The 51,159-nt window shown below is 42.8% G+C and carries 38 protein-coding genes, 1 rRNA gene and 1 pseudogene (1 of these 40 cut by a window edge); 23 read left to right on the top strand and 17 right to left on the bottom strand.

Annotation, left to right across the window (positions count from 1 at the left end; all coding sequences use genetic code 11):
* Positions 1 to 111: ribosomal RNA gene (gene rrf / locus KO531_RS16170) — 5S ribosomal RNA — on the top strand; the annotation flags it as partial.
* A gap of 560 nt (positions 112 to 671) precedes the next feature.
* Here rrf and KO531_RS16165 read toward each other — a convergent pair.
* Entirely contained in the window at positions 672 to 1,418 is a 747-nt protein-coding gene (locus tag KO531_RS16165) for a DUF2057 domain-containing protein (RefSeq protein WP_212601899.1), read from the bottom strand.
* A gap of 211 nt (positions 1,419 to 1,629) precedes the next feature.
* A complete protein-coding gene (locus tag KO531_RS16160; protein WP_219251681.1) occupies positions 1,630 to 3,675 on the bottom strand; it encodes a bifunctional 2',3'-cyclic-nucleotide 2'-phosphodiesterase/3'-nucleotidase in 2,046 nt (681 codons plus the stop codon).
* A 707-nt stretch (positions 3,676 to 4,382) separates the two neighbouring features.
* On the opposite strand from KO531_RS16160, the gene KO531_RS16155 reads away from it, so the two are divergent.
* The gene (locus KO531_RS16155) at positions 4,383 to 6,527 is read left to right on the top strand and encodes a M3 family metallopeptidase (protein ID WP_219251680.1); all 2,145 of its coding nucleotides are present in this window, start codon (positions 4,383 to 4,385) and stop codon (positions 6,525 to 6,527) included.
* Positions 6,528 to 6,673: 146 nt separating this feature from the next.
* Here KO531_RS16155 and KO531_RS16150 read toward each other — a convergent pair whose 3' ends face one another.
* The 3 genes from KO531_RS16150 to KO531_RS16140 all read right to left on the bottom strand — a co-directional run bounded on the left by KO531_RS16150 (position 6,674) and on the right by KO531_RS16140 (position 9,052).
* Positions 6,674 to 6,994: a hypothetical protein gene (locus KO531_RS16150; protein WP_219251679.1), complete on the bottom strand. Its 321-nt coding sequence runs from the start codon at positions 6,992 to 6,994 to the stop codon at positions 6,674 to 6,676.
* A gap of 68 nt (positions 6,995 to 7,062) precedes the next feature.
* A complete protein-coding gene (locus KO531_RS16145; protein WP_219251678.1) occupies positions 7,063 to 8,019 on the bottom strand; it encodes a fimbrial protein in 957 nt (318 codons plus the stop codon).
* Positions 8,020 to 8,077: 58 nt separating this feature from the next.
* Positions 8,078 to 9,052 (bottom strand): EAL domain-containing protein, encoded by a 975-nt coding sequence (locus tag KO531_RS16140; RefSeq protein WP_219251677.1) that lies wholly within the window; start codon positions 9,050 to 9,052, stop codon positions 8,078 to 8,080.
* Between the two features lie 572 nt (positions 9,053 to 9,624).
* Between KO531_RS16140 and KO531_RS16135 the strand changes: the two genes are divergently transcribed.
* The 5 genes from KO531_RS16135 to KO531_RS16115 all read left to right on the top strand — a co-directional run bounded on the left by KO531_RS16135 (position 9,625) and on the right by KO531_RS16115 (position 18,277).
* Entirely contained in the window at positions 9,625 to 10,173 is a 549-nt protein-coding gene (locus tag KO531_RS16135) for a fimbrial protein (protein ID WP_219251676.1), read from the top strand.
* Between the two features lie 60 nt (positions 10,174 to 10,233).
* On the top strand, positions 10,234 to 10,968 hold the full coding sequence (locus KO531_RS16130; RefSeq protein ID WP_219251675.1) for a fimbria/pilus periplasmic chaperone: 735 nt from the start codon (positions 10,234 to 10,236) through the stop codon (positions 10,966 to 10,968).
* 92 nt (positions 10,969 to 11,060) lie between these two features.
* Entirely contained in the window at positions 11,061 to 13,667 is a 2,607-nt protein-coding gene (locus KO531_RS16125; RefSeq protein ID WP_219251674.1) for a fimbria/pilus outer membrane usher protein, read from the top strand.
* Between the two features lie 497 nt (positions 13,668 to 14,164).
* Positions 14,165 to 14,836, top strand: coding sequence for a response regulator transcription factor (locus KO531_RS16120; RefSeq protein ID WP_219251673.1), 672 nt, complete (start codon positions 14,165 to 14,167; stop codon positions 14,834 to 14,836).
* Between the two features lie 24 nt (positions 14,837 to 14,860).
* The gene (locus KO531_RS16115) at positions 14,861 to 18,277 is read left to right on the top strand and encodes a hybrid sensor histidine kinase/response regulator (RefSeq protein WP_219251672.1); all 3,417 of its coding nucleotides are present in this window, start codon (positions 14,861 to 14,863) and stop codon (positions 18,275 to 18,277) included.
* Positions 18,278 to 18,375: 98 nt separating this feature from the next.
* Here KO531_RS16115 and KO531_RS16110 read toward each other — a convergent pair whose 3' ends face one another.
* Complete coding sequence (locus tag KO531_RS16110; RefSeq protein ID WP_219251671.1) at positions 18,376 to 20,568, bottom strand: M3 family metallopeptidase; 2,193 nt, start codon at positions 20,566 to 20,568, stop codon at positions 18,376 to 18,378.
* Between the two features lie 253 nt (positions 20,569 to 20,821).
* On the opposite strand from KO531_RS16110, the pseudogene KO531_RS22460 reads away from it, so the two are divergent.
* A pseudogene (locus KO531_RS22460) lies at positions 20,822 to 21,022 on the top strand (hypothetical protein); the annotation flags it as partial.
* 352 nt (positions 21,023 to 21,374) lie between these two features.
* On the opposite strand, the gene KO531_RS16105 reads toward KO531_RS22460, so the two are convergent.
* Together KO531_RS16105 and ggt are read right to left on the bottom strand one after the other, a co-directional pair.
* Positions 21,375 to 23,150, bottom strand: coding sequence for an ATP-binding protein (locus tag KO531_RS16105; protein WP_219251670.1), 1,776 nt, complete (start codon positions 23,148 to 23,150; stop codon positions 21,375 to 21,377).
* A 767-nt stretch (positions 23,151 to 23,917) separates the two neighbouring features.
* Positions 23,918 to 25,657, bottom strand: a complete 1,740-nt coding sequence (gene ggt, locus KO531_RS16100; RefSeq protein WP_219251669.1) for a gamma-glutamyltransferase — start codon at positions 25,655 to 25,657, stop codon at positions 23,918 to 23,920.
* 108 nt (positions 25,658 to 25,765) lie between these two features.
* Between ggt and KO531_RS16095 the strand changes: the two genes are divergently transcribed.
* Positions 25,766 to 27,106, top strand: a complete 1,341-nt coding sequence (locus KO531_RS16095) for a GNAT family N-acetyltransferase (RefSeq protein WP_219251668.1) — start codon at positions 25,766 to 25,768, stop codon at positions 27,104 to 27,106.
* A gap of 74 nt (positions 27,107 to 27,180) precedes the next feature.
* On the opposite strand, the gene KO531_RS16090 is transcribed toward KO531_RS16095, so the two are convergent.
* Positions 27,181 to 27,804, bottom strand: coding sequence for a LysE family translocator (locus KO531_RS16090; RefSeq protein WP_219251667.1), 624 nt, complete (start codon positions 27,802 to 27,804; stop codon positions 27,181 to 27,183).
* Between the two features lie 219 nt (positions 27,805 to 28,023).
* On the bottom strand, positions 28,024 to 28,512 hold the full coding sequence (locus KO531_RS16085) for a hypothetical protein (RefSeq protein ID WP_219251666.1): 489 nt from the start codon (positions 28,510 to 28,512) through the stop codon (positions 28,024 to 28,026).
* Between the two features lie 297 nt (positions 28,513 to 28,809).
* Here KO531_RS16085 and KO531_RS16080 point away from each other — a divergent pair, with 297 nt between their 5' ends.
* The 6 genes from KO531_RS16080 (at position 28,810) to KO531_RS16055 (ending at position 33,334) form a co-directional block, all read left to right on the top strand.
* Positions 28,810 to 29,343 carry a YbhB/YbcL family Raf kinase inhibitor-like protein gene (locus KO531_RS16080; RefSeq protein ID WP_263168142.1) on the top strand — a complete coding sequence of 178 codons (534 nt, stop codon included), beginning with the start codon at positions 28,810 to 28,812 and terminating at the stop codon, positions 29,341 to 29,343.
* 11 nt (positions 29,344 to 29,354) lie between these two features.
* Positions 29,355 to 30,521, top strand: coding sequence for a major royal jelly family protein (locus KO531_RS16075; protein WP_251068985.1), 1,167 nt, complete (start codon positions 29,355 to 29,357; stop codon positions 30,519 to 30,521).
* Positions 30,522 to 30,675: 154 nt separating this feature from the next.
* Entirely contained in the window at positions 30,676 to 31,152 is a 477-nt protein-coding gene (locus KO531_RS16070) for a VOC family protein (RefSeq protein WP_028759587.1), read from the top strand.
* Positions 31,139 to 32,128, top strand: a complete 990-nt coding sequence (locus tag KO531_RS16065; RefSeq protein ID WP_251068984.1) for a glycine betaine ABC transporter substrate-binding protein — start codon at positions 31,139 to 31,141, stop codon at positions 32,126 to 32,128. Before KO531_RS16070 ends, KO531_RS16065 begins: the two co-directional genes overlap by 14 nt.
* The gene (locus KO531_RS16060; protein WP_198573679.1) at positions 32,125 to 32,610 is read left to right on the top strand and encodes an Atu1372/SO_1960 family protein; all 486 of its coding nucleotides are present in this window, start codon (positions 32,125 to 32,127) and stop codon (positions 32,608 to 32,610) included. The genes KO531_RS16065 and KO531_RS16060 overlap by 4 nt, the downstream gene beginning before the upstream one ends.
* A 169-nt stretch (positions 32,611 to 32,779) precedes the next feature.
* Positions 32,780 to 33,334, top strand: coding sequence for a sugar O-acetyltransferase (locus KO531_RS16055; protein ID WP_219251665.1), 555 nt, complete (start codon positions 32,780 to 32,782; stop codon positions 33,332 to 33,334).
* A 124-nt stretch (positions 33,335 to 33,458) separates the two neighbouring features.
* Here the strand turns inward: KO531_RS16055 and hppD are convergent, their stop codons facing one another.
* Together hppD and KO531_RS16045 are read right to left on the bottom strand one after the other, a co-directional pair.
* The gene (gene hppD, locus KO531_RS16050) at positions 33,459 to 34,499 is read right to left on the bottom strand and encodes a 4-hydroxyphenylpyruvate dioxygenase (protein ID WP_219251664.1); all 1,041 of its coding nucleotides are present in this window, start codon (positions 34,497 to 34,499) and stop codon (positions 33,459 to 33,461) included.
* 76 nt (positions 34,500 to 34,575) lie between these two features.
* On the bottom strand, positions 34,576 to 35,736 hold the full coding sequence (locus KO531_RS16045; protein ID WP_219251663.1) for a homogentisate 1,2-dioxygenase: 1,161 nt from the start codon (positions 35,734 to 35,736) through the stop codon (positions 34,576 to 34,578).
* Between the two features lie 207 nt (positions 35,737 to 35,943).
* Here KO531_RS16045 and KO531_RS16040 point away from each other — a divergent pair, with 207 nt between their 5' ends.
* Together KO531_RS16040 and KO531_RS16035 are read left to right on the top strand one after the other, a co-directional pair.
* Positions 35,944 to 36,858, top strand: coding sequence for a LysR family transcriptional regulator (locus KO531_RS16040; protein ID WP_028759592.1), 915 nt, complete (start codon positions 35,944 to 35,946; stop codon positions 36,856 to 36,858).
* Between the two features lie 256 nt (positions 36,859 to 37,114).
* On the top strand, positions 37,115 to 37,909 hold the full coding sequence (locus KO531_RS16035) for a TIGR00266 family protein (protein ID WP_113940919.1): 795 nt from the start codon (positions 37,115 to 37,117) through the stop codon (positions 37,907 to 37,909).
* 111 nt (positions 37,910 to 38,020) lie between these two features.
* Here the strand turns inward: KO531_RS16035 and KO531_RS16030 are convergent, their stop codons facing one another.
* The 4 genes from KO531_RS16030 to KO531_RS16015 form a co-directional block, all read right to left on the bottom strand.
* On the bottom strand, positions 38,021 to 40,882 hold the full coding sequence (locus KO531_RS16030; protein ID WP_219251662.1) for a TonB-dependent receptor: 2,862 nt from the start codon (positions 40,880 to 40,882) through the stop codon (positions 38,021 to 38,023).
* A gap of 512 nt (positions 40,883 to 41,394) precedes the next feature.
* Positions 41,395 to 42,642 carry a hypothetical protein gene (locus tag KO531_RS16025; protein ID WP_131525024.1) on the bottom strand — a complete coding sequence of 416 codons (1,248 nt, stop codon included), beginning with the start codon at positions 42,640 to 42,642 and terminating at the stop codon, positions 41,395 to 41,397.
* 369 nt (positions 42,643 to 43,011) lie between these two features.
* Complete coding sequence (locus KO531_RS16020; RefSeq protein WP_168827409.1) at positions 43,012 to 43,350, bottom strand: hypothetical protein; 339 nt, start codon at positions 43,348 to 43,350, stop codon at positions 43,012 to 43,014.
* 109 nt (positions 43,351 to 43,459) lie between these two features.
* Positions 43,460 to 43,921 carry an EVE domain-containing protein gene (locus KO531_RS16015; protein ID WP_219251661.1) on the bottom strand — a complete coding sequence of 154 codons (462 nt, stop codon included), beginning with the start codon at positions 43,919 to 43,921 and terminating at the stop codon, positions 43,460 to 43,462.
* Positions 43,922 to 44,198: 277 nt separating this feature from the next.
* Here KO531_RS16015 and KO531_RS16010 point away from each other — a divergent pair, with 277 nt between their 5' ends.
* From KO531_RS16010 to KO531_RS15990, 5 genes are all read left to right on the top strand, one after another.
* The gene (locus KO531_RS16010; RefSeq protein ID WP_168827411.1) at positions 44,199 to 44,579 is read left to right on the top strand and encodes a DUF6508 domain-containing protein; all 381 of its coding nucleotides are present in this window, start codon (positions 44,199 to 44,201) and stop codon (positions 44,577 to 44,579) included.
* 139 nt (positions 44,580 to 44,718) lie between these two features.
* Entirely contained in the window at positions 44,719 to 46,431 is a 1,713-nt protein-coding gene (locus tag KO531_RS16005) for an AMP-binding protein (RefSeq protein WP_219251660.1), read from the top strand.
* A gap of 353 nt (positions 46,432 to 46,784) precedes the next feature.
* Positions 46,785 to 47,531, top strand: coding sequence for a transporter substrate-binding domain-containing protein (locus KO531_RS16000; protein ID WP_212601317.1), 747 nt, complete (start codon positions 46,785 to 46,787; stop codon positions 47,529 to 47,531).
* Positions 47,532 to 47,696: 165 nt separating this feature from the next.
* Entirely contained in the window at positions 47,697 to 48,737 is a 1,041-nt protein-coding gene (locus KO531_RS15995) for a M14 family zinc carboxypeptidase (protein WP_219251659.1), read from the top strand.
* Complete coding sequence (locus KO531_RS15990) at positions 48,734 to 49,624, top strand: alpha/beta hydrolase (RefSeq protein WP_219251658.1); 891 nt, start codon at positions 48,734 to 48,736, stop codon at positions 49,622 to 49,624. Before KO531_RS15995 ends, KO531_RS15990 begins: the two co-directional genes overlap by 4 nt.
* A gap of 35 nt (positions 49,625 to 49,659) precedes the next feature.
* Here KO531_RS15990 and KO531_RS15985 read toward each other — a convergent pair whose 3' ends face one another.
* On the bottom strand, positions 49,660 to 50,067 hold the full coding sequence (locus tag KO531_RS15985) for a YccF domain-containing protein (protein WP_028759602.1): 408 nt from the start codon (positions 50,065 to 50,067) through the stop codon (positions 49,660 to 49,662).
* A gap of 267 nt (positions 50,068 to 50,334) precedes the next feature.
* Here KO531_RS15985 and KO531_RS15980 point away from each other — a divergent pair, with 267 nt between their 5' ends.
* Positions 50,335 to 51,159, top strand: the 5' portion of a protein-coding gene (locus KO531_RS15980; protein WP_219251657.1) for a pyridoxal-phosphate dependent enzyme. The gene runs 204 nt beyond the window's last position; only the first 825 of its 1,029 coding nucleotides appear in the window; the start codon lies at positions 50,335 to 50,337; its stop codon lies beyond the right edge, outside the window.

The following is a 51,159-nucleotide window of genomic DNA, read 5'->3' as shown; positions in this document are numbered from 1 at the left end:
TGACAATAGCCTTGTGGAACCACCTGATCCCATCCCGAACTCAGAAGTGAAACGCAAACGCGCCGATGGTAGTGTGGGGTCTCCCCATGTGAGAGTAGGTCATCGCCAAGCATCCAAATAAACACAAAAGCCCTAGCCTAAACCGCTAGGGCTTTTGTGTTTATACGCTTCGCGAAAACTTATCTCGATGTCGGTCAATAAATGTTCCTCCAATATAGACACTTCCACCATCCATGGCGGTCGCCCGCCGCTAAGCGGACTCCCCGGCTACGAAGACAAGCTTCTTCGCGTTCAATCATGGCTAAATACTCCGTATTGATAGCGCGATGATTTCACCCCCATGTGAGAGTGGGTCATCGCCAAGCATCTAATTATCGCATTGAGATGTAACCAAGCCAGCTGAATAAGCTGGCTTTTTGCGTCTGCAATTTACATGTTTTAGCGTTTTTGAAACCGTTTCATTGTCTGAAATAACATTAAGCTGTGAAGTGGTAATGGGTTTACTGAACGCTTTTTTAATGAGCTTAAGTTTTACTAAGTTCTAATTTTACGAACTGAATAGAGCCGCCAGTTCATGTATGATACTAAGCTGGCGGTCTGAAATAGATAGCCGAAGCGTTGTTGATGGTTGGAGGACAAATACTCTCTTCAACGCTTGCGTGCTCTATGCATCACTCTTTGTTGATTTTGGCTTTGAAGCTGGCTTTGGTATTGTCGTTAGCTTGTTTGTACCAGTAATCCAGCATTTGACTGATTTCAGCTTGGCTAGGTGTCGTAGTAGGAGTGATTTGCTGAGCTTTGTCATTGACCGCTGTGGCTGACGGTATAACTGCTGGCGCGATCAAGCTCGTGGATGTGGCTGCTGATGTTTGGCGTATTTGCGGCTGGCTTGCCAATATTGGTGTAATCGCGTCGCTTGGTTGTGTTGTCGCGGTATTCATCGTGATATTTAATGAAGCCGGATGATTGCTAAGGTTGTACTGCAGTATCTCGTGTTCGAAATCCCGTCCTAGTTGAATGCCATTCTTAATCAATTTATCACTGGTAAAACCCACTGCTTCATCTTGAGCATTTAATAGTGTCAGCTTAGGTGACTCATCAAATTTCTTTGCATCTCTGGCTGAGTTGATGGCGGGAAGTGTCAGCGTGAGTGTTTGTGCTGACGCATCAAAACGGACGATGAGCACGTCGGAAAGATAATGCACTGAGTCAGCTTGTTGTCGATATTGCGCGGCATAACGAAAGGCAATTTGATTGGTCCCATCGGCTAAAACGAGATCGCCATTCTTTACTGCTGGCTTGCCATTGACCGTTAACACTTCAGCATTTTTAGGTAGTTTGAGATGAACATCGGCCGTTGCTGGCTGCACAGTCCCCAGCACTAATGCCGTGGCACATAAAATTGATTGATATTTCATAAGCTTTCTCTGTTATTATAAGGATGCCGCTAAGCTAAATAGTAAGGCAGATATTTGGCGATACAAAGCAGGTTTAACCTTTAGTGTGGAGCATGATGAACTAAATGGCGACACACTGTTTATAGCGCGCAGATTAGCGTTAATTTAATCGGCAGGGAATAAAAAAGGCTCACGAGGAGCCTTTTGAGCATGATATTTTGGAATTGAACGCTTATTTGGTTAGGTTGATGCTATAAACGGCGAAACCCAGTTCATCCTTGCTTATCTTCTTCATTTCACGTTGTTTATTGGCTTCGATAAAGGCAGCGGCTTTGTCACTGTCTTGGGTTTCGAAGCGAACGTCCAATGCGACATTCGTGGTGATGGTTTTGAAATCCCAGTTGTAATCGGCACTTGGATTGACCATAGCTTCGTACTTACCTGTGGTTTCGTTGTACTGAGATTGCGCTGTGATATAGGCAGCTAGTGCTTCACGGTTAGTATCGGGCAGTTCAAGCACCACATGGTCGCTACCCGTACCAGCAAACTTACCCCCAAAGGCGCGGTAGTTATTTGAGGTGACGATAAATTCTTTCGCGGCAAATTCTTCACCTGTGATGACTTTGCCGTTTTCGTCTTTATAGCTTAAATCAACGATACGGTTTGCGTTGGCATTAACGACGGCGCAATCGCGGTCAAACTTGCTTGGTTGGGTCACATCAATTTTATAGGTTAAGCCATCGAGTACGTCGAAGTTATAGGTTGGATGACCATCCCAGTTGATTAAACCTTGTGGGGTGGTTTTTGCTGGGTCAATTTGATTGAACTGGTTTGCTGAGCACTCGAGCCAATCTTTCAATTCGGCGCCCGTCGCTTTGACTGCCACCATAGTATTGGGATACAGGTACAGATCGGCGGCGTTTTTAAAGGTCAGTGGGCCTTTATCAACTTGCACAAATTGATCGGCATCACTGGTTGTACCGTGGCGACCGCCCGCTTTAAAGGGTGCGGAGGCTGATAGCACTGGCAGACCTTTTAATGCTGCAGGTAATTTCGCTTTCACGTTAGCGATTTGCGCATCGGAAACGATTTGTACCGTAGGGTCGTCCTGCACTAAGGTAAGGAAGCTGTACATGTCGGCTGCGGCAACGCCGATAGGTTCATCCACAAAGGCGAGGGTGCCTTGGTGCTCGGCTGCGACTGCATCTTTAATTGCGGGATCTTGGCTAACTAACTCTTCCTTAGTTGCGCCATTATATATGGGGCGAGCTTGCGTTTTCGCACTAAGGACATGCCATTTGCCATCTCTACGTTCAAGTTTAAAGTCAACAACCCCTAAGTTATCACCCCAACGACCTGGCATCACTGCTGGGACGCCGTTTAGTAGGCCTTTAGTGACGTCGGTATTGGGTAAGTCGGCATACTTAGCATCAGGGAAGATAGAGTGGCTGTGGCCGAATAGAATCGCATTGATACCATCAACATAAGTCAAAGCGTAAGTGGCATTTTCAGCCATAGGATCGCCAGGATTTTCCGTTGAACCAATGCCAGAGTGAGGAATGGCGATAATGATATCGGCCCCTTTGGCTTTCATTTCTGGGACATATTTTTTCGCGGTTTCAATAATATCTTCGACCGTCACTTTACCCGTCAGATTTTGTTTATCCCACAATAGAATTTGCGGTGGCACAAAACCAATATAACCAATGTTAATGGTTTGATTATTGCCTTCACTGTCGATAATGTTTTTTTGTTTGATGATATAAGGGGTGAATAAATGCTCACCTTTTTTAACCTCATTCCAGCAACCATTATCGTCGGCGCAATAAACGTTTGAGTTGATATAAGGGAAATCTGCACCACTAATGGATTTATTTAAGAAATCTAAACCATAGTTAAATTCATGGTTACCGATATTACCGACTTCATAATCTAATAGGTTCATGGCTTTATAGGCTGGATGAATATCACCCATTTGCAGGCCAACTTTAGCCATGTAATCGCCCATTGGGCTGCCTTGTAGTAGATCGCCGTTGTCGACGAGTACGCTGTTTTTGGCTTCGTTGCGTGCAGCGTGGATTAAGCTTGCAGTACGGGCTAGACCGATAGTTGGGTCATTTTTGCCACTGTAGTAGTTGAAATCCATGATATTTGTGTGCAGATCTGTGGTTTCGAGTACCCGTAAATCGGCTTGAACGACTTTGTCGTCATCAGAATTACAGGCGCTGGCACCAAGGGCGGCAGTGATCATCACTGCGAGTATTTTCTTATTTAACATAGTTATCTCTATTTATATTTATTTGACCCCAATGCATGTTCCGTAAAAGAACATGCCCATCATCCCGTTAATTCAGCGTAATTTAACTGTTAGGTTAATTTGCTGCTAAGTTAACGAGCGGGAATTATAAAGACATTTGATGATCTGAATGTGACATTAATCGGAGAAAAGCTGTTTCAAATTGTGACTCAAGGTTTGCTTGCCTAAATAGTGAGCCGTTTAGCCTGTTTATTTGTTACATCAATGTTTAAATAATTACAGTAAACAGTTTATTAAGAAGAATTAATATTTGTTATTGGAATGGCATTTTATTTGCTCAGCCCCTTGTCTATGTCGGGGATATTTGACGTAAAACTTCAGTAGAATTGTTTTAAATAATTCTTTTACATCAAATTTTAGCCAATGTTGATCACTTATGCGCGCATGTCTCTTGGCTTGATTGAGGTGAGTTAGGTTTAGCGTAGCGTTGGCATAGGCTTATTTAGACGGGTAATACACATAAAGTGATACAAATAAGCTGCGCTCTGGGCGGGTAAAACTTGGCTGAAATGCGCGTAACTTGTTAAGGTAGTTCATCGAAATTGACGTACGAAGCTACACAAGTTCGTTAAAACAGACTGTTGTAAACCGAAAGCCAAAATCCATTTGCGCGCACCTTTCACCTTAAAAATACAATCGAAAGGGCAGCAACATCCAAGGGAGTTAATATGCGTAAGTCCGTTATTACCACAGCCGTAGCTGCGGCATTGTTACTTGGCGCTTGTTCAGACAAGCCTGATGTAAGCACCAATGAAGCCAAAAATGCCGTTGCGACTCAATCCGCCGTCAAAGCCGAAACAACTAATGTGCTGCTGAGCAAGAGTCTACTGCAAGATCAAGCGCCGCAATTTAATCTTATTCAGTCCGCAGATTATGCTCCCGCCTTCGAGCAGGGCATTAAAGCTCACGATGCAGAAATCGCTGCGATTGTGAATAACAAACAGGCGGCTAGTTTTGACAATACCATTCTCGCCATGGAAACCTCAGGTGAATTGTTAACGCGCGTATCGCGTACCTTCTTTAATCTCGCAGGTCTGATTTCTGATGATGATTTCCAGAAAACCGAAGCGGATCTTGCACCTAAGCTTTCTGCCCATCGCGATAATATTTATCTCGATCCGACTTTATTTGCCCGTGTTGAAGCCGTATACCAGCAAAAGAGCAGCCTAAATGCGGAAGATCAGCGTTTAGTTGAATACTACTATGAGCAGTTTGTCCGCGCTGGCGCGAAATTGTCGGCCGAAGATAAAGCTAAGATGCGCGACTTTAACGCTGAACTTGCAACCTTAGCGACGGACTTTTCACAAAACAGCTTAAAATCATTTAAAGATGATGTGATTGTTGTGACTGATAAAGCCCTGTTAGCCGGTTTATCCGACAGCGAAATTGCTACTTTAGCCGCAGCGGCCAAAGCTGCGGGAAAAGAAGGCTATTTGATTACTTTAGTCAACACGACACGCCAACCTGTGCTTTCTAGCCTGAGCAACCGTGAACTGCGCCAAAAAGTATGGGAAACCTCAGCGCACAGAGCCGTCGCAATCAATGGTCCATTAATTGTCAAAATGGCGCAAATACGGGCTAAAAAAGCCAATTTACTGGGGTTCGATACTTGGGCATCCTATGCGGTTGCCGATCAAATGGCGAAAACCCCAGCCGCTGTGTATGAAATCCTCGATGATTTAGCGCCAAAAGCTTTAGCTCGCGCCAAAGTGGAAGCGGCTGATATTCAAGCTGAAATCAAAAAGGCGGGCGGTGATTTTGAGCTGCAACCTTGGGATTGGGCTTACTACGCCGACAAAGTGCGTAAAGAGAAATACTCACTTGATGAAAGCAGTATCAAGCCTTATTTCGAGTTTAATACTGTACTGAAAGACGGGCTGTTTTTCGCTATGCATAAATTATATGGCATCAGCTTAAAACCGCGTACTGATTTACCCGTGTGGCATTCCGATGTTTTAGCTTTTGAAGTCTTTGATAAAGATAACAGTTCTATTGGCTTATTCTATCTAGACCCGTATGCCCGTGAAGGCAAAGGCGGCGGCGCGTGGATGGATGAGTTCGTCACCCAAAGCGGTCTGCTCGGCACTAAGCCCGTAGTCTATAACGCGCTTAATATTCCTAAGCCAGCCGATGGCCCAACGCTAATGACCTTCGATGAAGTGACCACTCTGTTCCATGAATTTGGCCATGCAATACACGGTTTATTCTCGCAGGTGAAATACCCAAGCGTGGCTGGCACATCAACAGCACGTGACTTTGTTGAGTTCCCATCACAGGTTAACGAAGATTGGAATATTGACCCTGCTGTGATTGCTAACTATGCCAAACACTACAAAACGGGTGAGCCAATTCCTAAGGCGCTGCTTGATAAAATCTTAGCGGCAAATAAGTTTGGCCAAGGTTTTGATACCGTTGAGTATCTGTCAGCGGCCTTGTTAGATATGGAATGGCACTCTATCAGCGCCGATACTCAAATTAGCGATGTAGAGAAGTTTGAGCACCAAGTGCTAGCTAAACATGGTCTTGATTTTGCGCCAATACCACCCCGTTATAAGTCGAGCTACTTTAGCCATGCCTTCTCCGGTGGTTATTCCGCAGGTTATTACGCGTATTTGTGGACCGAAGTGTTTGCCGCCGATGCCTTTGCCTATATGGGCGAGCAAGGTGGCTTAAAAGCCGATAATGGTGACAAATTCCGTAAGGAAGTCTTATCTAAAGGTAACAGTGAAGATCTCATGCAAGATTATATTCACTTTACGGGTAAAAAACCGACAACAGAGGCACTGTTAAAGCGCCGCGGTTTAGTCGATTAATTGTAAAAAAATAAAGGCTTGTTAGGGAAACCTAACAAGCCTTTTTGAGGGGAGAATATGCAGCTATTATATTTAAACGTGTAATGAGCATTTACAAAAATGTTGTTAATTTTTAAATCACATAATTTGTTAGTCAATATTTTTAATTAAAAGTTTGACATCACTGTTCTTAATGCTTCTATATCGGGTAATCCAATCAATGTTTGGTCCCAAGTAGTGAACATTTGAGTTCGATAGACCAAAATATTGGGTGTTGCCGATTGAGTACGTAGCTGATTAAAATGTTCCGTATGAATAAGGCTTTCTTCAATGATCACTAGCCCAACTTGAAAGTTTTCAACTTGTGCTAAACGAGATGCCTCTGCAAATGAAGCCGTCGTGATTATTCTAAAGTAGCCTAATGAGTTAAGTTGTTTTTCAATACATAGGCGATTCTCATGTTTTTTATCGGCAATAATAATCCGCAATTTTTTTTAGACATATGGAATACTCTGAATGCTAGATTTAAACTTGAGGTATTTCTTTGCCTCTTAGTTTATTGATATGTCATAGTGAATGTTAACGACGTATTTGCACTGCCACCTTTCGCGATATAACCGGTTTGATAGTAAGCAGCTTTAAGGGGAATAGAGTAATTTCCACCTGTTGCAGCATAACCAGAAAAGACATTATCAACACCCAAAGGTAAAGGGTTACTGGAAGCATCGAGTATCTGTACACCAACGCCACTGGCAGTGGAGCTGGATTGTAGCGTAACAACTGATTTTGTTGGATTGATAATGGTTGTCGTTGGATCGAGCCGATATTTTATAGAGTTTATACCACTCGGACAGTTATTAAGATTAATTGCAAAAGCTGTTGGTGTCATTCGAGTATTAATCCCTTGAAATCCGGATGCTGGTTGAACACCCATAGGCACGTTTATATTTGAAACGGTGCATGTTTGCTGTGTTATAACTACTTTTGTTGAATTTCTAAAGAAAGTTACTCTTAAATGCCCAGCGTTATAATATCCTATATCCCCAGCCGGGATTTCAATAACATCCTGTGTAGGGCCAATCTTATATATCTCAAGATAATATGGCATTGAAGTCGGAAAGGATGTCCAAGTGTTATAGTTGTTAAATGAATTGCTATAGTCTTGTAATAAAACATAATTCCAGAAATACTTAAAGCCTAACCCTGTTGTCCCAATAGGGAATATATGCGAGCCATTGGATGGCATACCAATCGCATTCAGTATACCTGCTAGATCATCAGTACACTTAAAGACAGCTGTGTTATTAGGGTAGGCGAGGCTAGATTGATAGACCTTTGTACCGATCGGCGTGTCTCGGGGGATATTGATATTTTCATTAAGTTTGAAAGTAACTATAGCCCCAGTACCCACAGTACATTCTGCAGCCGCATCATTAATCGTCAGAACTGAGATAAATGCACCTAAAAAAAGATGTTTTACATATTTATAGATTGGTTTTTTATTTAAATTCATTTCTAGTCCTTTATTTATAGGTGGCCAATTACTGTTGGTATATTAATTTTTAAAGTGCTCAGTTTCTTACATATTGGATAAAGTTATCGGCAGATATTGGTTTTGCAAAATAATATCCTTGGGCAATATCTGCTCCTAAATTAGTTATTCGCTCAAGGTCAGCTTCAGTTTCTACCCCTTCCGCTATGACACTTAACCCTAAGTCATGGGCTAAGAGGATTGTATTGGCTAATATTTTATGGCTGACAAGGCTCTCTCTTGCTTGATATACGAAACTCCTATCTATTTTTAAAAGATTAAAAGGAGTCAGGGCTAGACGCTGTAATGAAGAGAAACCAGTGCCAAAGTCATCAATAGCACATTTAAATCCATGTAATCTTAATTTGCTAATTGCAGCCGCGAGATCTACTTCGAATCCGGCATAATCCTCTGTGATTTCTATGCCGATATGGGAGGAGTTTATCCCAGATTGCGCTACCCTATGTATTGTATTTTCTGCCCAGCGAACGGAACTTGCGATATCTGCACTGATATTAACGCTGAGGCATAAATCTAAATCTAAACCTGAACCTTGCAAATGTTTCAACATGTTGATGGTGTTATCTAACATTTGCTTCCACAACGCATTGCGCATTATGGTCGAATGCATTCTGGGCAATAGGTATTCAGGGCCAAGTACACCCAGTTTTGGATGATTCCAACGGGCCAATGCCTCTGCTCCATAAAGTTTTCCACTTGTGACGTGGTGCTGAGGCTGAAAATAGGCAACAGTATCAATTAAAATTTCTGCAGATTTTCCCGATAATAAACTATCCCACTGTGCTTTATTCATTAAAGTGTTAATATTTACGGGCTGTCCACATAAGCACTCTGCTTTTTTATGCGAAATTGAAGTGTCATCGTTAACAATGTTTTTATTAACATTTTTGCAATCATATTTTTTATTTATAGCGAATGTCGACGGTTGGTTTTTATCCGTTAGTGTTAGTAATAAGGGCACTTTGGAGCTGGGTTTAGCAGATTGATTAAACAATGTTAACTCCGTTATTTTAGATATTCCCATGCCATAAATCAATATGTGCTAAGGTTGGTCATATAGCGCTATTTGTGCCTGTGTCGTATTCATTGTTGCACATTTATAGGTTCAGGGAATTTAAATATAAACTATCAATTATCTACATGAAATTTATGCGGATAAAAACAATTCTAATAGACGTTTTCTACCCAAACACTCAAAAACAATACCAGAGACTATTTATTAAATAGTTGTTACTAACTATGCTAGTTTGCTGGCACTGTATTGGCAACGCTTCGATTCTTATATAGTGATTAGGAATTATCCTATAAATGGAGGTGGGCTAAATGAATTGGTTGGTTTCACTATTATTTGCATAATAAATAATTAAATTACTTTCTGCTAATAGGATTAATCTTATTGAGAAGTAAGACTTATAGTCTAGGAATAATAGGTGTTTATGCAATATATTCATTGTTGATTTCTATTCATAATGGCTTTCGTCGAATGTATGTCGTAATCAATGCACATCAAATGACAATAATGCAGGCGAATTAGCCTGAGTTACAGCAATTAAATGGAACATTACTATGAAAAATAAAATTTACTCTTTCGCATTAACTGGGATTGTTGCTGCTTCGAGTTTACTTACCAGCACTGTGTTTGCTGCGGATGGCAACATTAATATCACTGGTGAAATTACTGGCACGACTTGCACAGTAAAAGGTAGTGGAGCTAATGGGGATGTGGCTGTGACTTTGGATACAGCAAGTACTCACGCACTTTCAGCGCAAGGCGAAACTGCTGGATTCAAGCCTTTTAATATTACTCTGAGTAGCTGTTCTGCTGCGTCGACAGTAAAAGCAGGCTTTGAAGTCGGTCCAAATACAGACTTAGTGAGTGGTCGTCTAAATTTAACTGGTGCTGGCACTGCCGGTGTTGCAGGAAACGTTCAATTACAATTGCGCAACAGTGATAGTTCACCGATCAAGATTGGTGATAACAGCACGGTAACTTCGGCACCTCTTGACGCTGGTGGCGCAGCAGTGCTGTCCTACCAAGTGGGTTACTACGCAACAAATGCTGCCACACCAGGTACTGCAAATAGCGCTGTGACTTACAGTATCGTATACCAGTAAGTTAGGCTTGTACGAAGGGGAGGTCATCCTCCCCTTTAATCCCCATCTAGAGAACGTGATATGAAACCGTTTTTAGTGCATTACTTGGCAATGAGTGTATTGATCATGGGAGGTGTTATTGCCTCTTCTGCTAATGCCTCGATCGTACTTAGTAATACCCGTGTGGTTTATGAAGAGAGCGAAGGTGAGGCAAATGTTAAGTTAACTAATACAGGCCAGCAACCTTTAGTAGTGCAATCTTGGATTGATGATGGTGACTTAGACACATCTTCGAGTTTAATTAAATTTCCCTTTATTCTTATGCCACCAATTTCACGGATTGACTCTAATAAAGGGCAAACCTTAAGGCTAATATATACAGGGGATACTTTGCCGAAGGAACATGAATCTGTGTTTTATCTCAATGTGCAGGAAATTCCACCTAAAGCGGATACATCTTCCGATAAAAATATTATACAAGTTGCTTTGAGAACTCGAATTAAAGTATTTTTTCGGCCTAATGATATTAAAGGCACTCAAGTTGAAGCGCCTCAACAATTAGTTTGGAATTTGATTAAAGGAGATGCCAGTTGGGTTTTAGAATGCACAAACCCAAGCTCTTATCATGTCTCTATGAGTGAGGTTGCATTATCGACTGGTAGTCATGCTCATATTGTTGGTGATGGAATGGTTGCTCCAGGTGGTAAGTTAAATATACCTGTTAATGCCATATCGAATGAAACAAAAGAAGTTAAATTTAAATCTATCGATGATTATGGTGCAATACGAGAGCATTCATATTCACTTGTCAAGTAACTAATTAAATTGGTTTAACAATATACAAGGAAGTAGTGCTGTCACTATTGTAAATAAGTGATGCATACCCTTTTATTTCGAATCGGATTCACATGATGACTAAATCACCCTCACGTAATAGTCGCAACAATGCGAGCGAACGATGCTGTCTTATTCCTTATTCAGTTCTAGTTACTTTATATTTAGTTGTTGCTCAGGGAGTACATGCTGAAGAAGAGTTCGATGCCTCTTTTCTTCAAGGAGGAACAGATTCTGCTGATCTTAGCCGATTTTCTAAAGGTAATAGCATATTACCTGGGCGTTACTTGAGCGATATTTATCTTAATGAAGTTGCAGTGGGGCGCGAGGAAGTTTTGTTCAAGGTTAGTCCTGGAATGCAAAATGCTGAGCCATGTTTGAGTATTGAATTGCTTGACCGTTTTGGCATTGACACACTCCAACTACAAGATGTTGATATCAAAGATAAGCATGCTTGTGTTGACCTTCAAACGAATATTCCCTCAGCATCAGTACTTTTTGATCCTAGTGAACTTCGTTTAGATCTGAGCATACCTCAGTTAAGCTTAAGGCGAAATGTGCGGGGATATGTTGATCCATCAGAATGGGATCGTGGTGTAACGGCTGGCATGCTTAATTATGGCTACACCAGCTATTACAGTTCCGCACAACAATTTGGTACTCAACACTTTTTAAGCCTAGACGGTGGAGTGAATTTAGGGGACTGGCGTTTAAGATCGAAATCGTCATTAGATTGGAATGATGATAACCGTAACTGGGAGAATCGAGCACTTTATGCTCAGCGTGATATTGAGCCTTTTAGCTCACAGTTAACATTAGGTGATTCTTCTACCAGTGGAAATATATTTGATACCTTCTCATTACGTGGGATTCAGTTAGCAAGCGATGAACGTATGTTGCCAGATTCACAAACAGGCTATGCGCCGGTAGTGCGTGGCGTTGCTAATAGCAATGCTAAAGTGACTATTCGTCAAGCCGGATACACTATATATGAATCCACTGTGGCACCAGGTCCATTTGAAATTGACGATCTATATCCTTCAGGTTATGGCGGCGATCTTGAAGTCATAGTGACAGAGGCTAACGGCCAGAGCCGAACTTTTTCAGTTCCATATTCAGCAGTTGTGCGCATGTTACGCCCTGGTGCTCATAGATATAGTGCGGCAATTGGACAATATCGTAGTGGCTTTTATAGTAATAATGATAAACCTATTGTAGGTCAACTGACCTATGAGCACGGCTTGAGTAATTTGTTTACTGCCTACACTGGTGTATTAGCTGCCGACGGTTACTTTTCACCCTTAGTGGGGGTAGCCATGAATACAGGTATTGGTGCGTTCGGTTTAGATATTGCCCATGCCTCTACAGAAGTGCCTACACATGAGAAAATAGCAGACAATAAAACGTCTAGCGGTCAAAGTGTGCGCTTGTCTTTTAGTAAATCGTTGCCAAAAATGGGAAGTTCAGTTTCTGTTGCTGCATATCGTTATTCCACCAACGGTTATTACAATCTACAAGATGCAATGGCAGTTGCGAATGATGGACACCAAGTAGAAAATAATCCGTTTGATTTTGATGACACTATAAATGGGTTATTTTATAGCTCGTTTGATCAAGGTTATTGGATGATGCCAAAACGTCAGCGTAGTAGCATCCAAGTTACGTTGAATCAATCATTGGGCAGTATAGGATCTCTGTATTTCACTGGCGGAACGCAGGATTATTGGGATAACTCTCATTCTACGACTCAGTTTCAAGTTGGTTTCTCCAGTAGCACTCGGTATTTTAACTATTCTATTGCAGCAATGCGCACATCGGATGAATATGGTTCTGATTCTGATCAAATTTACGCTACGCTATCTATCCCATTAGGCGCGAGTGTCAGTGCAACATCGAACGTTAATTTCTCGAATGAGAATAATAGTATTCGTACTGCAATCAATGGTACCTCTGGAAAAAACAATCAATATAACTGGGGATCAAGTATTTCCAAAGAAGAGCGTAATCATAATCCTTCTATAGACTTTTACGGAAACTTGCATGGATCTCACGGTACTCTTAATGGATCTGTGGGTTACAGTTCTGGTTATCATCAAGTCTCTTTGGGTGCAAGAGGTGCTGTGGTTGCTCATGCTGGTGGTGTTACCTTTGGACAACAAGTGAGCGATACTTTCGGCATAATTGAAGCACCTGATGCTGTTGGTGCCTCTCTTTCCTCATACCCAAGTGTAGCGATAGATGACGACGGTTATGCCATTATGCCGTACTTAGATCCCTATCGTCGTAATCAAATAGATATAGATCCACACAATATGTCGACCGAAATTGAGCTGAAATCAACTAGTGAACAAGTCACTCCAAGTGCAGGCGCGGTGGTGATTGCAAAATTTGAGACTGCTAATAAAGGAAGAGTTGTCCTCATCGATTTGGAGTTTAGTGAAGGCATAAGTGTTCCCTTTGGTAGTGAAGTTATTGCCGATAATGGCAATATTGTGGGCATCGTTGGACAAGGTGGTCGTGTACTAGCACGCGGTTTAGATAACAGCGGCACCTTGATGATTAAGTGGGGCGAATCATCAGCCCAACAATGCAAAATTAACTATGCTATTGAATTACATAATAAAGAGGATAAGCCTACTAAGTTTGAGCGCCTAAACACTCCTTGTTTACAGGTTAAGTAAATGAGTTTGAGTAGGAAAAATAGTGATATATTTGGGGATTGAGTCAGAGTAACCTTTTATAGGTTACTCTGATAAAACCCTAGTTATAGAAGGTAGTTATTAATATTAAAAATCATATGCAATTAATTGCGTGGGTAATTATAAAGAATGAATAAAAATTTTTTTACAACTAGTTATAGTGTCATGACTAGTGATATTTTAAAATATGAATTTAAGCGCATAATTTATGTGGGTATTATAATCTATAAAATGTAAAATTTTGATTTAAGTCACATGAGTTGCTATTGCTATCAAGAGAAATTATGAAATATAATACCTTATGAAATTAAGTGTTTCATAATTAAGCTCCTTCTGTTAATTCCTTTTTCATTCCACATCTCTAAGTTTATAGTAAAATATTATAGCCTCTGTTTTTTGAACAATAATTTAACATGTTTGATGTGTAACGGTTAGATGTTTTACTATTTATTATCAATTAACGTATTTGGAGTTTATACATGCCCTTTAGTCACGGATACTTGTCTAAAGTTAATATTATAGTGGCTGACGATCACCCTGTTGTTGTGATGGGAATTGGTAAAATTATAAATGATTTTAAAAATTTTAATTTAGTTAGGACCGTGACTTCCATTCGAGCACTTTTTGAATCAATCGCTAATGATCCTTGCGATATTTTGATTTGTGATTATTCCTTTGAAAATGATGATGAGCCAGATGGTTTACTATTACTTAGGCGTATTCATAGATTATATCCAAATATAAAAATTATCTTGCTAACTGCACATGATGATTTAGTTATTATGCAACAAGCGATGCAGATTGGCGTTTGTGGTTTTTTAAGTAAATCGAGTGATGATATTTCTATTTTACCGACAGTGATTACTCGTGTACTACAGGGCGAAAAATATATTGACCCCATAACATCAAAAGCGTTAGTGAAACACATGATGTCAAATCATCTCTCAAACCCAACTTTATCTATTTCGCAACTGACGGCGAGGGAACTTGAAGTTGTTCGAATGTTTGTGCGTGGTATGTCAGTTACTGATATTGCCCAACATACGGATCGTAGTATTAAAACGATAAGCACTCAGAAGAAAAAAGCGATGCAAAAATTAGGTGCAAGTAATGATATAGAATTGGTGAATATATTTAACAAACTATTCTGAACACCTTCTCAGTGGTCCGCCTAAATGAAATATTCTCAATTAAATCTACGAAATTTATTATGCAAATATTTGAAATGCACTCCGCTCTCTGATCCTGACTTACCCGGACGTTATTCCCGTTGGTTATTATTTAGTGGTGGATTAGCTATCAGTTTTATTGTGCTTACTATATCAGTTGTAGAAATCACAATATTATCTGAACGTTTTTTAGACGAACGTGTACATTTGTTTCAAATTCAGCGAGGTATTATCAAGGAAAATCTTGATAGAACCCAGGCTCGTTTGAAACAAAGGGTTGAATTTTATGAGATGTTGTGGCGCTTACGTGATGGGGAAAGTTTACCCGTGTTGCGTTATCGTCAAGAGTTACTAGAAAAAAATGGTGTCATAGTTACCGATACTGATGTAACCGCTACCCCTGCGATGATCTTATCTTCATATAGTCATAGCGTAACTGATCATGAACTGGCTGATTTTTTAGGCTTAATGCGTGAGGTCTCGCCAACACCCTTGTTACGTCAGCGAGAAAATGGGCATTACCTTGGCGGTTATATATATTCATCTGATCATCGATTACTTGCATTATGGCCACCATTGACATTAACTAAATTGAATAATATGAAGGAAGTTGGCATTAATAAATTTATCAATGATGCTGTAACTAGGGTCGATGCTGTGATAGCAACCACCAATGTGAATAAATTATATGATGAGAGAATGTTTTGGGTACCCTTTTATAAATCGCCTATTACTGATGAATTAACTACAAATTATGCCGCCCCAGTTTATTGTGATGGTAAGCTTATCGCTGTTATTGTCGTAAACGTTCCTATCAGTAAATTCTCTATGCTCTTTCAGAGTGCGACTCATGAGACAGGTTTTTTTGTTGTCTCCAGTGATCGTAAGCATATATTCGGTGTAGACAATTACAGCTCAAGTGAGAGTCTATGGGCGAAATATATCTTGGAATATCCTGCATTATTACAAAATACGGCTTTGCGCCGAGATATAACTTATCGTGATGGCATGTTTTTCGTTTCACAATTGATCCAAGGACCAAACTGGATTGCAGTCTATGTATTTGACTGGTTTACAATTTTTAATGCACTAAAAAGTAAGCTAATCACATTAAGTATACTGACATTTTTAGTGCTGGGGATCCTGTGGGGCTTTATTCTTTTGCTCGACCGTTTAATACTTGCGCCACTACGAATACAGTCGCGTCTTGTATATGAAAGTGATGCATTCAATCATGCCGTGCTGAATACTGCACCAGTAGGTTTGAGCATTTATGATCCTTTTAGCAATAAAGTGGTTATGCAAAACGAAGCTGCCGAATGCTTACTTTTACCCTCAGAATGTGTGAATTTCTATAGAGAAATATTAGTTAAAGCACAGTTGAATCGCCATAAAAATCAATCCGAAGTGCAGTTAAACGTCCATGAGGTACAGATAACAGAAGCATCAGTGCTAAGTGCATGTGGCGAGCAACGGGAAATATCTGTGGCTTATTCTCATATTCGTTACCAACAACGCGAAGTCATCTTGTTTAGCTTGACCGATATTAGTGCTCAGAAGACCACGGTCCGTTTGTTAGAACAAGCGCGTGAGATGGCTGACCAAGCTAATCAGGCCAAGTCGATGTTCATCGCTATGATGAGCCATGAAATTCGTACACCTTTGCACGGTGCATTGGGTAATTTGGAGTTATTAGCATTAGAGCCCTTAACGCTAGAACAAAAGGCGCGAGTTTCGACAATTAACCGTGCATTTGATGCGTTATTGGCTTTGATCAACGATATCTTGGACTTGTCGAAGATAGAAGCTCAGGAATTACAATTACATCCAGAGCCATTTCAACTTATTGAGCTGGTTGAACGCTGTGCACAGACTTTTGCACCTGTGATTCTGGACAAGAATTTGCGCTTTTTCTGCCTAATTGATCCTGAACTTACAGGCACTTGGAGTGGAGATGGGCACAGATTATCTCAGGTACTGATGAACCTAGTGAGTAATGCTCGAAAATTTACTGAGGAGGGGTCTATTACTATCAGGGCTATTCCTGGTGAAGTTAGGGATGATATCCGCTGGGTGCGCATTTCTGTTAGCGATACCGGAATTGGTATCTCGCACGCACATATCAACAAAGTATTTGAACCTTTCGTACAAGCAGACAGATCTATTAACAGTCGTTTTGGTGGCACAGGGTTAGGGTTGACTTTATGTCGACGGATCATGACGTTAATGGGGGGCAATATTACAGTTGATAGTGAGGAGGGGGAGGGGTCTATATTTACGATCAATGTGCCTTTACGTCATAACCTTTCATACGAAAATCGTTCCCAAGTTGCAGATAAATATCGTTTTAGCACAGTCGTAATTGTATGCGATTCACCACTTTGGCAGTTTAATCTGATAGAGCAATTTAAACGCTGGGTCCCTGATGTCGAAATCATTGAAGCAAGCTTGTTAAAGCCTTTGCCCGCACCAAGGACAAACGCTGTAATTGTCTTTGCAACTTCAGGGACGGCACTATCAGAGCCATGGCAAGATATCTTATATACGTATCTTGATACTGTGATCCTATCCAGCGACGGCCCTCTATACCCTGAACGTCGAAACCAAGATCTATGTGTAACCTCATTCTCGACATCAATGTTCAAACTTATTTTGGCTGCATGTGGTAAGCATGATGAAGTTCTTGAACCCTTAACTGTTCGCCAACAAAGATCAGAAATTCATCATTATGCCAAGGTATTAATTGCTGAAGATGATCCGCTTAACCGAACCTTACTTGAGCATCAACTTGCCGCACTTGGTTATCATTACGTTGATAGCGTAGGGGATGGGCAACAGGCTTTAGAATACTGCTCGACCAAGCCTTATGACATTATAGTGACTGATCTTGGCATGCCGCAGATGGATGGATTTGAATTTCTTAAAGCAATACGAGCTAAAGGAATTAATACACCCGTGATTGTCAGTACGGCAGATATTAATGGTATTACTCAAATTAAAGCTGCAGGTATTGCTGAGGTGTTACATAAGCCCATTACCATCGAGAGATTGAATAGAGCTCTTGAACACGTTCTTGGAAAGGTGATGTCGGATAGTCAAGAAATAAGTATAAAATCATTATCGACAGTGACACTTATTGATATGCAAGCGCTGTTTGTTGCTGGCTGGAACAGTGACGAACAAGGCTTGCTTGATGCATTGGATGCGAATGACGGTAAGCGCTTTCTTGGTTATTTGCATCGGCTAAAAGGTGCATTACTGGCATTGGACGAAAAATCTTTAGTTGCAAGTATTGATATTCTGAGACGGCATATTGAGTCCCAAGGCTTAGCGCAAAACGTAGTACATATAGATGTATTTATGGAAAAGCTAAGATCACTAGTTATTTTGTACAGTAAAAATAAGGCGTTACCTGAGTTCTGATCGAGTGACAAATGAGTTACTACGGGTAATAGCATAAAACAACGGGAGCTTAGGCTCCCGTTGTTGATCTTACCTTTAGCAAACCGTTATTTTTGATGCTATTCAGCCAGTAATCCGCGGCTACGCAGTAGCGGCTCTATACCGGCTTCTTTACCGCGGAAGTTTTTATACATCAGCATAGGATCATCGCTGCCGCCTTTCGAAAGGATATTGTTACGGAAGGAATCCGCAGTGGCCTTGTCGAAAATGCCGTTTTCTTTAAAGGCTTCGAAAGCATCCGCACCTAAAATATCTGACCACAGGTAGCTGTAGTAGCCTGCTGAATAACCGCCTGCGAAAATATGCGAGAAGTAAGTGCTGCGATAGCGTGGGCTAATTTCTTCAATCAGTCCCATTGCCGCTAACGAGTCCGCCTCAAACTTGGCCGCATCCTTTGGCGTAGTGTCGGTCAGTGTGTGCCAATCTAAATCGAGTTTAGTGGCCGCCATGTATTCAACGGTAGAAAAACCTTGGTTGAACTTGCTGGCTGCTTGGATTTTCTTCACCAGTTCTTGCGGGATCACTTCGCCGGTTTTGTAGTGCTTGGCAAATTGGGCTAACACTTCTGGCTGAGTCATCCAGTTTTCATTCACTTGCGATGGGAACTCAACATAATCGCGAGGTACGGCGGTGCCGCCCTGTGAGCGATATTCGACGTTCGATAATATGCCGTGTAGTGCGTGGCCAAATTCGTGGAATAGTGTGCTGGCTTCATCGAAAGTCAGCAACGCTGGCTCATTACCCGCTGGGCGAGGGTAGTTTAATACGTTGACAATAATAGGTTTAGAATCAACGCCATTCATATTGTATTGCTTGCGGAAGGAGTTCATCCAAGCGCCGCCACGTTTGCTGTCACGGGTGAAATAGTCACCCATAAAGATGGCCATCAGTTTGCCGTCTTTATCGTAAACTTCCCAAGTACGAACTTCTGCATTGTATTTGGGCAAGTCGGTGCGTTCTTTAAAGGTCAAACCGTACAAACGGTTAGCCGTGTAGAACACGCCTTTTAATGTACTGTCGAGGGAGAAATAAGGGCGCGTTTGTTGCTCATTAAAGCTGTACTTAGCAACACGGATCTTGTCTGCGTAGTAATCCCAGTCCCACGCTTGCAGCTTAAAATTGCCACCTTGCTCGTCAATCATGGCTTGCATATCAGCCACTTCGTTTTTGGCTTGGGCCAATGCCGCTGGCCATACTTTATTGAGTAAACCGTAGACGTTTTCTGGTGTTTTAGCTGTGCGTTCTTCTAACACGAAATCCGCATGGGTTTTATAGCCCATCAGTTGAGCACGTTCAGCACGCAGGGCAGCAATCTTAGCGAGGATAATCTTGTTATCGTTGGCGTTATTGTTGTTACCGCGCTCGATATAGCCTTTGTAGAGTTTTTCACGTAACTGGCGATTATCGGCATAGGTCAAAAAAGGCGTAATAGAAGGGCGAGACGTGGTAAATACCCACTTGCCTTCATGGCCACGTTTTTTGGCAGTTTCAAAGGCAGTTGCAATCACATCTGCGGGTAAACCTGCGAGTTCGGCTTTGCTATCAACCACTAATTCGAAGGCATTGGTTTCGGCTAATAGATTGTCACCAAAGGCTAAATTGAGTTTGCCGATCTCTTCGTTCAGCGCGCGCAGTTTGGTTTTATCTGGCTCGCTTAAGTTCGCGCCGCCACGGGTGAAAGATTTATAGGTATCTTCCAGTAATTTGGCTTGGGCTGTGCTGAGCTTCAGGTTGTCTTTTGCGTCGTGGACGGCTTTAACTTTTTGAAACAGTTTGTCATTAAGCAAAATATCGTCTTCGGCGGACGATAACATAGGCGACACTTCTTTCGAGAGTGCTTGCAATGCTTCATTCGTATCCGCGCCCGTCAGGTTAAAGAAGACGTTAGAAACGCGCGTCACTAGATCGCCAGAAAACTCCATGGCTTCAATCGTATTGGCGAAGGTGGGTTTGGCTTTATTATCAACAATTGCTTGAATTTGTTCGTGTTGTTGAGCAATTCCCGCTTTAAATGCGGGGAGGAAATGCTCAGGCTTAATTTTATCGAAGGCCGGAATTTCCATAAAAGTATCATAGGGTTTAAAGAATGGATTAGTCGCATTCTGGCTGATAATTTGTGCTGACACTGCATTTGGCGCCGCACTTGCTTGAACACTGGCATCGGGTTGTTGTGTGCTACAGGCACTCAAAGTTAAGGCTAAAGCGATGGCACTTAGCGTGAGTGCTTGCGGTTTGAGGGTTAGTCCCTTCATTATTTGTTCCCCGTTAGGTCGATATTGTTATGGATGTTTGCATGATGATGGCCTTGGATTTCAAGAAAAAATTGAAGTCTACGTGCGGCTAAAACCATTAAATTAAGCTTAATGTGACTGTTTAACATGTATCGGACTAGGGGTTCCATCGATTTTGTGTTTAGTTTGTAACAAATGTTTTGTTTCAGGCTTTTAAGCAAAAAATGATGGCAAACTGGGCGAGGATATTATCGCGTCTCAGGCACGTTTTCTTGGCTTAGTCGACCCTAAACCCATTGCAATTGGCGGCTCAACGAACAGTAAATTATTCCCCAATGCTTTAAGTTTTGCCCAAGCGATGCTGGGTGTGGAATACACAGGCCATACTGAAAAAGAGTTCATCGCCCATAAGCAATTTATGCTTAACCTAAAAATGTATACCGCAGCATTTATCGAGCTATCGGCGGTGAAATAGTGCTCTTTGTTAAAGTTATTTTGGGATGACACAAAAGTGTAGGGAGCAATAAAGCCGTTCTGAATATAAAAGGTTCATACGGAAACGGCGGTTAAATCTTAGATTTTCGCCATTTCAACTTGCGATATATTTCTTTTAAATAACAATCCCTAAAGGCTCTATGAAACATTTCTGTTCTTTAATGTTACTGCAGTAATTATGTAAATCTTAGCTACGTTATTAATATTTAATCCGACATAAGTCGCTGATGTCTAAATAAATAAGTATTCGAATAACAACTCCAGAAACTTCTTGTTTTAAGTTCTAAAAGTAATTAATGGAAAAATAAAAGTTCCTAAGTCTTTTTAACACATTATTCAATGTTATTAGATTTTTTAATGAATGTGACCAGTTGGTTAATGTGTTTATTTAAATCTAGCTTGGTTAATTCAGCTGGGTAGTAGTTGGTGTAGTAGTTTGCCACTTTAACCTTACTAGCTGTAGGGAAGGTTTTTTCTTTATTTTTGGAAGTGGTTTTATGTATGAACTCAAGAAGGTTGTCCCACTTTCCCTTTGCACGTAGCCCAATCGCTGATTTAGGATGAACGGCTATAACAGCTTTCTCTACCTTATCCTCATCTAAATAGTTTTCGACTTCACGGCCTTCTGTTACCCAAGCAAATCCGGGGCCTTTGTTGAATTCATCTTGTAGGCGCTTCTTTGTATTATTGATTCGACTTTTAGGTGTTGCTTTATCGCTGTCTATCATGATCACACTGTTACGATTTAATTTTCGAAGTGAGATAAGCTCTTTTTCATGCTCTTCCAGTTCATCTGTGTCATAGCCACTGATATGACTAGCTAGGCGACCACCGTAAAACATTATAGAGTAGTGTATTCCTTCAATTAGGGTTTCATCCTTAGCTTTAAGCCAATAGTTTAAGTAGGTTCTGTCGGATGGACCTTCAACCCAAATGATGCAGTTGGCTTGGAGAATATCCGACCCTTTGTAACCAAGACTTGCGCATAGTTCAGAACGCTCACGTGTATTAAATACAGTTGTGGCTTTTGATACGCCATCTTCCATCGACACATGGAAAATTTGTGCCTCTGTAGCATCAAGAAGGTGTGCAGAATGTGTTGTAATAAAATACTGATTGCTGGTATCAGTATTCAGATAACTAATGAGTTTACGCTGAAGGATTGGGTGTAAATGAAGCTCTGGTTCCTCTATACATACCACAGTATTTTCAAGAAGTGTTGCGGCGGCAGCTAAGATAACTACCTCATGAATACCAGTACCTAAAGACTCCAATGGGAGAGTTTTGCCATCCATATGAGCGATGATCATTGAGCGATCATGAGGTATTTCTAAAGTAGCGCTTTCATTCTCTAACACACCGCGTAAAAACGCATTTATCTTCTCAAACTTTTTTTTATCTTCTTGGTTTGAACCAATTGCTGGGCGTTCGAGTTTTTGGAGACGCTCAATAATACCAGAGCCACTAAAGTCTGATTGCTTTGACAGCTGTGAGTCTGAAGATCCAATCTGACGAATTGCAGGTATAAATACAGGGCTAATATTTACCCTAGGCTTCGTCATTGAAATGGCATTTAAAACATCTGTAATATTATCCTTATCAGTTGAGTAGTAACCATTATTTAGAGAAATGTTAAGTTCCTTCCAACTGAATCCACTTGGTACTTCTAGGTTAAGGGCACATTGTTTATCCAGTGGTTCGTGGATTTGACTACTGCGATAGTCAAAATTAAACCAAGTAAGAACATCTTCACCTTGTCCTATATGTTCAAAAAGTGGTGTACTAAAAAGCCACTCAAATTGTACTTCCTGCCCTTGGTAATCTGTTCGCTTTACAAGACTGTTACTTAGTGCTTTTATACTTTTCTTTGACGCAGCAATTGAAAACTTGAAGTTGCCAGAGCCTACTTGAGGAATATCAAGTTGATCGAACTTTGTCTCGTGTTTTGTAAACAAGGTTTGGTGTTCACAGATAAGCCTCATTACATTCGATTTACCTGCGTTGTTAGTACCAATTAGAAAGTTAATTTTTTGAAGTGGGGCAATGACAGCTTTTTCGTTACTACCGAAGCTGCGATAGCCAGAGAATGCAAAACCTGAAAGTATCACTTACTAAATTCCTATAATTCATAAGGTTATTACTTTGATGATACTATAAAACCAACTAAATACCATTTCATTAATAATTAGGTGAGTATAAGAAACAACTTTCCAAAGACACTCATAACTAAACTTGAAAATAGTGACCATCTAACCATTCAAAGTAAATAATTTATATGGTGATCGTTCCTGTTAGATCTGTCTTTAGAAGCAACAGGTTACGCGAATGCTCGAAAGGTGAGCCATGGTGATTAGCGAGACGACCGTCCGCCCCATGGACGGACTTGAACAACATCCTTGTTTAACTGCCAGTTCGCCCTCCATGGCTCTCGTTCATAAGCTCAGAAACCTTAGGTTTCTATTCACCGTGTCGATGAGTAATGCCATGGCAAGCCTATATGAGTGGATACCAGCCAACGCAAGTGTCCCAACGATAGAAATAACTGGCCACCCAGTACAATTCACCTACATGTTTTGTCTTGAAGTGAGTTGCGTTTAGTATGATATTTCATGATTCAGTTGCAGCGTCACTAAAGTAAAAAACAATGCAAATTAGCACAATAACTTTTCCACACAATAAAAAGCCCTGCTTATACAGTGATGTATAGCAGGGCTTTTTGATTGCAAGTTTGTATTCGTTGAGTGAAAGCACAAGCTTTACTCAGGGTTTATGACCTAGTTCGAATAGGTCATAAATCCTTTTATCTCATCCACCTATTTCTCTCACTCATCTCTTTACACTCATCTCTTTCACTAAAATCGGCATCATGGAGATGCTAGTAGCCGATGGCTTCGCTACCTGAGTGGCGTGGATCAGACGCACCAAAAATTCCTTGTTCGGTCACCATGATTGATTGTGTGCTGCCCATAGCGGATTGTACTTTCACCTTGTGTCCTTTGGCTTCGAGCAGGGAAATGGTATCGCGATTAAAGCTGGACTCGACTCGCAATTCATCGGGTTGCCATTGATGGTGAACCCGCGCCGCATTACTGGCTTCCGCGATGTTTAATCCATGATCGATCACATTCATGATGATCTGCAGTGTGGTGGTGATAATGCGCGAACCACCTGGACTGCCAGTGACGAGGAAGGGTTTGCCATCCTTCATTACTATTGTTGGGCTCATTGAGCTGAGTGGGCGTTTATTGCCCTCGACCGCATTGGCATCACCGCCTACTAAACCGTAGCCGTTTGGCACGCCGGGTTTGGCAGAGAAATCATCCATCTCGTTATTGAGCAAAATCCCTGTTCCCTTAGCCACTAAACCTGAGCCGTAGCTGAAGTTTAAGGTGTAAGTGTTTGAAACCGCATTGCCCCATTTGTCTACTACCGAGAAGTGAGTGGTTTGGTCGCTCTCATAGGGGGCGAGCTTGCCGGGCTTGATTTCAGCGCTCGGTGTTGCCTTATTCACCGCAATTTGGCTGGCGATTTTTTGGGCGTAGTCCTTACTGGTTAATGCTCTGACGGGTACCTTATAAAAGTCGGGATCGCCTAAGTATTCGCTGCGATCGGCATAGGCGTACTTCATGGTTTCTGCCATTAGATGAATCGTCTGCGCGGTATTGTGGCCGAGTTTATCAATCGGGAATTGTTGCAACACATTAAGCATTTCGATTATGTGCACGCCGCCCGATGATGGCGGTGGCATAGATACAACCTCGTAGCCACGGTATTCGCCGCGCACGGGTTCGCGTTCTACAACCTTATAATTTTTAAGGTCGTCTAAGGTCATAATGCCGCCAGCGTCTTTCACCGCATTGATGAGCTTAGTGGCGGTTTCACCTTCGTAGAATCCTTTGGTGCCTTTTTCTGCGATAAGACTTAACGAATGGGCAAGTTCAGGTTGTTTAAGAATATCATCCACTTGATAGTCACTGCCGTCGGCTTTGTAGAAGATAGCGGCCGTGGTTGGCCATTGGGCCATGCGGCGTTTTAGGCCGGCAAGGGATTGGGCAAGATCTGGCGTCACGCTAATGCCTTCCTGCGCCATTTTAATCGCGGGCGCGGCGACTTGGGCGAGAGTCATAGTGCCATATTTCTCAAGGGCTAAGCTCATGCCCATCACTGTACCTGGCACACCCACGGCAAGACCGTGTTCACGGCTCAGTTTTTCAACTGCGTCGCCATTTTCGTCGAGGAAAATGTTTTTCTTGGCTTTAGACGGTGCCATTTCACGGTAATCGATAGCGATGGTTTTGTTTTCTTTGGCAATATGCACCAGCATAAAACCGCCGCCACCGATATTGCCAGCACGGGGTAAGGTGACAGCCAAACTGAAGGCGACAGCCACGGCGGCGTCAACCGCATTACCGCCTTGCTTTAGGATCTCAACGCCGGTGCGACTGGCGAGAGCTTCTTGGCTTGCGACCATGCCATGTTTAGCCCACACAGGTTGTGCGGTGGCCATCTGGCTGAAAATTGGTGATTCATCGGCAAGCAGACCGGGAGATGATAGTAAGGGAAGCGCCATCGCAATGGCGAGAATAAGAGGTCTAAAAGGTCTTGTTGGACGCATACTCAATCCTGAATTTATTTTAATTATGGCTATGCAATGTGCCGAGAATTAGGCTTAATTGCAACCTCGTATACTTGTTCACACCAGTAAAGGACGATAATTTACCCAATGAGACAGCTTATTTTGGCTTTTGCGAGCTCAATGTCGGATATTTCGGCCAGTGCGTGGAATGCCGCCATGGGTGAGGCGAATCCATTTTGCCGCCATGAGTTTCTGTTGGCACTCGAGCAAAGCCGCTCCGCTTGCACTGCAACCGGTTGGACGCCTCGACATTTATGCGTGTTCGATGCGGGTGACACATTAAATGATGTCGCCAGTAAGGATAAAAGCTTGTCGCTTTTGGCTGAAGGAGGGTTTATCAGTGTGCAAACGGCTAAGTACTTCAATCAGTTCCCACTTATTGCCGTCATGCCCTTGTACCAAAAATCCCATTCCTACGGTGAGTATGTGTTCGATTGGGCGTGGGCCGAAGCCTATGAGCGCCATGGACTCGATTATTATCCCAAATGGGTGAATGCAATCCCTTTTACCCCAGTGCAAGGTCAACGGATGGGCATTCATCCCGCAGTAGAGCGCGCCGAGCAACTGCGCGTGTCGGCATTACTGCTGCTGACATTGAATCGCCGACTAATATCAGCGCAGGATAATCTCGTATCTAAGGAAGCTATTCTTAATGAGCCAGAGCAGGGCAATACCCCGATTTCCTCATGGCACAGCCTGTTTGTTACCCCAACACAAACGCCGTTATTTGAAAGTTTGCCAAATTCGCTGTTAAAACGCTTAGGCACTCAGTTCCATTGGCATAATCGCAGTTATCGGGATTTTAATGATTTTCTGGCGGGCTTTAGTTCCCGTAAGCGTAAAAATATCTTGAAGGAGCGGGCGCAGTTACAGCCTTTTAATCTTAAGTTTCAGTTTGTCGAAGGGGAGCAGATCACCGCTTCGCAATGGCAGACTTTTATCCAATGTTATCAATTAACTTACCTTAAGCGCTCCGGTCATCGCGGCTATTTAACGCCAACCTTTTTTCAGCAGTTGGGGGCACAACTCGCTGCGCAAGTCCTACTCTTGGTGGTTGAAGATGCAAAGGGTGAGATGGTCGCTGGCGCCTTGTATTTAAAAGGTGAGAATACCCGAGGGCAGAAATGCTTATATGGTCGTTATTGGGGGACGACGGTTGAGCTTGACGGTTTACATTTTGAGGCCTGTTATTACCAAGGTATTCAATATTGTATTGAACATGAGTTTCAAGTGTTTGATGCGGGCGCACAGGGGGAACATAAGGTGCTGCGTGGCTTTGAACCCGTAGCAATGTATTCCTACCATAACATCGCCCATTTGGGATTTAAGGCGGCGATTGCTGACTTTGTTGAGCAAGAAACACTGCAAATACAGCAATATATGGCACAGATGCAGGATGTATTGCCCTACAAAAAAGAGCCTTCATAAAGACCGAGTTAACGGGACTTTATTGGGCTCATTTTAGGTAGAACGGCTTACATTTAAGCGGTTAGTTCAAACCGTTAGCTCATGGCTAACCAAACTCCTACGCCTATCATTAGGCTGCCCGCAATGCGGTTTAACCAGCGAATATTATCACCACGGCTCAAGAAGATGCGCAGGCTTTTGCCACCACTGGCGTAGGCGAGCATAGAGGTAAATTCGGTCACCATGATAATGCTCAGTAAGGCGAGGAGCTGCGGCGCGACGTCGCGCTCGGCATTGATAAAAGGGGGCAATAGAGACACCATAAATGCCCAACCTTTAGGATTGGCAATGGCGGTAATAAAGCCTTGAGAGATCAAGGTAAAATTGCTGGCTCTGGGGTTAGTGTCATCATCACTTAATATGGCCATCTTGCCGCGCGCGCGCCACATCTGTACGCCGATATAGCCTAAATAAATCCCGCCGATCCATTTAAAAATTTGAAATACTTCGGGATAGTTGAGCATGATACTGGCTACGCCCATCACGGCGGCTGTCGCCACTAACGCCACCCCAACCAGTTCACCCAACATCATCCACAGGGTGCGGCGCACACCTATGCTCATACCCAGTGTCATGGCGAGTGTCATGCACATGCCCGGCGTGATAGAAACAAAGAAAAAAGTCGGGATAAACACAGCGAGTAAGGCAAAATCAGGCATGGTTTGGTCATTCTTGGGTGAAGATGAGAAGGGCGATAGTGTAATGAAAATGGCGGATTTAGCCAATCTGCTTATTTTGAACTTGCTCTCTTTAAATGTAATCGGTTGTGTTGGCTGGCGATATTTCACGCAAAAAGCATACTGTGGTTATCATTAACAATATGCTCACTAACCCCATTGTGATTAATTCTGCAGTTGTTCGGTTAACAGCGATTAACCTCATAGTTTACAAGATAAGACATTGACTGTAGGTTCTACATCAGTATCGATCAAGTAAACACTATCGGCGCCCACTATATAATAACTGTATAGGTCTTGGTAAATATGTTCGCCTAATTCACCATAATAAGGACGGCGTGCATTTTTTACCGACTTCCATATTGGCCAAGGTAAAGAAAAATAATCGGCATTGGATTGATTCTTGATATTTAAATCTGAATCAATAGGGAATGGCGTATTGTTTTTATCATCATGTTGAATATCAATAAAGTTATCACTTATGTTATCTAAGAAGGTTTGATAACTTGACTCATCAATTACTTGTATTCCTGAAATCGTTGGGAAATACAATTCCATCGTGAATGCATCGTTATCAAGTTCCTGCCACAGTATGGTTAAAGATAAATGCTCTAATCTGCAACTCAGGTTCGGGTGTGGCTTTAGGTTTCTGCTCACGGGAAACCAAGGTTGATAAGCCGCTTTAATCATAGCTAATCCTCGTTATCTTATTGTGTTAAGAACATATCTTAGTCGTTTGGTTGTTACTTTTTTGCATTATTTTTGCTGAAACTACCATAACCTAAAAATAACTGAGAAGCATGTTGAGATTATCCAATATTTTTTGAAACTCATATCAACCAAATGCGCCTTATCAATCATAATTTGATTGATATGCTAACCCACATTCTCAAATCAATGGTTAATGACTGTTCTAGGACAGTTCAAAAATGGGTTCAGTACATTATGAAATCGCCTTATTTCTCCTCTTTTAAAAAGACTCTCTTGGTGACTGTCGCTTTGGCCGCCAGTATTAATTACGTTATGGCTGACGACAGTGCCTCTGCGTTTAGTCTCGAAAGTAATTTAGCTGATAATTCAAGGTTCCCTCCTGAGTATTATTGGAATCAATTTGGTTGTTCGGGCGAAAATATTGCGCCGCGTTTAACTTGGCAAAATGTACCTGCCGGTACCAAGAGCTTTGCTGTCACTTTATATGACAAAGATGCGCCTACTGGCAGTGGTTTTTGGCACCGTGTTGTGTATGACATTCCGGCACAGGTGTCGACTCTCGCAGGTGGTGTGAATGGCGGAGCGCTACCCAGTGGTGCCATTGAAGCTAATACCGATTTAGGTAAACCTGGATTCTTTGGACCTTGTCCACCAGAGGGACGTGAACACAGTTATGTATGGACAGTGCATGCTTTGGATGTGGCGCAGTTGCCGATAGACAAGGGATCAACACCCGCTTTGGTGGGATTCTATCTTTGGCAGCATAGATTAGGCGAAGCAAGTTTAACGCTTTTAGCTGGCCCACGTTAGGAGGAATGAAGATGACCATATTATATACGCGCATTACATACCCAATGTTATCAAAGGCTTTTACTCTACTGGCAACCAGTTTGTTGTGTTCTCACTCATGGGCGACACAGACTGAGCCGCTGGCAAAAATGGAAGTCTTTGCCGAACTTGATGGGGCTGTGGGCGGTATTACTTTCACATCAGATGAACGATTGATTTTCAGTTATCACCCTTTCTATCAACCTAATATTAAGGTAGCCGAGCTTTTAGCGGATGGTAGTACTAAGCCATTTCCTAATTCGGATTGGCAGCAATGCCATGATCCGCAGGGCAAAGCGAAAGAACCTGACACTTGCCTTAATTGGGTGTTGGGGCTGCGAACCGACGATCAAGACAGAGTGTGGCTATTAGATTCTGGTCAGCAGGCGCCACGTATTGAGCCTAAATTAGTGGCGTGGGATACCAAGAAAAACCAATTAGATCGCATTATTCATTTGCCCGCGCCAGTCTCTCTTCCTGAGTCACAACATAATGACTTTGTTATCTCATCTCGACATCAAGCGATTGTGATTGCCGATGAGGGGATTGGCACGGGTCCCATTGGTGAAAAGGCTGCGCTGGTGGTTGTGGACTTAAATACAGGGAAAAGTCGGCGACTATTACAGGGTGATAACAGTGTGATGCCAGACTTACAGCGGCCACTGATTATCGATAAGGACTCAAAAGGTAGAAAGCAGATTGAAGTCTATGTGGGTGCCGATGGCATTGCTTTAGATAAAACCCAAACATGGCTCTACTTTGCCCCGATGAATAAAGACAAAGTTTACCGTGTGCGGATGACAGATCTCATCAATCCTTCGTTAACGCCTGCGGCACTCTCTGCCAAAGTGGAGGCTTATGCCGATAAGCCCGACAACGGTGGCTTAAGTATTGATGAAGCGAATAATTTGTATCTAACGGAAGTGGGAGAGCGGGCCATTGGCGTGATCCCTGCTGATTCTCGCCAGTATCGCACTTATGTCCATGATGAACGTATGGTTTGGCCCGACGGTGTGAGTTATGGCAAGCAAGGTTATTTGTACTCTGGGGCTGCGCAATTACCGTTATCGGCGCCATTAAACAATGGCAAAGCTGAAAACAGTCCACCTTATTATATTTTCCGTTTTAAGCCGTTGGCTGCGGGCGTTCGTGGTAATTAATTCGAACAATTAATCTCATCAATTAATTTTATAACCTTACGCCAAGTGCTTATCTTAACTGAATTTATTCACATAATTTTTGCGGATTAAAACGGTTTGGATTCGCACTTGGTTATACCGAGTCACTGAGTCACGACATCCAGAGGATGACAATATGAACATTATCGGATTGGATCACTTTACCATCAGAACCCCCAAACTGGTTGAAACGCTGTTGTTTTATCAAGTTATCCTTGGATTGAAATTAGGTTGGCGGCCACAGTTTGGTTTTCCTGGACATTGGCTCTATGCCTCAAATAAGCCCATTTTGCATTTAGTGGAAGCGGGCGATCAGGCGCTAGATGCCTACTTAGGGGAAAGCAGAAATATTTATGGCTCGGGACGTGTTGACCATTTGTCGTTTCGTGGCACGGATTTACACCAGATGCAGCAGCATTTATGCCAGCAGAGGATGATTTTTCAGGAACGAATTGTGCCTGAGATTGGTGAGCATCAGTTGTTCCTTGAAGATCCGAATGGCATCAAAGTAGAGATGATATTCCCCTATGCAAAGGACAACGCCATCGTAGGGATTGTGATGGATAGGCTCACTATTTTAGACACCAAGGAGCCTGAACATGGCGGAGATTAATGTCTTCAGAAGGCAATTATTGCAAACGTTGGGATTGGGCAGTTTGGCATCATTGGCATTATTTCCTCGAGGTGCGATAGGTATGAATTCATTGAATAAGAGTACAAATATGGAGAGCTCACAGGGTAAGCCGATGATTCGCATGGGAGTGACAGACTTAAGTTTTCATCGCGTCACCGCCGCTGTGGTTGCCCATGTGATAGGGATTATGGGCAAAGAGGTGCAACGAAGCTATGCATTGCACGAGGCTAATTTTGAGCAGCTAGGTGAAGGCAAAGTGGATATGCTGTGTTCAGCATGGCTGCCCCATAGCCATGGGATTTATCGACAAGGTGTCGAAGAGCGAGTTGCTACGCGGCAACTCGGGCTACATTATGAGCCCTATGCGCTCTGGGGCGTACCCGATTATGTGCCTGCTGAGCAAGTGTCGAGCATTGAGGATTTACTCAAACCTGACGTGCAGCAACGTATGCGGCCCATCATTCAAGGGATTGGTGAGGGGGCGGGGATCACGCGATTTTCTAAAAAGATCATGACGCAATATGGATTAACGGCGGCAGGTTATCAATTTAGAACAGGCACTCAAGCCGACTGTGTCGCGGCTTTTGAGTCTGCCGTAGCGGTAAACGAGTGGGTGATCGTTCCTTTGTGGCATCCACAATTTTTACACCATCAATACGGTATTCGCGATCTTCAGGACCCTAAAGGTTTACTCGGGGGAAAAGATAAAGCGGTATTGCTCGCCCGTGAACACGAGTTAGCGGTTAATTTCTCGCCAGCACAAATTCAGGTACTTGATAACATAGTATTATCGAATCAAATGGTTGCAGAACTCGATTATGCGGTTAATCGACAAGGAATGACGGAAGATGAGGCCGCTGCGAACTGGCTGACAGTCAATCCTCAGCATTTGACGACCTGGTTAGCCCCGCTGCTTAATCCTGCGAATGCCTCATCTCAGGGGGTGACATTATGATGATCACACCTGAATCGCGGCTAGTGGCGGCAGGGCTTGAACTACCTGAGGTTGCTGCGGCTCTTGGAAATTATGAACCTTATTCAATTGTTGGCAGTCAGTTAATGACCTCGGGTCAGTTTCCCTATTTAGAGGGCGAGCTTCAGTATCAAGGACAATTGGGCGCCGATCATACTGTGAGCGAAGGCTACGCTGCCTGTCGTCTTGCTACCCTAAATGCCATTGCCCAATTGAAACAGGCTTGCGGTGAGCTTTCGCGGATAAAACAAATTTACCGCTTGGAAGGAGTGCTAAATGTGCATCAATCTTGCTTTGAACATCCTAAAGCACTCGATGGGGCTTCGGATTTATTGCTTGAAATCTTCGGTGAAGCAGGGCGTCACAGCCGGATGATTTGGACAAATCCTGTCATGCCGCTGAACAGTTTGTGTCTAGTGTATTTATTTGCAGAACTCTATTGTGATGACGAACAAAGGCAATGACCTTTGTCTCGATTGAGATTGAATGCTTGAATGTGACTCACATTGGCTGTTAGCTAAATGTTCTGTCAGCAAGACGGGTAGTTCATTCAAGAGCATATGAGGCAGTTCTTGAACTTTCATCAATCGATTGTTAGGGTTAGGTCATCATTGACGGAATGTTGACAATACGATGACTGAGAAACAAAAAATGTTGGCGGGCCAGCCCTATAAGGCTTGGGATAATGAGTTATTGGCTGAGCGGATGCGGGCGAAATCCATTTGTCATCAGTTTAATCTGGCCGAACCGACTTTACTTGATGCCCGAATGGAGCATCTTCGTGGCCTGCTTGATATTCAACACTGCGCCCATATTGAGCCTAATTTCTTTTGCGATTACGGCTATAACATCCATATTGGCAAACAATTTTACGCCAATCATAATCTAACCATATTAGATGTTTGCTCCGTCTCGATTGGCGATAATGTGATGTTTGGTCCCCATGTGATGATTTCTACCGCAACGCATCCTATTAATCCTATCGCGCGGCAAACGACGGAATACGGCGCGCCAATTCAAATCGGCAATAATGTTTGGCTAGGCGGAAACGTCTCTGTACTGCCCGGTGTGACCATTGGTGATAATTGTGTCATTGGTGCTGGTAGTGTAGTGAATAAGAGCATTCCGGCGAACTGTGTGGCGGCGGGGAACCCTTGTAAAGTTATCAAACCTATCGATGTGGACTAGCGCAGGAAAGTTAAAGCCGAGTGATTGGTGTCAAAGCTGATAGTGATTTAGATGACGATATAGATATTCGTAGAAAGAAAAACGGTACGCAGTGCGTACCGTTTTTTATTAGTTGGATGACAATTTACAGTACGCCGCGGCGCATTTGGTCCCGTTCAATTGATTCAAACAGGGCCGTAAAGTTGCCTTCACCAAAACCTAAGTTATTCTTACGTTGGATGATTTCGATGAAAATCGGTCCAAACAGGTTTTTAGTAAATATTTGCAATAAATAGCCTGTATCATCACCATCCACCAGAATTTGGTGATGTTTAATGTGCTCACGATTTTCTGTGACCTGCGGTAACTTCTCGAAAATAGTGTCGTAGTATTCAGGGATAATGTCTAAGCATTGGATTGAGCTGCCTTCCATCGCATCCAGAGATTTAACGATATCGCGGCTTCTAAAGGCTAAATGTTGCACACCTGGGCCATTGTATTCCTTCAGGTATTCATCAATTTGGTTTTTATCGCTGCCTTTACCTTCGTTGATCGGGATACAGAAGCTGCCATCTGGCGAACGTAGGGCGTAGGACACTAGCGCGGTTTGTACGCCGCTGATGTCAAAGTAGCGCACTTCAGTAAAACCAAAAATGTTTTTATAGAAGTTAGCCCAATGTTCCATTGTGCCTTTGTAGACGTTGTTGGTTAAGTGATCGACCTCGATAAAGCCTTTCTCTTGGGTGATGACTTGCTCGTCTAAATCTTCAAAATCAGCGGCATAGATATTGTTATCTGCGCCAAAGGTGTCGATGAAATAAATTAAGCTGTCACCAATGCCGTAAATCGCAGGATAAGGCAGATCTTTGTTGGCATCATCGGCGGGTTTTGCACCACGTTCAACGGCAACGCGATAGGCAAAGCCGGCATCTTCTACACGCCAGCCCATAGAACAAATGGCTGGGCCGTGGGATTTAGCAAACTTAGCTGAGAAACCTTCGCGTTCAGTGTTGAGCAGAAAATTAATGTCATTCTGTTTGTAGTACAGGATGTCTTTGTTCTTGGCTTTTTTCAGCAGAGAAAAACCAAAGTCGATAAAGACTTTGTGCATAAAATCAGTATCAGGGCTGGCGAATTCAGTGAATTCGATACCTAATAAGCCCAGTGGATTTAGTTCGCTTGCCATGTTGTTTTCCTCGTTATTTTAGTGCAACACGCCGTCACTCTAATGACTCCCGCATGGGAGTGCTGGTGGCTTGGGGCTAGTCTTCTAGCCAAGAGCGGTTGTAGTCTTTGCTCATGCAATTTTGTACATGTTCGGTTAATTTCAGTGGGGCGAACGTGTCCACCATCACTGCATATTCATAGGTTTCTTTTTTGCCAATTGAGGCTTCAGTTCGGCCCGGTTGTGGTCCGTGGGCCACACCTTTTTGATGTAAGGTCATGTAACCCGCTTCAATGCCCGTGCGGCTCATAAAGTCGCCATCGACGTAATACAAGACTTCGTCGCTATCTATGTTGTTGTGGTAATAAGGCGCCGGAATCGATTTAGGGTGGAAATCGTAGGGGCGCGGTACGAAGTTACAAATCACAAAGTTATGCGCGGTAAAGACTAAGTGATCAGAAGGAGGTAGATGGATTTTGCCTACCTTTGGTGCGTATTCTGTGATGTTGAATGCCCAAGGATAAACGCAGCCATCCCAACCCACTAAATCAAAGGGATGCCATTCGAGCGTGGTGAGTTGGTACTTATCGCCAAACTTACACACTAAGGGGAAGGCGCCGCGCTCAACCACAGCCTCTTGCAGTGTAGGTACGCGCAAATCGCGCTCGCAGTAAGGTGCCGATTCTAATAGTTGACCATACTCGTTACGGAAATGCTTAGGCACTTCCACCATAGAGAATGACTCGATGACGAAAAGTCGCACATTGCTGTAATCGTTGAATTTTAGTTGATAAGTGGTACCACGTGGGATCACGAGATAGTCCCACTTTTGTACCTTAATCGTGCCGTACTCGCTGTAGAGTGTGCCTTCGCCTTCGTGGACAAAAACCACTTCATCGGCATAGGCGTTACGGTAAAACTCGTCGGTATCGGCGGTGACTTTGGCGGTATAAAGTGCTAAGTCATTGTTATAAAAAATCTTGTTACGGGCGCTGAAAAAATTACCTTCACGGTCGGCGTCGCGGGAATCGAGTTTATAGTTTTGGACCAGCGAGTCTTCCCAATTGGCACCATGGCCTAGGCTATAGGGCGCCACTTCTAATGCTTTGGTTGGCATGTTGTGGTGATATTTATTGGAATAAATATTGGAAAAACCATGGGTTGAGAACAACTCTTCACGGTAAAGCTCGCCGTTTTCCTTTTCAAATGCGATATGGCGCTTATGGGGAATCTGGCCTTGTTTCACATAAAATGGCATGGAGGATCCTTGGTTTTTACAGCGGCGTGAGATTAGCTCTACTTCGCTTGTCGTTATGGTTATGTGATCTTGTTATCAATTTAGTTGCTTGAATGAACAAAAAAAAGAATAATAAATCCGTTATCTCAATCTAAAAATTAGATGGTATTCTAATCTTTACGAATCGTAGTGTTTCAGTGACATGTTCATTAGAGCCAAGGAGTGACCATGCGCATTGATATTGATGCTTTTAATGTGCTGCAAGTGCTGGTGGAAGAGGGCAGTTTTGCCAAGGCGGCGGAGCGATTACACAAGGCGCAATCGGCGGTGAGTTATCAAGTTAAAAAGTTAGAAGAGCACTTAGGCGTGCCGCTTTTTAGCCGTGAGCAATATCGTGCTGAGCTGACGCAAGAGGGCCGCGTGATTTTGGCCGAGGGACAAAGATTACTGCAACACCTTGCAAACATTGAACATCTTGCCAGTCGTTTCAGTGAAGGCTGGGAGCCAAAGCTAGAACTAGTGATAGATGGCGCCTTACCGATGGAGCCTATCATGACGGCCTTAAAGCGCATGGCTGAACATCAAATCCCCACTAAAATTCAGCTGAATATGGAGTTTTTAGGCGGTGTACAACACAGATTCGAGCGTGATAATGCTGACTTGATGTTAGTGAAAGATTATCGCACTGGCCCCTACTATCATCCGCAGCCGTTGCCTGCAATTACTAGCGTACTGGTAGCCAGTGCTTCGCATCCTTTGTCTTTTATTCGCGAAATTAGTTTGTCTGAGCTGCAGCAACATGTGGAATTAACTATCGAAGACTCTTCACCCAATAAAAGTTACCGCGATGAAATGCAATTTGGCGGCGATAAAGTGTTTTATCTTTCTGGCTTTATCATGAAAAAGAACGCTTTGTTAAAAGGCTTAGGTTTTGGCTGGTTGCCGGACTTTTTAGTGCAAGAAGAGTTAGCTAAGGGCGAATTAGTTGAAATCGACTTCGTCGGTGGCAGTCGTTTTACGTTTATTCCACAGCTCGTCTCGACCTTAGAGCGTCCGTTAGGGCGTGCGGGACAACTTTTTACCGAGTTGATATTAGAGGAGTTTGCTAAGGCTGAGCAGTTTAATGGCGTGGGTTTAGGTTGATAAGTCGCCGTTTGTCATTTTTTGATACAAGTTACCGCATAAAATAATCGCATTTTGACATTTTATGTCATAGATTAATGCCTAGGTCAGATGAAGGTTTAGATTGAGAGTTAAAATAAGGCCTAAATTCAGACTGAGCTTAGATCTAGATTAAGGTCGAGATGAAGAGTGAAATTGAGCCGCGATAAGTAAAGAGTCGTCCATCGGGGTCAATCTAAAGGATAGTAACAAGGAACTGACAGTTAAGGGGAACAGTATGTCTAGACGTTGTCATGAAGTGGATTATGAAATTATCGGCCACAGTATGCAGTTGGTTGAAGTGGAACTCGATCCTAACGAAACCGTGGTCGCTGAAGCGGGCGCGATGAATTATCTAGAGCAAGATATTAGCTTTGAGGCCAAAATGGGCGATGGCTCTGAGCCTGAGTCTGGCTTTTTTGGCAAGTTGGTGGGCGCGGGTAAACGGGCATTGACGGGTGAGAGCATTTTTATGACTCACTTTACCAACCAAGGCAATCAAAAACGTAAAGTCGCCTTTGCCGCCCCTTATCCAGGCACTATCCTAGCGATCGACTTGGCCGAACATGGTGGTGAGCTTATCTGTCAGAAAGACAGTTTTTTGGCTGCGGCTTTAGGTACACGCGTGACGATGAAATTTAATCGCCGCTTAGGTACGGGATTTTTCGGTGGTGAAGGGTTTATTCTGCAAAGTCTACAGGGCGATGGTATGGCGTTTATCCATGCGGGGGGCACCTTAGTGAAAAAAGAACTAAAAGGTGAAACCTTAAGAGTTGACACAGGTTGTCTTGTTGCATTTACCTCAGGGATTGATTACGACATAGAGCGTGCAGGCTCATTAAAGTCTATGGTCTTTGGCGGTGAAGGTTTGTTTTTAGCCACACTCAAAGGCCACGGGACTGTTTGGCTACAAAGCTTGCCATTCTCACGTATGGCGGACCGCATTATCGCCCATGCCCCATCGGCAGGAGGAAGTGATCGCGGTGAAGGCTCTGTGCTTGGTGGTCTTGGTCGCATGCTCGATGGGCGCTAACACAACATTTTTAATGGGGCGCCTTTATGTAAAAGTAAAAAAAGTGACATATCGAGATTGATGATATGTCACTTCAAATGGGAGATTTTAAATTAGCTTAAGTAACGTTGGTTAGAACTTATAGTTAACGCCTACAGTGATACGTTGTCCCAGAATGTCATAGTAAGCACCTTGGTTATATACACTCGGTTGACGAGGTGGGGTTTCATCAAACATGTTGAGTATGCCCGCACGAACTTGTAATGCATCAGTGATGTTATAGCGACTGGTTAAATCAAATGTAATATATGATGGAATATCATTATAGTTGTTTTGATTTGGTGACCAATCGTTACTTAAAACTGTATTACTACGATAGTTCGCAGTTAGTACTGCAGAGAAATCTCCGTAGGTGTAATCCGTCGTAAAACGATGACGCCAACGTGGCCGCTCTTGTTCACCTGTTTCTTTTATTTCATCTTCAGCAAAACCTGTTGAATTAAATGAACGTTCTTCTAGATAAGTACTGAAGAGGCGGATCCCCCAGTCACCAAAGCTACTTTCAAACTTATAGTTAGCTTCAATATCTACACCAGAAGTAATGCTGGTCGCAGAGTTAACTGGTTTTTCATAGTAATTGGTGATCTCATGCGTATCAGGATCACGTTCAAGCAATGGACAGAATGGGTTGTCTAGAGTGCTTGATTGGTAGCAATACTTTACAACATCTGGGCCATCAAAACTGTTAATGACATTTTCCATGTCAAATTTCCAGTAATCAACAGTGAAACTTAGGTTTTCAATATAACTTGGGGTATAGACAAAACCGATAGTTATGTCATCGGCAACTTCGTTTTGTAAGTCTTCGTTCCCTACTATAAATCCAGGACGAGTCGAACCATACCACTCTTGAGATGGTTCGAAATCGGTAGGAATACCTTGTGCCGCACAGTTTGCCAAGACATTGTCTAGATATTCAGGATTTATTTGGTTGCGGTAGCTAGAAGCGCAATAATCCTTTATAGATCTGAATGTTTGTCCTGGTGGGCTATACAAGTCACCTATATTGGGAGCTCTAACAGATTTCGAACGGTTTAATCTGATCCTCAAATCGTCGAAGACAGCCCAGTTTAAGCCTACTTTCCAAGCAGTATCAGAACCAGATGTCGAGTAATCCATATAACGGAAAGCTGTTTCCAGTGTTAAATCTTGTACTAATGTAATGTCACTTAGTAATGGAATTGACAATTCTGCAGAAGCTTCCGTTACATCAAACTCACCTTTAAGTGGCTGAGATTGGTTGTTGAACAGTAAGCCCTCTCGCATAGCTGGATCTGGTAAAGTGTCTGCCTGCTCTTTTCTATACTCGAGAGAGAATGCACTCGATACAAAACCTGCTGGCAATTCAAATAGATCACCACTTACGGATGCTCCGAGAGCTGATTGAGTGATAGATGAGCGTCGAATTGCGTCAGTACTTACCCAATCATAGGCGTTTTTATCGTAGATTCCGCGCCCAAATATATTGAGTGGAAGGCATCCATTATTTCGAGCACTTTCACTACGACAGACTACTTCCCCTTTATCATTTTTTATAGTATCAACAGCGTCATAGAAGCGTTGCTCGAACATTTCACCATACCATTCTGTATCAGCTTGAACATGTCCAACGGTAGCATAAGTGTCATAAGACCAATTTTCAGAAAGTGCTCCCTCAAAGCCAAGTGCTATACGGGCAGTCGTTCGTTCTTGGCTATATTTTCGATTACCAAAGTCCGATGCAAGGTATCCTAGAGAAATACCATCTCCTGGTTCTGCTTTGCCTGCATTAACAAGCCTAGCTTCTTCAGCAGCGATAAGTGCTGCTGCTTCAGGGGAGAGAAACCCATTATCATCATGCACTTTCAAACTTAGGAAAGCTGGGGAGCTTTCGCCATAGGCATCTGTTTTACTAAGCGTCGCCTCCATGGTCATTTTATGATCGTCATTAATGTCATAGCTCATGACAGAGAAAAAGTTAATGCGATCTAATGGCGTTTTGATGAAAGAGTTTTCTGCGAAGTTATAACCTTCTCCGCCGAGATAATCGACACGACCAGAAGTCAGCGGAGGTAAAGCTTGTCCTAATTGCATTGGTCTAACATTGCCATTTTCATCAAATGAGTATCGAGTACCATTTGAAACAAATGTCCCTGTTTTACTATAGGAAGCTAATACTTGTTGACCATAACCCCATACAACAGACTGTGGGTCATCTGGACCTGTTGCATTTTGATTACGTACAACAATTGGAGCTTCACGTAGGAACTCTCTATCCATAAAGGATAATTGCCCCTGACGAGCCCAACTAAGGTTAGTAATAAAATTAGCTTTACCTACTTCTGAACCAAATGTTATTGAAGCATATTTTTCTTCACCACCATCTTCTGTTGGCTGTGTAGTCGAAACGTCAACCGAAATGCCATCAAAGCTTTTTTTCGTAATAATGTTCACAACACCCGCGATAGCATCTGAGCCATATACTGCTGATGCACCACCAGTTGTGATTTCAATTCGTTCAACCATAGCTGTTGGTATATTGTTAAGATCTACAGAACCTGAACCAGGTGCTCCTGCAACAAATCGACGACCATTAACAAGAACGAGTGTACGGTCAGAGCCTAGTCCTCTTAAGTCTGTATTATTTAATCCGCTAGCAAATACAGTATTATTGGTTGTTTCAGGTGATAGTCCTACTAGTGTGTTGGGCATCTTATGCAGCAAATCAGCAACGTTAACGACACCTGCGTCAATTAACCCATCACCTGATATAACTGTCACAGGTGTAGGCGTGAGTTCACCAATACGCTTAATTTTTGAGCCTGTAACTTCAATACGTTCAAATGTTTCAGTTGGTTCTTCAGTTTGGGCATGAACAAAAGTGGAAGCTGTTAGACTTGCTGCGGCAAATATACCGTAGCGAACCGCTTTTGCCGTTAGTGACAAAGAGTTCATACATTTCTCCTTTATATTTTTTATTGGTTAAATTTATAGTTGTAAATTGAAGCTGCACTTAACAACTCCAACCACATATTTATTTCCAAGTTGCGAGATTGTCAAACTGTAGGTGTTTTTAGGTTAATTTTGACGACAATCGTTTAAGGTTAGATGAACAATTTTGTTGATTATTTTACATTAATTAAACAATGTGATTCGTTATTTGTAACATGTAATTGTTTTTTGATAGACTGTTTTTAGGTGGAAGGTATTTAATTGGTTGATTATAAAGATTATTATTTTTTGTGATTTTATTTGTTTTTTTCGCGGGATATTAATTGTAACTGAGTGTTTCTTATTTGGTTATTTTGCTTACTTTTTTTTGTTTATTTTATAATTATCATATATCAATCGTTAGAAAGTATTATTTGCAGGTTTACCAGGTTAATTCATTATAAAGTATTGCTAGCAATTAATGATTAATGTTGTTGTGGGTTTAATGAAAGGTTTTTTAAATTATTTTATATTTGCTATTTATTTTTAATATTTCTCTCTATGATTTTTGAAATAAAATACATCATCAAATAGCCCGTGCCTAAGGCTAAAATCACCGCGACGACATTCTCCGTATACAGGCGGTAAGCGTAGAAAGTACCGACCAGTACTGCGATACCAGCAAGGCGAATAAGTAGGCTTTGGGTAAAATAACCGTGGGCTTTGATATAGGCCAACTGATAGCCATTGAGCATCATAAATATAAAAAACATGGAGAAATGCATTAATACTGGGGCCGCTTTAATGTATTGCTCGGGGAATAACCAAGCGACTAACGGCTTGCTCGCAAAGACCATAACGACAAAAAAAATACCGCTGGTCCACAAAGAAACTTTCGTCAGCCATGACTTAATTTGTTGCACTTCGTCAAAGCGTTTTTCTCGTACGCACACTGCGACTTCGGGCAGCACAAAACGGTAGATGGGAAAGACAAAAAGCAGGGTGAGGTAAGTGATCATCGGCCGCACCACCACTTGGAAATCACCCAGTTCATCTATGCTGAAATAGGCAATAGTCAGCAGTACGGTGATGTAAATCATCAAGATACTGGCCCCCGCTTCCATGGACGCCGTCAGGCTTTTCTTCATAAAACTGCGTAAACCCGTATCAAAATGCACTGCACTTAAGGGCGGAGTGGCAATATCTTTGCGCCGTTTTAAGTACATATATAAGGCAACGATGAGCGATGACAGTGTCATGCTGTAAAAGAGTGATGCAATGGCGGTTTGTTTTAAGCCATAGAAACATAATAAAAAGCTAGTCACTTGCGCGAGCGGCTCTAACCAAGTGACTCTATTGGAGATGGCATATAGCCGGTACATGGCAATTTGATTGGTAAAATAGACCTTGAGCCCCATACTCAGAATAATCCCAACCAATTGAAAATATTCTACATTGAGCTGAAGTTTGTGTTTGATATAGGGTAAAACTAAGCCCCATGTCAGTAATACCATAGCGATCAAGCTGTAGCGGAATATATTGGTAATATCCACATCTTGCTTGGTCTGGGAGTAGGTCACCACCATAGAGGAGCGAAATCCCGTCATTAGGATTAGCGACAGTGAGATAATGTCGATCACTGTGTGATAGAGCGCTAGATCGGCTTTGGCAACCCATTGTGCTAGCCAGAGTTTAAATAGAAAACCCACAGAAATACTGGCGAGTGATGCCCAGAACCCCGCAATAATTGCCTGCTTAACCCGTTGAAGTGAGGTGTTTTCCATTATCAAAAATCCAGCGTTAGTCTACGGTCATTATCGGGATGCTATGAATTCAATTAAGATTTTGCCTTAGCCGCATGAGTATTTTTAGGTGACACTTATCTTGTTCTGTTCGATCTCTTTTCACCCTGCATGAGTCTAGCATTTAGCCAATTTACGACCAATAGCCAGATAGTAAAGATATGATAAATATCAATATGTTGCTTTATTGTAAGTTAGAACGTTATTGAGTGAGGACTGGGGTGATAAATTGTCTTACAAACAACGTTTTTTGATAGATCAAAGCAGTATTAGGAAGTACAACTACGCCCAGATAAGCGCTGGGCGTAGTTGTAAAAGTGTCAGTTATAAATGCCATTTTGCCATGGGAAGTTAATCGGTAATGATATTGACGATATCGAGGATTTTACGGCTGTTATTATCGAGTTTGATTAGTGCACCTTCGACTTGAATGCTAATGATGCCATCTCTGTCTAAGGGGACTACGATGCGGCCGCGATCATAAATATCATGCTCAAGCACATCACCACGGTGGAGTTTTTTCTGCCAACCGGGTGGCAGTGGCTGACCTTGGTCAACTTTTTTCTGTAATCCCGGCGGTAGACTTTTATCCTTTTTGTGGTGCTCATGGTCATCTTTAGCAAAGGTTGAGATGGACATCGTTAAGCTGAGGACAAGTCCTGTGATTACCACTGAGGTCAATTTATTCATCTGTACTCCTAAGGGGCATTGAGTTGATGTTGTGTCCAATGCTGGATGTGGCCAACAATAGGCGATGCTAAATGAACTATAGCTGAACGTTCTGGTTCAAGATTGCTTTCTAGCGGGTTAACATGAGTACGGCTTGCCATTGTTCGGCGGTCACAGGTTGGATACTGAGTCTTGACCCCTTAGAGACTAAATACATGTCCGCCAGTTGGGGTAAACTTTTTATCAAACTTAAGGGAATAATCTCGTTAAATTTTTTGACAAAGCGGATATCCACTCGCAGCCATCTTGGTTTGGTTGGATCTGACTTAGGGTCGAAATACTTCGATTCGGGATCGAAGGCTGTGCTGTCGGGATACGCATTGGTCACGACTTCTGCTATGCCGACAATTCCGGGTACTTTGCAGCTTGAATGGTAAAAAAATACCTGATCACCAATCTGCATCTCATCGCGCATAAAGTTACGCGCCTGATAGTTACGGATCCCATGCCAAGCTTCAGTTTGGTTAGGGCAAGCCTTAAGATCATCTATGCTGAATTCGTCGGGTTCCGATTTCATAAGCCAGTAGTTCATCTTGTTTCCTTTACTCATAGTTGCCGTTAAGCGCTTCAATACCGCTGAGTTTATCTGAATTTTGTCGAATACCCCAGTTCGTCACCCATATCAAATATTGTGAGTTTGATTAAGTTTCCGTTCAGATAAGGTGGCTTAGCCTGTTGACAGCAATCTTATTTGGTATGCCTTATGCAAATTCGTGTTTATAAGGCAAAGCGTCAAATTCGATCTCGGTTTGTGACTGGTGTCGTACAAGTTGTGGCAGCAGAGGCAACCAAAACCTGTGAGGTGTGTTATGGGGACTTCAACAATGACATCCGATTGTGGCTTATACACTAAATATCTTAAGGATTTTACGGCGGGTGATGTGATCTTAAGTCATGAGCGAATGCTGGAATTTATTAATGACCTGACAACGCAAGGTTGGTTATTGGCTAATTTCACTTGGGACTATTGGTATAACAACAGTTACTTAGTCGATAAACCTGCCTATATTCGTGATGCTAGCATCGCACAATGTAAGTTGCTGTTGACGGCCATGACGCGACTCGAGGTTTTTAGCCCCGGCGTGTTAGAAAATATGCGTCGCCAAGGGGTGTTACTGGCCATTGTTGAGCGGTTACAAAGCTTAAATGTGCCTAAGTCGAGTGCTCATTTTGAGTTTATCAGCCGTTAGCACTGGGCTTTAATGGATTGTTATCTAATAGTTTGTCTTACTCTTTAGTCTAATAAAGTGCTTTTTTACTTGTGACATGATCCGTGGATTGGTTAGTTTGGACCTCGCTAACCATAATAATAAATGCACGGAGGCCTTAATGTCAGTTCCTACAAGCCAAGTTATAAGCCCGCTCAACGTTAGCGAGTTTAGAGGCGAGTCATCACCGAAACTCGTTGAGAAGACCATAGGTCAATATCTTGATGAGATTGCGGCAACGTATCCCGACCAATTAGCTGTCGTCGTACACCATCAACATATCCGCTGGAATTACCGCCAATATCTTGCCCAAATCGATGCGCTCGCCACAGGACTATTAAAACTCGGCATTAAGTCTGGTGATAGGGTAGGGATTTGGTCGCCTAACAATATCGAGTGGTGTTTAACTCAATATGCGACCGCTAAAATTGGCGCCATCATGGTGTGTATTAATCCTGCGTATCGTCCTGAAGAGTTGCAATATGCGCTGAGTAACGTGGGTTGCCGCGCAGTAATTTGTGCTGATAAGTTTAAATCCAGCAATTATCTTGAGATGCTATATGAATTGGCGCCTGAGCTAACCTCTTGCCCCTCGGGTAAATTACAAGCTAAAGCCGTACCTGAGCTTGAATTTGTGATCCGTATGGGCGCGGAGAAATCCGTCGGTATGCTGAATTTTGATGACTTGATCGTTGATGTGACCGCCGCTGACAGGATAATGCTCGAGAGGATTGCTAAGGAATTAAGCCCATACGATGCGATTAATATCCAGTTTACCTCTGGCACGACGGGCAGCCCGAAAGGTGCGACCCTATCCCATCATAACATATTGAATAATGGCTATTTAGTCGCAGAGGCGATGAAGTTTACCTGCCACGATAAACTCTGTATTCCAGTGCCTTTATACCATTGTTTTGGCATGGTACTCGGCAGTTTAGTCTGCTTAGCTAAAGGCGCAACTGCTGTGTTCCCCGGAGAATCCTTCGATCCATTGACGACATTGCAAGTGATTGAACAAGAGCGTTGCACCGCTTTGCATGGCGTACCGACCATGTTTATTGCCGAGTTGGAACACCCAGAATTTGCTCGTTTTGATTTGAGTTCCTTACGAACCGGCGTGATGGCGGGGGCAACTTGTCCTGAAGAAGTGATGCGACGTGTACAAAACCTGATGTATATGAAGGAAGTGCTGATTGGTTATGGGCAGACCGAATGCAGTCCGCTCAATCACATTACTGAAATCGACTCACCCGTAGAGAAACGCGTGCTCACTGTTGGCCGTGCTTTACCCCATACCGAAGTGAAAATTGTCGATGAATTTGGCGAAGTGCTGCCAATTAATCAACCCGGTGAAGTTTGTAGTCGCGGTTACTGCATTATGCAGTGTTATTGGAATGATCCTGAGAAAACGGCGGCAACCATAGACAGTCAAGGCTGGCTACATTCGGGCGATATTGGCCAAATGGATGAACAAGGTTATGTGCAAATTGTGGGGCGCATTAAAGATATGATTATTCGCGGCGGCGAGAATATTTATCCCCGTGAGATTGAAGAGAAACTTTACACCCATAAAGATGTGCAGGATGCGGCTGTCTTTGGCGTTCAAAGCGATAAATACGGCGAGGAAGTGTGTGCTTGGATTAAAGTCCGCTCAGGCTCCGCGATTACAGAGGCTGATATTCGTCATTTTCTCACCGAGAAGTTCGCCTACTTTAAAGTGCCACGTTATATCAAGTTTGTGGATCAGTATCCAATGACAGTGACGGGAAAAATTCAGAAATTCAAAATGCGTGAGCTGATGTATCAAGAGTTATATGAAGATATTAATGCTTAAGTCATTTGGCTTTGAGCTGATTAATACTATTGATATTTGACTTCCAAGCCGCGCAATGCGGCTTGAATTTTATTCTATCTAGCTATTTCGGTTAGCAGATAAACGAACAAGCTAATTGGCTAATGAAAAAGTTGGCGAGTCATACCATCAAGTCAAGCTGCATGTTGAGTTAGCTTTCGCTGCTAATGTCGTTATTCTAATTGTAACAAAACTTCACTTCCCCGCTGTGGCTTGATGGCTATACTAAAACTAGTCATAAAATCTAACCAGTCATAAAATCTCGGCAGATAAAAACGAAAGCGTTAAGTTGTCGATGATGTAGTCGTAAATCCATGTAGGCAAAGGAGTACTAAATGGTTCGATGGCGTTCAATGCTCCTTGTGTATTGTCTTTCCTTTATGGGATTGAGCGTAGCTAAAGCGGATACCTTAATGCTCACTTCTTTACTTTGGCCGCCTTATTCAGGAGAGCAATTAACGGAGCAGGGTGCCAGTATTGCCGTGGTACGGGCGGCGCTGAACGTTATGGGACATCAGTTAAAAGTGGATTTTTATCCGTGGAGCCGCGCTGTCAAACTTACGACTATGCCGAACTCTGACTACATAGGTTATTTTCCTGAATACTATGTAGAAACTGAAAAGTTTATTTTTTCAAAACCGATTGGCGAAAGTCCATTGGGGCTGGTGGAGCAAAAGTCCCATCCAGTAAGTTGGAATTATATTGAAGATCTTAATCGCTATACCTTAGGTGTGGTGAAAGATTATGTGAATACTCAGGCCTTAGATCGCATGATCGTTTCCGGTGTACAGCGGACTGAAGCTGTGACTTCGGATGAGCATAATGTCAAAAAAGTTGCCGCAGGTCGGATTGATGCCGCGGTGATTGATGTCAACGTTTTGCACTATTTACTCAAGCAAAAGCCCTTACAGCCGCTGGCGACAAAGTTGCAAATCAATCGGCAAATTTTGGCGAATAAGCAGCTCTATATCGCGTTTCGTAATACAGAAGAGGGACGGCGTTGGCGAGATATTGTTGACCAAGGTTTAGCGCAGGTTGACGTAGAAACCATCATTGGAGAGCTACTTTATCGTGAAGACTAATGTAGGGTTTTAGGATAGCTTATTCTTTGTTTTACTCGCTATTTTTCCGCTTATTTCCCCGTAAAGTCACTTCTGATATGCAGTTTGTCATCATTTTGTCTTTGTTCAATATTAGTATCACTTTAATGGTATGAGTTGTTCTCTCATTTTATTGATTAAGGTGACATGAAGAAACTTCCTTTTGAGCTTCCATTTGAGTTAGATACGCTGCAGCAACTTATTGATACTCATCATCTTAAGTTGGATTATCAGATCCTTGCCGACATTCCATTCCGCCAAGAGCATTTCCCCCTTTACAGTGTTGAATTAGGTGGTACAGATACGCCTTGTCCGACAGTACTCTTTGTGGGTGGCGTGCACGGGGTTGAACGTATTGGATCTCAAGTTATTTTGGCATTGTTAAACAGTTTATTGCAGCGGCTTGTTTGGGATAAACACCTACAACAGATGCTAACGGGCCTGCGGTTAGCTTTTGTACCTGTAGTGAATCCTGTTGGGTTATTCATGGGAACGCGGGGCAATGGTAATCAAGTGGATTTGATGCGTAACGCTCCGATAGAATCCCGTGAAAAAGTGTCCTTTATGGTGGGAGGACAGCGTATATCGTCACGGCTGCCCTGGTATCGCGGTATTGGGGGAATGGAGCTGGAAACCGCGGGTTTAGTTGCCTATGTACAACAACTGTTGAGTCGCAGCACAAGTTTGATTTCGCTCGATGCCCACTCGGGATTTGGCTTGAGTGATCATATCTGGTTCCCCTACGCCCATACCCGTACCGCCTTCGAAAATGCCAATTATATTTTTCATCTAAAACAATTATTTGAACAGAGTTATCCCCATCACGGCCATTATCGGTTGGCGCCGCAGAGCCAGTTTTATCGCACTCATGGCGATATTTGGGATTACCTCTATCGCCAGCATCAAGTGGCTGATCATTCTGCTCAGGTGCCATTTTTACCTTTGACATTAGAGATGGGATCTTGGGCATGGATAAAGAAAAATCCTAGACAAATATTTAATTTTGCTGGCTTTTTCAATCCACAAAAAACACATCGTCACCACAGGATTTTACGCAGGCATACAGTACTCATGCAATTTATGATGGAAGCGGCCTATGCCCAATCGTTAGAGCAGTTAACACCTGAACGTTTGGCTGAGCTGACAGAGTGCGCACGGCATTATTGGTATTGGGAGTCTCAGTCATGACAACTTGGGTGTTATTAAGGGGATTAATGCGTGATCAGCGCCATTGGAATGGTTTCGATCAGCGTCTGCGACAAAAGGGATTGCGAGTGCTGACACCGGATCTTCCGGGCAATGGGACGCTATCCCACGAATTAAGTCCGCTTAAGATTGCTGATTATGCCTATGCCGTGTGGCAGCAATTGGATGAGCTGGTACAGGAAGGGGAGACTATTTATCTCCTCGGTTTGTCTATGGGCGGTATGTTGGCGCTGGAAATGGCATGCCAGCGACCTTGGCAGATAAGGCATGTCTTTGTATTAAACAGCAGTGCGGCGAATTTATCGTCTTGGTATCAAAGATTTAACCCGCTGAATGCATTGAAGGCTTTTTTCATGCGGGCTCGGGGTGACGCTTTACATCCAATCGAGTCGACTATAGTGCGTTTAACCAGTTTTCGTCATCGGCGAGACCGAGAGTTAATTGTCAAGTGGAGTGAGTTTCGCCGCGATACTACACCAAGTCGACGCAATGTATGGCGACAACTTTGGGCGGCTTTTCAATACCAATGTCCATTGACAGTGGAAGTGCCGATAACTGTGCTCTGCGGTGACCGTGATGCGCTGGTGAGTATCGCATCGAGTAAGGCGTTAGCACGGCATTTTTACACCGATTTGATTGTACTCGCGTATTGTGGTCACGATGCCGCTATAGATGCACCCGCAAAACTGGCGCATTATCTGTTGGACATTGTGGGGGCGACTAAGCCGCAAGCGCAGTTTTCTGCGGATAGCGAGTCTGCCAATACTCAATATGATTGCAACGTTTTATTGGAGGAAGAAATAGCCTTAAACGAAGCGATATTTGCTGTATGGGATGACAAAGCGCTATCCACTCTTGAAACCAAATAATCGAGAGTGAATAGCGCAGTTAACGCATTGTCTTATTAAGCTTTAGCCACTACGGTTTGGCCTATCGGTGTGAGGCTGAGTAAAGCCAATTTAAGATGCTGTATCCCAAAGGGAATACCGATAATCGTCACAAAACAAGCTAAGGCGTGGACCAAATGCCCTATGGCTAACCAGATCCCAAACAGTAAGAACCAAATGATATTTCCTACCATGCCTAATGCACCTGTGCCCAAGTCTTCACGCCCAGTTAAGTGGCGACGGTTCATTTGTTCTTGGCCGAAGGGCCAAAAGGTCATTTCGCCGATAACAAAACAGGCGCGGCCGAAGGGAATACCAATGATACTGATAAAACACAGGATACCTGCGAGCCACCAAGCGAGTCCCATCACAAATCCGCCGAGTACAAACCAAGCTATGTTGAATATTAAGCGTAATACAGCCATTGAAAACTCCTTATGTTTACCCTGTTAGCCTTTATCGTTAGCTTCGATAAATTGAATATATGTCAATGTCTAAGCGATAACTATGCCAACTATTTAAATTGTTCATAATCAATTGGTTAATTATATGTATTCGAGATTCATGTGTCATTTTCACTAGTTTTTCGCCAAATTGATAATTTCTTAAGGGCGTAACAGGAAGGGCGGAGTTACACTAGCCTTCCCTTAACTGGTTTAAAAACCAGAGAATTTAATCGTTTGAGTAGCTTGATGTTTGCAAATTCCCCTGTCGATACATTTGCCTTTGCTGGCAGAGACATATTCCTAAAACGTGATGATTTACTGCATCCGGCGTTTAGTGGCAATAAAGCTCGCAAATTCGGCTATTTTTTAGATCATGAGTTTGCAGGCATCAGCAAGGTGATAGGTCACGGCTCGCCATTGGCTAACTCACTGTATTCATTGTCAACATTAGCGAAGATGAAAGGCTGGCAATGCGATTTTTATGTAGATCATATTGCCAGTCAAGTGGTTAAACATCCTACGGGCAATTACGCTGCCGCTTTAGCGAATGGCGCTAATATTATCGATTTAAGTGTGTTAATAGCACAAAAGCAGGCGTGCACTCAGTCGCAATCTGAACCTCACGTTTTGTCAAATCTTAATGCTAGGCCTGACCCTACAGCGCAAGTGGGCGATGTGCGACTGAGTTGCCAAGATTATATCGAGGCTCAAGTACTCGTGAATGAGCCGACGGCGCTTTTTATCCCTGAGGGGGGTCGTTGTGCTTACGCCGAATACGGGGTTAATAGATTGGCGCAAGAGATAGTACAGTTTGCGAAGGCGAATGGATTGGTTGATTTAACGGTGTTTTTACCTTCGGGGACGGGAACGACTGCGTTATTTTTAAATCAGTATTTTATCCGTCAGCAAACGGATATTCGCGTCGTGACTTGTGCCGTTGTCGGTGGCGATGATTATTTGCGCTTGCAATTTTCCTTACTTAATTCCAATACCAGTGAGCATCCACAGATTGTTAATGTCGGCAAGAAATATCATTTTGGTAAACTTTATCCGGAATTTTATGCCATGTGG

This window comes from Shewanella sp. NKUCC06_TVS (assembly GCF_019345515.1).
Taxonomy (GTDB): domain Bacteria; phylum Pseudomonadota; class Gammaproteobacteria; order Enterobacterales; family Shewanellaceae; genus Shewanella; species Shewanella oncorhynchi.
This window is presented reverse-complemented; position numbering and strand designations above follow the sequence as displayed.

Coding starts and splice junctions, on each gene's coding strand:
- KO531_RS16165 (WP_212601899.1), bottom strand. CDS start 1,418: ATGAAATATCAATCAATTTTATGTGCCACGGCATTAGTGCTGGGGACT.
- KO531_RS16160 (WP_219251681.1), bottom strand. CDS start 3,675: ATGTTAAATAAGAAAATACTCGCAGTGATGATCACTGCCGCCCTTGGT.
- KO531_RS16155 (WP_219251680.1), top strand. CDS start 4,383: ATGCGTAAGTCCGTTATTACCACAGCCGTAGCTGCGGCATTGTTACTT.
- KO531_RS16145 (WP_219251678.1), bottom strand. CDS start 8,019: ATGAATTTAAATAAAAAACCAATCTATAAATATGTAAAACATCTTTTT.
- KO531_RS16135 (WP_219251676.1), top strand. CDS start 9,625: ATGAAAAATAAAATTTACTCTTTCGCATTAACTGGGATTGTTGCTGCT.
- KO531_RS16130 (WP_219251675.1), top strand. CDS start 10,234: ATGAAACCGTTTTTAGTGCATTACTTGGCAATGAGTGTATTGATCATG.
- KO531_RS16125 (WP_219251674.1), top strand. CDS start 11,061: ATGATGACTAAATCACCCTCACGTAATAGTCGCAACAATGCGAGCGAA.
- KO531_RS16120 (WP_219251673.1), top strand. CDS start 14,165: ATGCCCTTTAGTCACGGATACTTGTCTAAAGTTAATATTATAGTGGCT.
- KO531_RS16115 (WP_219251672.1), top strand. CDS start 14,861: ATGAAATATTCTCAATTAAATCTACGAAATTTATTATGCAAATATTTG.
- KO531_RS16110 (WP_219251671.1), bottom strand. CDS start 20,568: ATGAAGGGACTAACCCTCAAACCGCAAGCACTCACGCTAAGTGCCATC.
- ggt (WP_219251669.1), bottom strand. CDS start 25,657: ATGCGTCCAACAAGACCTTTTAGACCTCTTATTCTCGCCATTGCGATG.
- KO531_RS16095 (WP_219251668.1), top strand. CDS start 25,766: ATGAGACAGCTTATTTTGGCTTTTGCGAGCTCAATGTCGGATATTTCG.
- KO531_RS16090 (WP_219251667.1), bottom strand. CDS start 27,804: ATGCCTGATTTTGCCTTACTCGCTGTGTTTATCCCGACTTTTTTCTTT.
- KO531_RS16085 (WP_219251666.1), bottom strand. CDS start 28,512: ATGATTAAAGCGGCTTATCAACCTTGGTTTCCCGTGAGCAGAAACCTA.
- KO531_RS16075 (WP_251068985.1), top strand. CDS start 29,355: ATGACCATATTATATACGCGCATTACATACCCAATGTTATCAAAGGCT.
- KO531_RS16070 (WP_028759587.1), top strand. CDS start 30,676: ATGAACATTATCGGATTGGATCACTTTACCATCAGAACCCCCAAACTG.
- KO531_RS16065 (WP_251068984.1), top strand. CDS start 31,139: ATGGCGGAGATTAATGTCTTCAGAAGGCAATTATTGCAAACGTTGGGA.
- KO531_RS16060 (WP_198573679.1), top strand. CDS start 32,125: ATGATGATCACACCTGAATCGCGGCTAGTGGCGGCAGGGCTTGAACTA.
- KO531_RS16055 (WP_219251665.1), top strand. CDS start 32,780: ATGACTGAGAAACAAAAAATGTTGGCGGGCCAGCCCTATAAGGCTTGG.
- hppD (WP_219251664.1), bottom strand. CDS start 34,499: ATGGCAAGCGAACTAAATCCACTGGGCTTATTAGGTATCGAATTCACT.
- KO531_RS16045 (WP_219251663.1), bottom strand. CDS start 35,736: ATGCCATTTTATGTGAAACAAGGCCAGATTCCCCATAAGCGCCATATC.
- KO531_RS16040 (WP_028759592.1), top strand. CDS start 35,944: ATGCGCATTGATATTGATGCTTTTAATGTGCTGCAAGTGCTGGTGGAA.
- KO531_RS16035 (WP_113940919.1), top strand. CDS start 37,115: ATGTCTAGACGTTGTCATGAAGTGGATTATGAAATTATCGGCCACAGT.
- KO531_RS16030 (WP_219251662.1), bottom strand. CDS start 40,882: ATGAACTCTTTGTCACTAACGGCAAAAGCGGTTCGCTACGGTATATTT.
- KO531_RS16025 (WP_131525024.1), bottom strand. CDS start 42,642: ATGGAAAACACCTCACTTCAACGGGTTAAGCAGGCAATTATTGCGGGG.
- KO531_RS16020 (WP_168827409.1), bottom strand. CDS start 43,350: ATGAATAAATTGACCTCAGTGGTAATCACAGGACTTGTCCTCAGCTTA.
- KO531_RS16015 (WP_219251661.1), bottom strand. CDS start 43,921: ATGAACTACTGGCTTATGAAATCGGAACCCGACGAATTCAGCATAGAT.
- KO531_RS16010 (WP_168827411.1), top strand. CDS start 44,199: ATGGGGACTTCAACAATGACATCCGATTGTGGCTTATACACTAAATAT.
- KO531_RS16005 (WP_219251660.1), top strand. CDS start 44,719: ATGTCAGTTCCTACAAGCCAAGTTATAAGCCCGCTCAACGTTAGCGAG.
- KO531_RS16000 (WP_212601317.1), top strand. CDS start 46,785: ATGGTTCGATGGCGTTCAATGCTCCTTGTGTATTGTCTTTCCTTTATG.
- KO531_RS15995 (WP_219251659.1), top strand. CDS start 47,697: ATGAAGAAACTTCCTTTTGAGCTTCCATTTGAGTTAGATACGCTGCAG.
- KO531_RS15990 (WP_219251658.1), top strand. CDS start 48,734: ATGACAACTTGGGTGTTATTAAGGGGATTAATGCGTGATCAGCGCCAT.
- KO531_RS15985 (WP_028759602.1), bottom strand. CDS start 50,067: ATGGCTGTATTACGCTTAATATTCAACATAGCTTGGTTTGTACTCGGC.